At 50.8% G+C, this 57,399-nt stretch carries 56 protein-coding genes, 1 tRNA gene and 1 pseudogene (1 of these 58 only partly in view); 35 read left to right on the top strand and 23 right to left on the bottom strand.

What is annotated here, in order from left to right; translation table 11 throughout:
• Positions 1-365: 365 nt before the first annotated feature.
• The 4 genes from H9X81_RS03650 to H9X81_RS03665 form a co-directional block, all read right to left on the bottom strand.
• Complete coding sequence (locus H9X81_RS03650) at positions 366-1,241, bottom strand: pyridoxamine kinase (RefSeq protein WP_177502477.1); 876 nt, start codon at positions 1,239-1,241, stop codon at positions 366-368.
• Positions 1,242-1,256: 15 nt separating this feature from the next.
• On the bottom strand, positions 1,257-2,189 hold the full coding sequence (locus H9X81_RS03655) for a radical SAM protein (protein ID WP_177502478.1): 933 nt from the start codon (positions 2,187-2,189) through the stop codon (positions 1,257-1,259).
• A gap of 469 nt (positions 2,190-2,658) precedes the next feature.
• Positions 2,659-3,849 carry a MalY/PatB family protein gene (locus tag H9X81_RS03660; RefSeq protein ID WP_191393129.1) on the bottom strand — a complete coding sequence of 397 codons (1,191 nt, stop codon included), beginning with the start codon at positions 3,847-3,849 and terminating at the stop codon, positions 2,659-2,661.
• Between the two features lie 355 nt (positions 3,850-4,204).
• Positions 4,205-4,855 carry a hypothetical protein gene (locus tag H9X81_RS03665; protein WP_191393128.1) on the bottom strand — a complete coding sequence of 217 codons (651 nt, stop codon included), beginning with the start codon at positions 4,853-4,855 and terminating at the stop codon, positions 4,205-4,207.
• 256 nt (positions 4,856-5,111) lie between these two features.
• Here H9X81_RS03665 and H9X81_RS03670 point away from each other — a divergent pair, with 256 nt between their 5' ends.
• The 5 genes from H9X81_RS03670 (at position 5,112) to H9X81_RS03690 (ending at position 10,228) form a co-directional block, all read left to right on the top strand.
• Positions 5,112-5,792: a YczE/YyaS/YitT family protein gene (locus H9X81_RS03670; RefSeq protein WP_204719908.1), complete on the top strand. Its 681-nt coding sequence runs from the start codon at positions 5,112-5,114 to the stop codon at positions 5,790-5,792.
• Positions 5,793-6,557: 765 nt separating this feature from the next.
• A complete protein-coding gene (locus H9X81_RS03675) occupies positions 6,558-7,910 on the top strand; it encodes an aminotransferase class I/II-fold pyridoxal phosphate-dependent enzyme (protein ID WP_204719910.1) in 1,353 nt (450 codons plus the stop codon).
• 111 nt (positions 7,911-8,021) lie between these two features.
• Positions 8,022-8,345, top strand: coding sequence for a cyclic-di-AMP receptor (locus H9X81_RS03680; protein WP_177503124.1), 324 nt, complete (start codon positions 8,022-8,024; stop codon positions 8,343-8,345).
• A gap of 21 nt (positions 8,346-8,366) precedes the next feature.
• Positions 8,367-9,299, top strand: a complete 933-nt coding sequence (locus tag H9X81_RS03685) for an ATP-binding protein (RefSeq protein WP_243424009.1) — start codon at positions 8,367-8,369, stop codon at positions 9,297-9,299.
• A gap of 83 nt (positions 9,300-9,382) precedes the next feature.
• Entirely contained in the window at positions 9,383-10,228 is an 846-nt protein-coding gene (locus H9X81_RS03690) for a PSP1 domain-containing protein (protein WP_204719914.1), read from the top strand.
• 250 nt (positions 10,229-10,478) lie between these two features.
• Here H9X81_RS03690 and H9X81_RS03695 read toward each other — a convergent pair whose 3' ends face one another.
• Positions 10,479-11,912, bottom strand: a complete 1,434-nt coding sequence (locus H9X81_RS03695) for an AbgT family transporter (protein ID WP_204719916.1) — start codon at positions 11,910-11,912, stop codon at positions 10,479-10,481.
• A 436-nt stretch (positions 11,913-12,348) separates the two neighbouring features.
• Between H9X81_RS03695 and H9X81_RS03700 the strand changes: the two genes are divergently transcribed.
• On the top strand, positions 12,349-12,519 hold the full coding sequence (locus H9X81_RS03700) for a DUF362 domain-containing protein (protein WP_177503117.1): 171 nt from the start codon (positions 12,349-12,351) through the stop codon (positions 12,517-12,519).
• A gap of 391 nt (positions 12,520-12,910) precedes the next feature.
• Here H9X81_RS03700 and clpB read toward each other — a convergent pair whose 3' ends face one another.
• Together clpB and H9X81_RS03710 are read right to left on the bottom strand one after the other, a co-directional pair.
• On the bottom strand, positions 12,911-15,544 hold the full coding sequence (gene clpB, locus H9X81_RS03705; protein WP_204719918.1) for an ATP-dependent chaperone ClpB: 2,634 nt from the start codon (positions 15,542-15,544) through the stop codon (positions 12,911-12,913).
• Between the two features lie 296 nt (positions 15,545-15,840).
• On the bottom strand, positions 15,841-16,503 hold the full coding sequence (locus H9X81_RS03710) for a CPBP family glutamic-type intramembrane protease (RefSeq protein WP_204719920.1): 663 nt from the start codon (positions 16,501-16,503) through the stop codon (positions 15,841-15,843).
• 343 nt (positions 16,504-16,846) lie between these two features.
• Here H9X81_RS03710 and H9X81_RS03715 point away from each other — a divergent pair.
• Together H9X81_RS03715 and fic are read left to right on the top strand one after the other, a co-directional pair.
• Positions 16,847-16,937 (top strand) — tRNA-Ser (locus tag H9X81_RS03715).
• A 269-nt stretch (positions 16,938-17,206) separates the two neighbouring features.
• Entirely contained in the window at positions 17,207-17,812 is a 606-nt protein-coding gene (gene fic, locus H9X81_RS03720) for a protein adenylyltransferase Fic (protein WP_204719922.1), read from the top strand.
• 4 nt (positions 17,813-17,816) lie between these two features.
• On the opposite strand, the gene H9X81_RS03725 is transcribed toward fic, so the two are convergent.
• Positions 17,817-18,029 (bottom strand): helix-turn-helix domain-containing protein, encoded by a 213-nt coding sequence (locus tag H9X81_RS03725; RefSeq protein ID WP_204719924.1) that lies wholly within the window; start codon positions 18,027-18,029, stop codon positions 17,817-17,819.
• An 827-nt stretch (positions 18,030-18,856) separates the two neighbouring features.
• Between H9X81_RS03725 and H9X81_RS03730 the strand changes: the two genes are divergently transcribed.
• Positions 18,857-20,005, top strand: coding sequence for a hypothetical protein (locus tag H9X81_RS03730; RefSeq protein WP_204719926.1), 1,149 nt, complete (start codon positions 18,857-18,859; stop codon positions 20,003-20,005).
• A gap of 77 nt (positions 20,006-20,082) precedes the next feature.
• Entirely contained in the window at positions 20,083-20,655 is a 573-nt protein-coding gene (locus H9X81_RS03735; protein WP_204719928.1) for a hypothetical protein, read from the top strand.
• Positions 20,656-20,867: 212 nt separating this feature from the next.
• Here the strand turns inward: H9X81_RS03735 and H9X81_RS03740 are convergent, their stop codons facing one another.
• The 3 genes from H9X81_RS03740 to H9X81_RS03750 all read right to left on the bottom strand — a co-directional run bounded on the left by H9X81_RS03740 (position 20,868) and on the right by H9X81_RS03750 (position 23,138).
• Positions 20,868-22,157 carry a tyrosine-type recombinase/integrase gene (locus H9X81_RS03740; protein ID WP_204719930.1) on the bottom strand — a complete coding sequence of 430 codons (1,290 nt, stop codon included), beginning with the start codon at positions 22,155-22,157 and terminating at the stop codon, positions 20,868-20,870.
• Between the two features lie 109 nt (positions 22,158-22,266).
• Positions 22,267-22,815, bottom strand: a complete 549-nt coding sequence (locus H9X81_RS03745) for a helix-turn-helix domain-containing protein (protein ID WP_204719932.1) — start codon at positions 22,813-22,815, stop codon at positions 22,267-22,269.
• A gap of 131 nt (positions 22,816-22,946) precedes the next feature.
• Complete coding sequence (locus tag H9X81_RS03750) at positions 22,947-23,138, bottom strand: helix-turn-helix domain-containing protein (RefSeq protein ID WP_204719934.1); 192 nt, start codon at positions 23,136-23,138, stop codon at positions 22,947-22,949.
• A 137-nt stretch (positions 23,139-23,275) separates the two neighbouring features.
• Here H9X81_RS03750 and H9X81_RS03755 point away from each other — a divergent pair, with 137 nt between their 5' ends.
• From H9X81_RS03755 to H9X81_RS03810, 12 genes are all read left to right on the top strand, one after another.
• The gene (locus H9X81_RS03755; RefSeq protein WP_204719936.1) at positions 23,276-23,905 is read left to right on the top strand and encodes an RNA polymerase sigma factor; all 630 of its coding nucleotides are present in this window, start codon (positions 23,276-23,278) and stop codon (positions 23,903-23,905) included.
• A gap of 1 nt (position 23,906) precedes the next feature.
• Entirely contained in the window at positions 23,907-24,716 is an 810-nt protein-coding gene (locus H9X81_RS03760) for a hypothetical protein (RefSeq protein ID WP_204719938.1), read from the top strand.
• Positions 24,717-25,074: 358 nt separating this feature from the next.
• A complete protein-coding gene (gene hsdR / locus H9X81_RS03765) occupies positions 25,075-28,281 on the top strand; it encodes a type I restriction-modification system endonuclease (protein WP_345941522.1) in 3,207 nt (1,068 codons plus the stop codon).
• On the top strand, positions 28,278-29,363 hold the full coding sequence (locus tag H9X81_RS03770; RefSeq protein ID WP_204719942.1) for a hypothetical protein: 1,086 nt from the start codon (positions 28,278-28,280) through the stop codon (positions 29,361-29,363). The genes hsdR and H9X81_RS03770 overlap by 4 nt, the downstream gene beginning before the upstream one ends.
• A gap of 16 nt (positions 29,364-29,379) precedes the next feature.
• The gene (locus tag H9X81_RS03775) at positions 29,380-30,798 is read left to right on the top strand and encodes an N-6 DNA methylase (RefSeq protein WP_204719944.1); all 1,419 of its coding nucleotides are present in this window, start codon (positions 29,380-29,382) and stop codon (positions 30,796-30,798) included.
• Positions 30,798-32,156 (top strand): restriction endonuclease subunit S, encoded by a 1,359-nt coding sequence (locus tag H9X81_RS03780; RefSeq protein WP_204719946.1) that lies wholly within the window; start codon positions 30,798-30,800, stop codon positions 32,154-32,156. The genes H9X81_RS03775 and H9X81_RS03780 overlap by 1 nt, the downstream gene beginning before the upstream one ends.
• Before the next feature lie 78 nt (positions 32,157-32,234).
• Complete coding sequence (locus H9X81_RS03785; RefSeq protein WP_204719949.1) at positions 32,235-32,756, top strand: helix-turn-helix transcriptional regulator; 522 nt, start codon at positions 32,235-32,237, stop codon at positions 32,754-32,756.
• Between the two features lie 349 nt (positions 32,757-33,105).
• Positions 33,106-33,384, top strand: a complete 279-nt coding sequence (locus H9X81_RS03790) for a DUF3892 domain-containing protein (protein WP_204719951.1) — start codon at positions 33,106-33,108, stop codon at positions 33,382-33,384.
• An 18-nt stretch (positions 33,385-33,402) separates the two neighbouring features.
• Complete coding sequence (locus H9X81_RS03795) at positions 33,403-33,627, top strand: DUF2188 domain-containing protein (protein WP_204719953.1); 225 nt, start codon at positions 33,403-33,405, stop codon at positions 33,625-33,627.
• Between the two features lie 103 nt (positions 33,628-33,730).
• Positions 33,731-34,039, top strand: coding sequence for a DUF6809 family protein (locus tag H9X81_RS03800; protein ID WP_204719955.1), 309 nt, complete (start codon positions 33,731-33,733; stop codon positions 34,037-34,039).
• Positions 34,040-34,255: 216 nt separating this feature from the next.
• On the top strand, positions 34,256-35,146 hold the full coding sequence (locus H9X81_RS03805) for a Fic family protein (protein WP_204719957.1): 891 nt from the start codon (positions 34,256-34,258) through the stop codon (positions 35,144-35,146).
• A gap of 53 nt (positions 35,147-35,199) precedes the next feature.
• Complete coding sequence (locus tag H9X81_RS03810; protein WP_204719959.1) at positions 35,200-36,513, top strand: hypothetical protein; 1,314 nt, start codon at positions 35,200-35,202, stop codon at positions 36,511-36,513.
• Between the two features lie 250 nt (positions 36,514-36,763).
• Here H9X81_RS03810 and mobV read toward each other — a convergent pair whose 3' ends face one another.
• Entirely contained in the window at positions 36,764-37,726 is a 963-nt protein-coding gene (gene mobV, locus H9X81_RS03815) for a MobV family relaxase (protein WP_204719961.1), read from the bottom strand.
• 110 nt (positions 37,727-37,836) lie between these two features.
• On the bottom strand, positions 37,837-38,559 hold the full coding sequence (locus H9X81_RS03820) for a helix-turn-helix domain-containing protein (protein WP_204719963.1): 723 nt from the start codon (positions 38,557-38,559) through the stop codon (positions 37,837-37,839).
• Between the two features lie 87 nt (positions 38,560-38,646).
• Between H9X81_RS03820 and H9X81_RS03825 the strand changes: the two genes are divergently transcribed.
• Both H9X81_RS03825 and H9X81_RS03830 read left to right on the top strand, forming a co-directional pair.
• The gene (locus tag H9X81_RS03825) at positions 38,647-39,711 is read left to right on the top strand and encodes a hypothetical protein (protein ID WP_204719965.1); all 1,065 of its coding nucleotides are present in this window, start codon (positions 38,647-38,649) and stop codon (positions 39,709-39,711) included.
• 554 nt (positions 39,712-40,265) lie between these two features.
• Complete coding sequence (locus H9X81_RS03830) at positions 40,266-41,444, top strand: M23 family metallopeptidase (protein ID WP_204719967.1); 1,179 nt, start codon at positions 40,266-40,268, stop codon at positions 41,442-41,444.
• Between the two features lie 44 nt (positions 41,445-41,488).
• Here the strand turns inward: H9X81_RS03830 and H9X81_RS03835 are convergent, their stop codons facing one another.
• On the bottom strand, positions 41,489-42,544 hold the full coding sequence (locus tag H9X81_RS03835) for a hypothetical protein (protein WP_204719969.1): 1,056 nt from the start codon (positions 42,542-42,544) through the stop codon (positions 41,489-41,491).
• A 56-nt stretch (positions 42,545-42,600) separates the two neighbouring features.
• On the opposite strand from H9X81_RS03835, the gene H9X81_RS03840 reads away from it, so the two are divergent.
• The 3 genes from H9X81_RS03840 (at position 42,601) to H9X81_RS11765 (ending at position 44,262) form a co-directional block, all read left to right on the top strand.
• Positions 42,601-43,026, top strand: a complete 426-nt coding sequence (locus H9X81_RS03840) for a phage holin family protein (protein ID WP_204719972.1) — start codon at positions 42,601-42,603, stop codon at positions 43,024-43,026.
• A gap of 463 nt (positions 43,027-43,489) precedes the next feature.
• The gene (locus H9X81_RS03845; RefSeq protein ID WP_204719974.1) at positions 43,490-43,669 is read left to right on the top strand and encodes a hypothetical protein; all 180 of its coding nucleotides are present in this window, start codon (positions 43,490-43,492) and stop codon (positions 43,667-43,669) included.
• Positions 43,670-43,815: 146 nt separating this feature from the next.
• Positions 43,816-44,262: an RNA polymerase sigma factor gene (locus H9X81_RS11765; protein WP_243424000.1), complete on the top strand. Its 447-nt coding sequence runs from the start codon at positions 43,816-43,818 to the stop codon at positions 44,260-44,262.
• A 146-nt stretch (positions 44,263-44,408) separates the two neighbouring features.
• Here the strand turns inward: H9X81_RS11765 and H9X81_RS11995 are convergent.
• Positions 44,409-44,789: pseudogene (locus H9X81_RS11995) on the bottom strand (helix-turn-helix domain-containing protein); the annotation flags it as partial.
• A 529-nt stretch (positions 44,790-45,318) separates the two neighbouring features.
• Between H9X81_RS11995 and H9X81_RS03855 the strand changes: the two are divergent.
• Together H9X81_RS03855 and H9X81_RS03860 are read left to right on the top strand one after the other, a co-directional pair.
• Positions 45,319-45,738 carry a hypothetical protein gene (locus H9X81_RS03855; RefSeq protein WP_204719978.1) on the top strand — a complete coding sequence of 140 codons (420 nt, stop codon included), beginning with the start codon at positions 45,319-45,321 and terminating at the stop codon, positions 45,736-45,738.
• Between the two features lie 337 nt (positions 45,739-46,075).
• Complete coding sequence (locus H9X81_RS03860; protein WP_204719980.1) at positions 46,076-46,987, top strand: restriction endonuclease; 912 nt, start codon at positions 46,076-46,078, stop codon at positions 46,985-46,987.
• A 208-nt stretch (positions 46,988-47,195) separates the two neighbouring features.
• On the opposite strand, the gene H9X81_RS03865 is transcribed toward H9X81_RS03860, so the two are convergent.
• Together H9X81_RS03865 and H9X81_RS11705 are read right to left on the bottom strand one after the other, a co-directional pair.
• A complete protein-coding gene (locus H9X81_RS03865) occupies positions 47,196-48,935 on the bottom strand; it encodes a recombinase family protein (protein WP_204719982.1) in 1,740 nt (579 codons plus the stop codon).
• Positions 48,932-49,360 carry a hypothetical protein gene (locus tag H9X81_RS11705; protein WP_207751020.1) on the bottom strand — a complete coding sequence of 143 codons (429 nt, stop codon included), beginning with the start codon at positions 49,358-49,360 and terminating at the stop codon, positions 48,932-48,934. Before H9X81_RS11705 ends, H9X81_RS03865 begins: the two co-directional genes overlap by 4 nt.
• An 84-nt stretch (positions 49,361-49,444) precedes the next feature.
• Between H9X81_RS11705 and H9X81_RS11950 the strand changes: the two genes are divergently transcribed.
• Entirely contained in the window at positions 49,445-49,576 is a 132-nt protein-coding gene (locus H9X81_RS11950; protein WP_275951253.1) for a hypothetical protein, read from the top strand.
• 320 nt (positions 49,577-49,896) lie between these two features.
• Here the strand turns inward: H9X81_RS11950 and H9X81_RS03875 are convergent, their stop codons facing one another.
• Positions 49,897-51,021, bottom strand: coding sequence for a UvrD-helicase domain-containing protein (locus H9X81_RS03875; RefSeq protein ID WP_204719984.1), 1,125 nt, complete (start codon positions 51,019-51,021; stop codon positions 49,897-49,899).
• Positions 51,006-52,586 carry an ATP-dependent nuclease gene (locus tag H9X81_RS03880; RefSeq protein ID WP_204719986.1) on the bottom strand — a complete coding sequence of 527 codons (1,581 nt, stop codon included), beginning with the start codon at positions 52,584-52,586 and terminating at the stop codon, positions 51,006-51,008. The genes H9X81_RS03875 and H9X81_RS03880 overlap by 16 nt, the downstream gene beginning before the upstream one ends.
• A gap of 88 nt (positions 52,587-52,674) precedes the next feature.
• Here H9X81_RS03880 and H9X81_RS03885 point away from each other — a divergent pair, with 88 nt between their 5' ends.
• The 5 genes from H9X81_RS03885 to H9X81_RS03905 are packed head-to-tail and all read left to right on the top strand — an operon-like array spanning position 52,675 to position 54,458.
• Positions 52,675-52,884, top strand: a complete 210-nt coding sequence (locus H9X81_RS03885; protein WP_204719988.1) for a helix-turn-helix domain-containing protein — start codon at positions 52,675-52,677, stop codon at positions 52,882-52,884.
• Between the two features lie 2 nt (positions 52,885-52,886).
• A complete protein-coding gene (locus H9X81_RS03890; protein ID WP_204719990.1) occupies positions 52,887-53,186 on the top strand; it encodes a hypothetical protein in 300 nt (99 codons plus the stop codon).
• Positions 53,186-53,776, top strand: a complete 591-nt coding sequence (locus H9X81_RS03895; protein ID WP_204719993.1) for an MjaI family restriction endonuclease — start codon at positions 53,186-53,188, stop codon at positions 53,774-53,776. The genes H9X81_RS03890 and H9X81_RS03895 overlap by 1 nt, the downstream gene beginning before the upstream one ends.
• Before the next feature lie 14 nt (positions 53,777-53,790).
• Positions 53,791-54,132, top strand: coding sequence for an MjaI family restriction endonuclease (locus H9X81_RS03900; RefSeq protein WP_204719995.1), 342 nt, complete (start codon positions 53,791-53,793; stop codon positions 54,130-54,132).
• Complete coding sequence (locus H9X81_RS03905) at positions 54,129-54,458, top strand: hypothetical protein (RefSeq protein WP_204719997.1); 330 nt, start codon at positions 54,129-54,131, stop codon at positions 54,456-54,458. The genes H9X81_RS03900 and H9X81_RS03905 overlap by 4 nt, the downstream gene beginning before the upstream one ends.
• Before the next feature lie 48 nt (positions 54,459-54,506).
• Here the strand turns inward: H9X81_RS03905 and H9X81_RS03910 are convergent, their stop codons facing one another.
• The 4 genes from H9X81_RS03910 to H9X81_RS03925 all read right to left on the bottom strand — a co-directional run.
• Complete coding sequence (locus H9X81_RS03910; RefSeq protein WP_204719998.1) at positions 54,507-55,781, bottom strand: DNA-methyltransferase; 1,275 nt, start codon at positions 55,779-55,781, stop codon at positions 54,507-54,509.
• Between the two features lie 14 nt (positions 55,782-55,795).
• Positions 55,796-56,008, bottom strand: a complete 213-nt coding sequence (locus tag H9X81_RS03915; protein ID WP_204720000.1) for a helix-turn-helix domain-containing protein — start codon at positions 56,006-56,008, stop codon at positions 55,796-55,798.
• A 124-nt stretch (positions 56,009-56,132) separates the two neighbouring features.
• A complete protein-coding gene (locus H9X81_RS03920) occupies positions 56,133-56,381 on the bottom strand; it encodes a DUF6061 family protein (protein WP_204720002.1) in 249 nt (82 codons plus the stop codon).
• A gap of 183 nt (positions 56,382-56,564) precedes the next feature.
• On the bottom strand, positions 56,565-57,399 hold the 3' portion of the coding sequence (locus H9X81_RS03925) for a DNA cytosine methyltransferase (protein ID WP_204720004.1). The gene runs 71 nt beyond the window's last position; the window shows 835 of its 906 coding nt (coding positions 72-906); its start codon lies off the right edge, out of view; it ends in the stop codon at positions 56,565-56,567.

Raw genomic sequence — 57,399 nt, forward strand, 5'->3', positions numbered from 1 at the left:
CAAACAAACTTGGCTTTCGCTTCGTCTATCTGTTCCTTTGAATTACTCTCAAAGTATTGTTCAAGGGTTCTACTTACTCGTTAGTTCCTGTTCAATTTTCAAGGTTCTTCGCCGCCCTCTCGGGACAGCTTGTTTATTATATCACGCTCAGTTTCGATTGTCAAGCACTTTTTCAAGTTTTTTCAATCTCTTTTTCAGAGCGCTTCCGTCGTTCCCGACGGTTTCTTTAGTTTACATCTTTTCCTGCAATTTGTCAACCCTTTTCACCAAACTTTTTCATTTTTATTTCCAACCCCTTCCTCTTTCCTATTATATATAGGGCCGGAACCAAAAAGCGGAGGTCTGACGACCTCCGCTTCTTCGATTCAGAACTCTTCATAGCTGCCAATCAGCGCCGTGGTATGCAGCAGCGGCAGTTCCCGTTCCAGCAGTACACCCTCCCGGCGCGGGTACTCGTAGCTGTCGCTGGCCTTGATGCACTGGGAGATAAACTGTACCGCCCGGTCAATGGCAATGGGCAGGCTGTTGCCCTGGAGCAGGCTTCCCAGCATCACGCTGGCAAAGATGTCGCCGGTGCCGGGATAGCTCCCCTGGAGCTTGGGCGAGAATACCCGCCAGTACCGTCCGCTCTGCTTCTCATAGGCAGCCACACCGATCTCCCCGGGACGGGTGCGGTCCTCGGCACTGGTGAGCAGCACCGTCTTGGGGCCCAGGTCAGCCAGTGCCCGGAGCCGCCGTTTGAGGTCCTCAGGCGTATCCGCATGGGACGCCGGGTCTTCGCCCAACAGGAAGGCCGCCTCAGTCTGATTGGGGACAATGAGATCCGCCTCGCCGATGAGCCGGCGCATCTCCCCGATCATATCTTTAGAAATGGAACTGTACAGCGAACCGCCGTCGCCCATGACCGGGTCGATCACCACCCAGGTCTTGGGGGTGCGGAAGGTGTGGATCAGTTCCCGTACCAGTTCCACCTGCCGGGGCGACCCCAGAAAGCCGGAGTAGATGCCGTCAAATTCCAGGCCCAGCTCCTTCCAGTGACGGATAAACCCGGGAATATCCTCGGTGAGGTCCCGGAAGGTGTAGCCGTCAAAGCCGCCGGAGTGGGTGGAAAGCACCGCTGTGGGCACCGGACAGGCCTGAATGCCCATGGTGGAGAGAATGGGCAGCACATTGCAGAGGGAGGACCGGCCGAACCCGGACAGGTCGTGAATGGCTGCCACACGAGGGATCAAAGGACGCATACCCCTCCCCTCCTCTCAGTTCACACGGTAGGTGATGATGCCCTTGTACGGTACAACGGTGATTCCCGGGTCCTGTCCCAGCCGCTCCATGAGAGCCTGACGCTGGTCAGCGGGAATCTCCCGGGCCTCCAGGAAGCTCTCCACCTCAAACTGATTCATGGGGTGACGCCGGGCGATGCTCAGGATCGCCTCATAGGGGTCCTCCACCTCACTGAAGAAACTGCCGGAGGTGAGCTGGTCGATGGAGATGCCGCCCAGTTCCCGAGCAGCCAGATCGATGCGCTCGGGGGCGGAGGTATGCACAAAGCCCTCGGCTGGCGGACGCACCGGAGTGTTGAGGTAAACCCGGTCATAGTCGATGGTGCCCAGGAACTCCTTGAAGGCAGCGATGTCCTCGGGGGAATCGTTCATGCCGTCCACCAGCATGATCTCGATCCACAGCTGACCCTGGTACTCCCTGGCGAACTGACGCAGTCCCTCTGCCATCTCCGCAAACCCGATGGAACCCATGGGGCGGTCGATCTTCCGGTACTGCTCCTCGGTGACAGCGTCCAGGGAGGGCAGCACAATATCCGCCTCCATCAGTTCCCGACGCATCTCGGCGTCATAGAGCAGAGCGCCGTTGGTGATCACCGCCACCGGCTTGTCGGTTTCCTTCTTGAGCCCGGCGATGAGCTCGCCCAGACGGCTGTACAGGGTGGGTTCGCCTTCGCCCACCACCGTCACCACATCAAAGGGAATACTGCCCCGGAGATATTCCCGGAACTCCGCCAGAATCTCCTCCAGCGGGAAGAACTCCTGCCGGGTGTTGGTCATGCGCAGGGTACGCCCCAGCTGACAATAGACACAGGAATAGTTGCAGGTACGCTCGGGAATCGGGCTGACCCCCAGAGATGCGCCCAGCCGCCGGGACGGCACCGGCCCGAACAGATACTTATAACCGCTCATACAATTCGCCCCTTGCCTCACAGATTTTCGGGAGAAATCCCGTCTGTTTCCAGTATAACCCCCGGCAGACCACCCAGGCAAACCGTCCCGCTTCCCCCTTCCATTGTCCCGAATCCGTCTTTTTGCACAGTCACAGCAGTATAAATCCCACTCTGCCTGTGCATATCAGATAGCTTTTCCTGTGGATTCCAACACCTGTACCGGAATCCGTAAGATTTCCACAATTAAAGCGCTACTCATAGAGATAAAACTGTGCAGATTGTAAAATCATATCCAAATCCAGCACCGGCATCACAGCACAGCTCTATCCCTCAGCCGTGTGCGGCAGACCATCCGGAGATCGGGTTAGTCTTTTCCGGCGCCAGGCACGGCATCGAGAGTACCGCTGCCGCTTTTTTGCGCAGCAAAAAACTCCCCGGTCGAAACCGGGGAGTTTTTTAGTTCATCAAATTGATGCGTTCAGAAAGACTTAGGCAAGAGCCTCGATCATTCTCTTAGCGCACTCCTCAACCTGAGATCTCGGGCAAGCCAGGTTCAGGCGCAGGTGGGTAGCACCGTGGAAGGTACGGCCATCGTTCGGGATAACGCCCTTAGCGGTAACCTTGTCCAGAACTTCCTGGAACTCGCAGCCCTTCTGCTTGCAGTAGTCCTCGAAGTTAACCCACAGCAGGTAGGTAGCATCGGGCAGGTGGATACGCAGGCCAGGGATATTGGTCTCGAGTTCCTTCTTCAGCCAGATCTGGCTCTCACGGATGTAAGCGTTCATAGCGTCAACATACTGAGCACCCTCGTCGCCGTTGTAAGCGCCGATAGCAGCATGAACAGACAGAACGTTGGCAGCGTTGTAGTGAGAAGCAACAGCAGCCTTAGCAACGCGAGCCTTCATTGCGGGGTTCCAGCATACAGAGTAGGAGCCCTGCAGACCAGCCAGGTTGAAGGTCTTGGAAGGAGCGTACATGGAGAATACGATCTCCTTAGCTCTCGGGCAGCAGGTGTGCAGCGGAACATGCTTGTGACCGCCGGTCTGGAAGTCAGCCCAGATCTCATCGGAGCAGATCAGCATGCCGTACTTATCGCACAGCTCAACAACTGCGATCATTTCTTCCTTGGACCATACATGGCCAGTGGGGTTGTGGGGGTTGCAGAAGATCATAATGGGAGGCTTCTTCTCGATGATCTTCTTTTCCATATCCTCGATGTCCAGGGCCCAGCCATCAGCTGTTTCCTTAACAGGAGAGTAAACGATGTTACGACCGCGGTTAGCGATAGTGCTCTGGAAACCAGTGTAGCAGGTATCGTTGAGCAGGATCCAGTCGCCGGGCAGAGAGTAAGCCTCAACGAAGGAGGAAACGCCGCCCAGAACACCGTTCTGATAGTCAACCTGATCAGCGGTTACGCCGTCAACGCCATATCTTTCCTTCTGCCACTTAGCGATACCATCGAAGTAAGCCTGAGGAATCTTGAAGTAACCGAATGCATGATGTTCCAGTCTCTTGGCCATCGCGTCAACGATGCAGTCAGGAGTACGGAAGTCCATATCGGCAACCCACATGGGAACGATATCCTTGTTGTCCTTTACGAACAGGGGATAATCCCACTTGGTAGCGTCATGGCCGCGTCTTTCGAAAACTTCATCAAAGAACTTAGCATCGTAAATCATTTTTAACACCATACCTTTCTCATAGCTTTCGCTTTGGTTTCACTATATCATAAACTTTGGAAATTGAAAACCCTTCTGCATGGAAATCTATGTATTGCATAGAAACGGTCAAAACTTTTTGGGTATAATACGCATTGACGTCCTCCAGGGGCAAAATTCTGTTTACACAATACAAAAGAATGGCTGTTCAGGTTAAATTTTTATGAAATTTTAATGTGATAAAGTTGTGCGGACTGTTGAAGAAAGCTGTCGATTTTTGGTGAAATCGTCCATGAACCTGTAAAATTATATATCCTAACAAACATGGAAAAAGCCGGTTCCCAAGGGAAACCGGCTCCAAAAAGCGGGATCAGGATCAGAATTTCGGGGGCTGACGCATCTGGCGGCGGAACTTTTCATAGCGCATCTTGTAGCGGATGCGATCAAAGAGCTTGGGGCCGAAGAAGATCAGGAAGTTGATGAGGGAGAAAATCAGCGAAACACGGCTGGCGGTGTTGCCGATGATAAAGAGCCAGCCCAGCAGGACAGCGTCAATAATGCCCAGCCATTTCATCTTCATGGGGATTAAGAACATGAAAAGCACTTCGGTGTCCGGGAAGAGGGCGGCACAGGCCAGCAGCAGCGAGAGATTGAGATAGTCGCTGGTGCCGGTGGAATTGGTGATGAAGGCGGCAATGATGGCGCCGATCATACCGAAGAGGTAATAGAGATTGAAGCGGGTCGTCCCCCAGTAATATTCCAGGTTCTGTCCGAGCCAGTAATAGAAGTAGATGGCGACAAAGGCAAAGAGCCCGGAGGAAGGCGGCATAAAGATAAAGGTGACAAGCCGCCAGATCTGCCCCTGCATAATGCGGTAGGGCGAGAGGGCGATCAGGGAGAAAATGGGGACATTCGGCTGGATTGCCGCGAAGATATAGAGGGCAGCCATTGTCAGGCAGATATACTGCATGAGGTTGCCGATGGAAAAGCGGTCAAATTTGCGTTCCAGTGTATCGAGCCATTTCATAGAAGAGTCCTGTCCTTTCCGGGTTCCGGCCTGGAAGAAAACGGCGGGAATCCAACTGATATCATACAACATTATGCCCGGGTGTACAACGGTTTTCACAAATAGTTTTCCGGATTCACATATTATTCACAGGAAATTTCGTCAATTTCTCCGAAAGTCTTGCCAACTGTTTTATGGAATGGTAAAATTTTTGTATTATCGCATCAGTTCAGTGGTTTTGCCCGTCCAGGCAGACAGACAGGAGGTTAAAAAAGCCATGGTCCTTTCCTATGTAAAACGATTCCTGCGGCTCTATGCAGGACTGTTCCTCTGTGCAGTAAGTATTCTGCTGGCGATCCAGGGCGGCGTGGGTGTGACCCCATGGGACGTATTCCACATGGGGATTCAGAACATCACCGGCATCAGCTATGGAACCGTCAATATCCTGGTGGGACTGTGTATCCTCACCACCTCCATTGTGCTGGGTGAACCCATCGGATTCGGCACCCTGTGCAACACCCTGTCGGTGGGCTATATGGTGGACTTCCTCAAGTGGCTGAACTGGGTACCGGCAGCGCCCAATGCCATTACAGGCTGCGGCATGATGGTACTGAGCCTGTTTGTGCTGGCGATGGGTTCCTTCCTTTATATAGGAGCGGGCATGGGCTGCGGACCCCGTGACTCGATGATGACTGCCTTCTCCAAGCGTCTGACCAAGGTTCCGGTGGGCCTGATCCGCGGCACCATCGAAACGGTTGTGCTGATTATCGGTTTCTTCCTGGGCGGCCCGGTGGGAATCGGTACTGTCATCGGCATGTTCGGCATCGGCCCGGCGATCCAGATCGTCTTTAACCTCTTCCACTTCAATGTGCGCACCATCCGTCATGAGTCGGTTCTGGACACTGTCCGCCGGCTCTCGGGCAAGACTGCCGCTGTGGCTGCCGAACCGGCAGAATAACTTCCCGGCATATTTTCCCCGTCCCCTGCATACCATAGAATCAAAAGCCGCCCCGGCACCACGTCCGGGACGGTTTTTTAGCCTCTGGCGACCCCCGGCAGCCTGCATTGAATTTTGGGGGTTCACCGCCCTCGCATAGTTCCCCTCTGCGGGGAGCGGCTTGCACTCATGGCTTGCGAAAATACCCTACTTCTGCGCACGCAGCCAGGCCTGGCAAATCAAGTGAACAGTGAAGAGTGAAGAATGAATAGTTTCGGTATGCCGCTTCGCAGCATGGATTCAGATGCGTCTTCCAGCCGCCATTTCCAATCCGTGCCGCGGTGCGGCACACCTTCCCTATTCTCTCTTCTCTATTCTCTATTCTCCTCTCCCGCCCCTGCGGGAGCTGCCTTACTTCCGCCCCCGCAGCCGGGCCTGGCAGATCAAGTGAATAGTGAAGAGTGAAGAATGAATAGCTTCGGTATGCCGCTTCGCTGCATGGATTCAGATGCATCTTCCGACCACCATTTCCAATCCGTGCCGCAGTGCGGCACACCTTCCCTTTTCTCTCTTCTCTATTCTCTCTTCACTTCTCCCGCCCCTGCGGGGAGCTGACTTGTCTCTGCCCCCGCAGCCGGGCCCGGAATCATGCCGGGGTGGCATACCCCCGCACGCCCGCAATCCCAGCAGAACGTCAGAGAACCGCCCGCCGCAGGCGGCTTGCCAACTGCCGCCGCTTGTTGTATGATAGGCACAGAATTTCACCCGAAAGGCGGGCATATAACCATGCACACTACCCTCACTCCCCTGTTCGACGCCATCGAAGGGCTGCGCCGGCAGAATTTTTCCCGGTTCCATACGCCGGGGCATAAAGGAGCGCCCCTGGGCTTCCTCTCGGCAGTGACCCCCTGGGACTTCACCGAAGTCCGGGGCGCCGACAGTCTTTTTGAAGCCGAGGGTCCCATCGCCGAAACCGAACGGCTCTACACCGAGCTGTACGGCACAGCCGGCAGTTTTCTCAGCGCTGGAGGCAGCACCCTCTGCATCCAGGCCATGCTCCGGCTGGTGCAGCCGCTGGGACAGAAGATCCTCATCGGACGCAACGCCCATGGGTCGGCGGTATCGGCCATGGCGCTGCTGGGACTCGAGCCGGTATGGCTCTGCCCCGGAACCGGCGCCGACCTGCTCCCCGCCCCCATCACACCGGCCCAGGCAGAGGAAGCTCTGCGCCGGAATCCCGATGCGGCGGCGGTGTATGTCACCTCGCCCGACTACTTCGGCAAGCTCACCGACATCGCCGGACTGGCGGAGGTCTGTCACCGGTACGGGGTACCGCTGCTGGTGGACAACGCCCACGGCGCCGAGCTGCAGTTCACACCGGAGAACCGTCACCCCATGCATCTGGGGGCGGATCTCTGCTGTGACAGCCTGCACAAGACCCTTCCGGTGCTCACCGGCGGAGCCATGCTCCATGTGGGCGATACGCCCCTGACCCGGCAGCATGGGTTTGTCCGGAACGCCAAGGACGCTATGCATCTGTTCGGCTCCACCAGCCCGAGCTATCTGGTGATGCTCTCGATGGACACCCTGCTCCCGGCCCTGTATGACGGCAGTTTCCGGCAGGAGGTCGCCTACACCGTCCGGCAGGTGGAAAAGCTGCGCCAGCTGGCAGCCGGACAGGGCTTTCTGCTCCCCGAGGGGGAAACGCTGCCCACCCGGCTCACGCTGGTCTATTCGCCGCTGGGCTGTACCCGGGCGGAATTTGACGCCGCCTGTACCGCCGCCGGTGTGGAGCCGGAATATCTGGCGGACCACGCCTGTGTGTTTCTCTGTTCCGCCCGGAACCGGGAGGAGGATTTCCGCCGTCTGGAAACCCTGATCCGCACCCTGCCCCACAAGGAGCCGCTGACAGTGGAAACGGGATTCCATCTGCCTGAAACGGTGTGCGCGCCCCGGGAGGCGATTCTCTCGCCCCGGCGGACCGTGCCGCTTTCCCAGGCCGAGGGACAGACCGCGGCGGAGGTCATCAGCCGGTGTCCGCCCGGAATCCCGCTGGTGATGCCCGGTGAACGGCTGGATAAAAATATCCTGGCGGATCTAAATAAGTATGGTATTTTACAGGTGAATGTGTTAGAATAAAGGCAGAGGAAGGGCAGTTTTTCCCTTTTGGGGAAGGCAGTCCTGTCCGGCTGACAGCTGGAGCCGAAGGCGATTTCCCGGCTGAACAGTATATAAAGGGAGGCAGATGTTATGAAACTTATTATTGCAATCGTTTCCAATGATGACGCCAATAAGGTTCAGTCCGAACTGACCAAGAATGGTTTCTCCATCACCAAGCTGGCAACCACCGGTGGTTTCCTGATGAGCGGCAACACCACGCTGATCTGCGGTACTCAGGACGAAAAGGTAGACAAGGCCATTTCCATTATCGGCGAATTCAGCAAGAAGCGCACCCAGATGGTGCCCTCGACCGCTTCCTACGGCGTTGGTATGTACACCTCGTTCCCGGTGGAAGTAACCGTTGGCGGCGCAACCATCTTTGTACTGGATGTAGAACGCTTTGAGAAGCTGTAAGCCGAGCCGAGGGATTTGATTTTGCAGCCCCGATTCTGTTATAACAAAAGAGCTCAGGAAACGCTCGCCGCCTTTGTGAACGGCGGGCGTTTTCCGCATGCTCTGCTGCTTGAGGGACCCGAAGGCAGCGGACGGCGCACCTTTGCCCGGGAGATTGCGGCGGCATTGTTCTGCCGTGGGGAACACAAACCCTGCGGAAGCTGCAGTCAGTGCCGGAAGGTCCTGGAGCAGAACCATCCGGATGTGGAGTATTATGGCGGAGATGGCAGCCGGCGCAGTTTTCATATTGATACCATCCGGCAGCTGCGGCAGAATGCCTGGCTGCTTCCCGGCGAAGCCCCCTGCCGGGTATGTGTGCTGTGCGGCGCCGAGAATATGACCGACCAGGCGCAGAATGCCCTGCTCAAGATTCTGGAGGAGCCGCCGGAACACACAGTCTTTATTCTCACAGCGGAAAACCGCGCCATGCTGCTGCCCACCATTCTGTCCCGGGTGCAGACCATCCGGCTGGAGCCTCTCACCCCGGCGGAAATTCTGCCGGTGCTGCGGGAGCGGTGTCCGGACCAGCCCGGGGAAAAACTGGAATGGGCGGCAGAAACAGCGGATACCATTGGTCAGGCGTTGGCGCTGCTGGCGGACGAAAGCCTGCAGAGGCATGCCCAGCTGGCCCAGCGGATGCTGGAACTGCTCTGCAATGGCAGTGAATATGACCTGCTCACGGCAGTGGAACCGGTGAGCCGCAAGCGGGAGGATCTCCTGGAGGTCTGCACTCAGCTGCGGCAGCTGCTCACAGCGGAGCTCACCCGGGCGGCATCGGGCGGCGAGAGCCGGTTTTCCACCCGGCGGATCACCCGGATGCTGGAAGCCCTGGATGATCTGCTCCCCCGTGTGCAGCAGAATGGCAATACCCTTCTGCTCTCCACCCTGCTGGCCCTGCGTCTGTCCCAGGCGTGATGCCAGGGCAGGGAACCCGAATCAATCCGAGGGCACAGTCCCTCACAGATTTTTAGATCGAACCAATCCGAAAAGGAGGAATTATGGCAACAGTTGTAGGCGTGCGGTTCAAAACCGTAGGCAAGGTATATTATTTCGACCCGGCCGGGGAGGATTATCTCCTGGGCAGCCGGGTGATTGTGGAAACTTCCCGGGGTATTGAATGCGGCGAAGTGGCGATGAAGAGCCGGGAAGTTCCGGATGACAGCGTCGTCAAGCCGCTCAAGACCGTGATCCGGGCAGCCACACCGGAGGATCTCGCCCGTCTGGAGGAGAACCACCGCAAGGAACAGTCGGCGGCGGAGATCTGCCGGGAAAAGATTCTCAAGCATGGTCTGGAAATGAAGCTGGTGAATGTGGAATACACCTTTGACGGCAGCAAGATCCTGTTCTATTTCACTGCCGATGGACGGGTGGATTTCCGGGAGCTGGTCAAGGATCTGGCGTCGGTATTCCGTACCCGGATCGAACTGCGTCAGATCGGTGTCCGGGACGAGGCCAAGATGCTGGGCGGCCTGGGCATCTGCGGACGCCCGTTCTGTTGCTCCACCTTCCTGGGCGATTTCCAGCCAGTGTCCATCAAGATGGCAAAGGAGCAGGGGCTTTCCCTCAATCCGGGCAAGATCTCGGGCGCCTGCGGACGGCTCATGTGCTGCCTGAAGTATGAGCAGGAGGCCTATGAGGATCTGATCCGCCGCACTCCCAAGGTGGGCTTTACCGTATCCACACCGGACGGCGAAGGCACTGTTGTGGAAGTGAGCCTGCTCACCGGCGCGCTGAAGGTGCGGCTCTCCTCCGGGGACAGCACCACCGAGAATTACTACAATAAATCCGAGGTCCGGGTGCTCCGGGGCAAGCGTCCCCGCAATGAGGAACCCGCCGAGGAATAATCCCCCATACGAATCCCCAACCGGAAGGCACTCTGCCCTCCGGTTTTTCTTTTGCCCTGTTTTCCGGACCGCCGGGCTGTTCCCCTGCCCCTGTTCCCCGCCGGACTACCGGGCGCACCTTCGCACTCCTATCGCCTGGTTCTGCTTTCCTGTCCGTGCCCAACTTTTGTGCCAGCCAATCCCCGGACGCACAAAAAAGCAGCGGATGTCTAAGACATCCGCTGCTTTTCAGTTGTGATTCAAATCCGGATCAGAAGGGCTGCCAGCCGAATTCGGTCAGGCAGAACATGATCACGAAGCCAATCAGGAGGAAGCAGAGCATCTTGGGCAGAGCCCACTTAGCCCACTTCGGGAAGGGCAGGCCGGCAGTGACGCAGGAACCAACAGTCCAGCCCAGCATGGGGGAAATCATGTTGGAGAAGCCGTCGCCGTACTGGAAGGCCTGTACAGCCAGTTCGGGCATGAGGCCCAGAGCCTCGGAAACGGGCTGCAGAATGGGTACCAGAATCGCTGCCTTGGACGAAGCCGAGGGAATCAGCAGGTTGACGACCGAGATAACAGCAGTCATACCAACGCTTGCTACCGAGCGAGGCAGGTCCATCAGAGGAGCGGTGAGGAAGTGAACGATGGTGTGCAGGATATTGCCCTGGGTGAGGATCAGGCTCATGCAGTTTGCAAGGCCGATTACGAAGGCAACGAATGCCATGCTGGCCAGGCCCTTACCGAACTCATTACCGATCTTATCGAAGGAGAAGCCGCCGATAAAGCCGCAGGAGATAGAGGTAATCAGACCCATAGCAACCATCAGCTTGAAGGTCAGGGAGGTATCGCCGGTGACCATCGGGTAACCAACCATTACAACATACTGCATCAGGTAGATGATGAGGATCAGGATAGTGCGGCCGGAGAGCTTTACTTCCTTGAGCATAGCAGCTTCTTCAGCGGCAACATCGCCAGCCTCATCGGGACGCCAGCCTTCGCTCCACATGGGGGAGAGAGTGGGGTCCTTGCGGATCTTCTTGACATAGCGCAGCAGGAAGAACAGACCAGCCAGCATGAAGATGTTCATGGAGATGAACATGGTAAAGAAGGTGCCGTAGATCTGTACGCCCATCAGCATCTGGGTAGTAGCCTGCTTGGTGGGGCCGGTACCGAAACCGATGAGGGTAGCATAAGTCGAAACGCCCATAGCGCAGATGGGGTCGAGCTTGAGCTTCTTAGCGAACATAACGCCGATGGGAACGATGGCGATGAGGGCATCGGAACCACCGAATGCGCCCAGGTAAACCATCAGGCAGAACATAACGCCAATGAGAATGGAGTCGTCCTTATCCTTGAGCTTGTAAATAGCCCAGTTCATGAACTCATCGAATGCGCCGGTGCCCATAACGATAGCAACGGTAGCACCGGAAACCATAACGGTCCAACCGATCAGCGACGAGTTTACAAGACCATCAATCAGCAGCAGGAGTACCTGCAGGGGACTAACCGGGGTCTGGGCGCCCAGATACTGGAACTGGTCACCGAGGATCTTACCGGTTTCGGGGTCGGTCATGAACTGACCGGCGGGGATCACATAGGTCAGCAAACTGCTCACGAACAGCAGGCAGATCATGATCCAGAACAGGTGAGGCATCTTAAAGCCCTTTTTCACCTTTTTCGGCTCTTTGGTTGCAGCAGCCATTAGTTATCACTCCTTTATATTGGGGGAGTCCGCACAGGAGGAAACCCTCTCCACACGGGGCAGCTGCGCCCCGGGAATCCATCTGAGCCGGACATGCACGACAGCCTGACACAGTGCGAAAGGCTGCTCGGATACAAGTTTAATTATGCACTTTGTTTAAGGAAAAATCAATACACATTATTCATAGTTTTTTCATTCTTTTTTAGGCGACATACGACAAATCACTGCAATTCTTCCTATACAACCTATCCAAAAACACCGTAAAATCCAGAAAATTCCGCAAAGGGAAGCAAAAGCCGGTCCATATTTCTGCAGGAGAGATTGAGCCCGGGTTCAAATATTTAGATAAATTTTACCTGGAAGGCGAAATTTCGCCCTTGCATTTTATGCGGCATATTGATACAATGAAGTTGCATCAAAAGGAGGTGTATTTCCCATGGCATACAAGATTACTGACGCTTGCATCAGCTGCGGCGCTTGCGAGGCTGAGTGCCCCGTATCCGCTATCTCTGAGGGCAACGGCAAGTACGAGATCAACGCTGACACCTGCATCGAGTGCGGTGCCTGCGCCGGCGTTTGCCCGGTAGGCGCTCCCGTTGCTGAATAAGCTGCGTTTGGCTCAAACCGAAAAAAACAGAAAAGCACGGCAGGTTTTCCGCCGTGCTTTTTTGCACCCCTAGCGGGGAGCAGTTCGCGCTCATGGCTTGCGGGAGTGCTTCCCTTCAGTACACGCAGCCGGGCCCGACAGTGTGCCGGGGCCGCACACCCTCGCACACCTGCAATCCCGGAAGACCGCCGGGCAATCATGCCAAACCACCTCTCCCTCTCACAGCCTCGCCTCCTCCCACGCCACCCCTTTCTAAAATCCGTGCCGCAATGCGGCACACCAAACCTCTTCACTTTTCACTATTCTCTATTCACTAAAAAAGCCCCAGCCGGACGCAATGCCAGCTGAGGCTTTTTTCATGATTTCGGGCTAATTCTTCCCGCTATCTCCCTTAGTGTCCGGGAGTCTCCGGGGAACTGCTCTTCGCAGGGGCTATGGTCAGTTCGCCGTCCTTCACATCCGCCACATAGACAGTACCGGGTTCAGGGTCCTCGGCGATGATCTTGCGGGCCAGCACGGTTTCGATGCTGTGCTGCAGGAACCGCTTGAGGGGACGGGCACCATAGACAGGGTCATAACCGCCGTCCACGATGAAGTCCTTGGCGGCATCGGTGAGCCGCAGACCCAGCTGACGATCCGCCAGACGCTTCTGCAGGTCGGCAGCCAGCAGATCAACGATCTTCTTGGTCTCCTCCTTCTGCAGGGGCTTGTAGAATACGATCTCATCCAGCCGGTTGAGGAACTCGGGACGGAACTGCTGCCGCAGCAGCTTTTCCACTTCAGCCCGGGCGGATTCAGTGATGTTGCCATTCTCGTCGATGCCGTCCAGGATATAGGGCGAGCCCAGGTTGGAGGTGAGGATAATGATGGTATTCTTGAAGTCCACTGTCCGGCCCTGGGAGTCGGTGATCCGACCGTCATCCAGTACCTGGAGCAGGATATTGAATACATCGGGGTGTGCCTTTTCGATCTCATCAAAGAGCACAACCGAATAGGGCTTGCGGCGGACTGCTTCGGTGAGCTGACCGCCCTCCTCATAGCCTACATATCCGGGAGGCGCTCCGATCAGACGGCTGACCGAGAATTTCTCCATATACTCGGTCATATCGATGCGCACCAGATTGCGTTCATCATCAAACAGGGCTTCTGCCAGTGCCTTGGCAAGTTCTGTCTTGCCCACACCGGTGGGACCCAGGAACAGGAAGGACCCAATGGGACGATCCGGGTCCTGGATACCGGCACGGCTGCGGAGAATGGCCTCGGACACCTTGGTAACGGCCTCGTCCTGACCCACTACCCGCTTGTGCAGGATCTCGTCCATGTGCAGCAGTTTCTCCCGTTCGCCTTCCATGAGCTTGGTTACCGGGATACCGGTCCAGCGGGCCACGATCCGGGCGATCTCCTCATCGGTGACACGGTCATGCAGGAGGTTCGATTCCCGTTCGGTCTTTTCAGCGAGTTTCTCCTCCTCTTCCAGTTCCTTCTGGAGCTGGGGCAGACGGCCATACTTGAGTTCCGCCGCCTTGTTGAGGTCGTATTTCATCTGGGCTGTTTCGATTTCGGCATTGACCTTTTCGATCTCTTCCCGGAGCGAACGCACCTTGGTAATGGCATTCTTTTCATTTTCCCACTTGGCCTTCATGCCGCCGAACTGTTCCCGGAGCTCTGCCAGTTCCCGGCGCAGGTCGGCAAGGTGTTCCATGGAGAGCTTGTCAGTTTCCTTCTGCAGGGCGGCTTCTTCGATCTCCAGCTGCATGATCCGGCGGTTGAGTTCGTCCATCTCGGACGGCATGGAATCCAGCTCGGTACGGATCATGGCACAGGCTTCATCCACCAGGTCGATGGCCTTATCGGGCAGGAACCGGTCGGAGATATACCGATGGGACAGCACTGCCGCGGTAATGAGCGCCTGATCCTGGATCTTGACGCCATGGAACACTTCATAGCGTTCCTTCAGACCACGCAGAATGGAGATGGTGTCCTCCACAGTGGGTTCATCCACCATGACCGGCTGGAACCGGCGTTCCAGAGCGGCGTCCTTTTCGATGTACTGACGGTACTCGTTGAGGGTGGTGGCGCCGATGCAGTGCAGTTCACCACGGGCCAGCATGGGCTTGAGGAGGTTGCCTGCGTCCATGGAGCCCTCGGTCTTGCCGGCGCCCACAATGGTGTGCAGCTCATCGATGAAGAGAATGATCTTGCCTTCACTCTTCTTGACTTCCTGGAGCACTGCCTTGAGTCGTTCCTCAAATTCGCCCCGGAACTTGGCGCCAGCCACCAGCGCACCCATATCCAGTGAGAAGATGGTGCGGTTCTTGAGGTTTTCGGGGACATCGCCCTTGACAATCCGCTGAGCCAGACCTTCTACCACAGCCGTTTTGCCGACACCGGGTTCACCGATGAGGACCGGGTTGTTCTTGGTTTTCCGGGAGAGGATCATAATGACATTCCGGATCTCACTGTCCCGACCGATCACCGGATCGAGCTTCTGAGCCCGGGCCTGTTCCACCAGATCGGTACCGTACTTCCCCAGGACATCATAGGTGTCCTCGGGGGTATCGGAGGTGACCCGGGTGTTGCCCCGGACACTCATCAGGGCAGACAGGAAGCTGTCCTTGGTGATCTTGTACCGGTCAAAGAGCTTTTTCGCGGCGGGATTCGGGGACTGAAGCAGCGAGAGCATGATATGCTCCACCGAGATATAGTCGTCCTTCATCTGTTCGGCGAGGCGCTCAGCGGCGGTGAGGATCTTATCCACATCGGGGGCGACATAGATCTTGTCCGGCTCCCGACCGGGCCCGGTGACAGCCGGCATAGCGGCAATTTCAGCGGTGAGGTCGCTGCGGAAGGCAGTGAGATCCACACCCATTTTCTTCAGCAGCTGGCTGATGAGACCCTCGTCCTCCCGGGTGAGGGCGCTCAGCAGGTGAAGCTGTTCGATCTGCATATTGGAGTACTCGGTCGCCAGACTCTGGGCAGCCGTGATCGCCTCCAGCGATTTCTGTGTAAATTTCTGTGCATTCACACGGCACTCCTCCTTTTTGGAATGACGGTTCCGGAGCAGGCTGACCTGCGGGGGAACCGGATGGAATTTCAGTTGTTTTAGCACTCTACTATCTCGAGTGCTAATTATAGTGTAAACGAGATCTGTGAACGATTCTGGCGCTAAATGTAAATTTTTTGTGACCGACTGTCGGGAACACCTGCCGTCCCGGACAGACAGCCTTGCCCGGTGCGATTCCCCTGCATGGACAAAGAAAACCGGGGAGGACCCTTCCTCCCCGGCATGACAGATACCTTATTATAATAAGAGGGGGCCGCCTAAGCGGCAAAGAGCAGGAAGCCGATGGCATTGGTGGCGAGGTTGGCGCCGAGGTGTACCACCCAGGAGAGCCAGAGACTGCCGGAATGCTCGTCCAGGCGGCAGAAGATCCACCCGCCCAGGGCCAGCCCAGCCAGAGTGAGGAGCTGAACCGGCAGACCGTACCAACCGAGGGTCATCGCCACATGGTAGAGGGCGAAGGCCAGACAGCTCAGCCCCAGAGCTGGCCTGCGGGGCAGATACCGGCGCAGCAGCAAAAAGCCGAACCCCCGGAAGAAGAACTCTTCCAGTAGAGAGTTCACAAAGGAGATGTAGAGGGCGACCCAGAGGAAATTTTCCCGGCGCACTCCGGTGCCGGCAGTGAGGGCGGCGGTGAGGCCGGAGAAATCGAAGATGCCCCGGGTGAGGAAGAAGCCGCCGAGAATGACAGCGAATACACCGGCGCCAGTTCCGGCAGCCCATCCGAGCCCCTGCCGGGGACGGGCGAACAGCGGGCGCAGGGATACTTTGGCCTGACGGCTCCACCAGAGGGGCAGTCCCAGGAAGAGGGTGAGCTTCACCAGACTTTTGATGGCGTAGCCGGGCTGGATCACCCCGTCCACCACTGCCATGACTGCGCATCCGAACAGCAGGATCGCCAGAATACTCCGGGCCTGTTTCATGCTATTCTCCCCTTTCTGCGGTTATCTGGTTCCATTATAGCGCCAGTCCCGGCTGTCCGGCAAGACAGCAAGGAGGCCCAGACAGGGATTTTCTCCCCAAAAACGGGACAGATGCCTTGACCTTTCCCGGGGATTCTGATATAATGAGTAAGCAAAACTTGGAGACGTATCGAAGTGGTCGTAACGAGAACGACTCGAAATGGTGTTTCACCCCGCCGCTCCGATATCCCGCAAACCCGCATGAATCCGGCGATTTTGGAAGTGTCCCGGTTCACCGGATTTCCCAAGTACTAATGGAGTACTAATGACAGACAATTCCCGCATCTGCGGTGAATTTATAGATGGAGACGTATCGAAGTGGTCGTAACGAGAACGACTCGAAATCGTTTTGTCTAGAGATAGGCACGTGGGTTCGAATCCCACCGTCTCCGCCACGTCGGAATGGACTGCGCTCCATTCAAAAAGCCCGGTCTTTGACCGGGCTTTTCTCATACACTCCGTCATTCCTCCTCTTTCGCAAAAGGTCACGCTTGCTGCGGCTGCTCGCTTGCAAGCGCGCTCCCAACGTCTCCGCTGCGCTACCAACCTTTTGCGAGTGGGTACGGGGCTGCCGGATTCCCCCTTCCCTTATAATTAAAGATCCATAAATTTGGGAACAATATCACAGATACAGGGCCGACCGCCCGGAAAGCGAGGAAAAACCATGGCACTGGAAAACAAACTGGGACTGACCAGCTCTGCAGACCTGGCCCGGGAAGAGGAGCGCATCAGCAAGAAGAAAGCGGTGCAGCTCTATGAAAGCGGCCGGCTGGATCAGCTTACGCCCGGGACTGTTCCGGCGCTCCAGGAGATCCACCGGATTCTCTTTGAGGAAATCTACGACTTTGCCGGAAAAATCCGCACCGTCAACCTGGCCAAGGGAAACTTCCGGTTTGCTCCGGTGCTCTATCTGGAATCGGCACTCCACAGCATTGAGCAGATGCCCCAGTCCACCTTTGAACAGATCGTGGAAAAATATGTGGAGATGAACATTGCCCACCCGTTCCGGGAAGGGAACGGACGCAGTATGCGTATCTGGCTGGATCTGATGCTGAAAGAGGAGCTGGGCCGGGTAGTGGACTGGAGCCTGGTGAACCGGGAGGACTATCTTCTGGCCATGGAGCGTAGTCCGGTCCGGGATACGGAGCTGAAGCTTCTGCTGAAAAATGCCCTCACCGATGCGGTGGACAGCCGGGAAGTATTCCTCAAGGGCATCGACCACAGCTATGAATACGAGGGATACACCGCTTTCCGGGCTGAGGAGCTGTAAAATCTCAGGACGCTTTTCCACCCGCCAGCCACTCCACCAGGGCGGCTTTAAGAATCCGGTAGCCCCGGCCTGCCCGGACAGCCGGAAGCGCTCCATTGGCAATCAGCCGGTAGACCTCCTTGCGCCCCACTCCCAGGATCTCCTGGACGTCCCCGGTGCGCAGAACCTCCGGCCAGCCCGCCAATACCTCCCGCCCGGGAGTATGGTTCTGTCTCATTCAGTCTCCCCTTTCCAAATAAAAAAGGCCGAAGTCATTGCCTTCGGCCTTTTAAGTGCTCTACCGGGTTCTTCGTCAGTTTGTTCCCCAACAGGGAGTCCATCACGCCTGTCGATTCCACTAGTGAGCCACCCAGTGTGTATACCAAGTCTAACTAACAAACTCTCCTATATGTAAAAAATATTCTTCCTCCCTTTTAGGATACATGTTCGCTTGCACTGAGAATTCATTTGAGCGGTACTCTTATAGCTGGTGGTTAAATCTCACTTATGTACACCAATATTTACTATATTGAGTATTCCTCAGAAATCTGCTTCATAAAAAATACTTATGTTGCTTTCCTTTGGGTACAAGCCCCTTTAATACAGCAATTACATCAATACTCAATCCTTCACAGAACTGTGCAAAGTCAATATGGCAGGCTTTTTAAGTATAATCAAAGGCAATTGCGTTAGAAAAGATGTACTGTTTCCCATTTGTGCGCTAACAATAGTGGCCTTTCGTCCTTTCATTCGAAGTATAAACCTCCCACAAATAAAAGAATTGTTGTATTTGATAACACCGCACATTATCATTAATCTCCTGCTTCCAGCTTATTTTAGCTTTAAGAAGAAAAAGGATTTGTTTATCATGGCAACTAAGACAGGCTCATAATTGGAAATATGCTTTAGTCTCGTTTGGTAGTACCCTATGTAAAGCGCAAATATTCATGAGTATTATATTTATGGAAATTGAGCTAAAATTGTTTGCGCCGTTCTATTTTTAAATGATATAATAAATTTACATATTTTACATGTTTTTCTTCTCACTTATTATGGAGGATTAAAATGGGAAAACACTTATTAAAAGATTATATTGAAGATCAAAATTTTGTACATCAGATGGACTTGGCATTCACAGATTTACGCGCTGATTATGAGTTGAGCTTGGACGTAGATAACAAAAAAATTGATGAACTTATTGCTACGCATGTAGACGTAAAAAATCAATTATCTAATTTGTCAACATATTCTCTTTCCTCTAGTGGTGTCATTTCGGGGTTACGCGGAACAGGGAAAACACATCTAATGTTACTTGCACGACATAATATAAACAAAAATTGTTTTACAGGAAATAATCACCGCGTCTTTTGCGTTTATCTAAATGTCAAGCGTTTTAGCTTACCCGAAAATTTTAATCAAGAACTTTTTAATCGGGCCTTTAGTGTATTTTTATATAATGAGCTTTCAAAGCAGCTTCTTTCCTTAGTTGAACAATTTAAAAGTAAAAATGTATGTCTAAAGTTTCTTTCCGTATTTAATGGGGATTTGAAAAAAACAAAAACCAGTATCGAAAAAGCAATAAAAAAACTTATTGAATTTAGAGAGATTGCGAAAATCGGTGATTCTCAATTTAGGAGTTTATCCACAGGAACAATGGATGAAACGACTGAATTTCATGGTCTTGATGAGCTAATTGCTACCATAAAAACAAATATAGGGTTTTCAGATACTGATTTTGGAAGTGAATGTAACTACAGAGTTGCTAAAGAGATTGGAGAACGACTAACTCAAAATAATACCTATCTACAATATTTAAGTATGAGTAGCATTCATGAAGAACTAATTTCCATTCTCAAAATTTTACATCTTACTGGAATTACTTTCTATGTAGACGAGTGGGAAAAAATTTCTTACAACCCTAATATTCAGAAATTTTTATCATTTTACATTGATAGGATTCTCGATGATCCTATTTATTTTTGGATAAGTGTGGTTCCATATAGGGGAGGCCTATTTTATCTTGATAATGGCGCTGACCTTCAACATTTCATTAGTCTTGATGAGAATTTGATATACGAAAATTCTTCCAGGGATCGTGATATATGTATTAACTACTTTAAAGAATTTGTTAACAAGAGACTTCTTTACTATTTGAACAATAGTGAAATCAGCGTTGATTTGTTATTTAATAATAATCATAATTTTGAAAGCTAGTGTTAGCCAGCATGGGAAATTCCCGCGATTTTGGCACCATGTTGCTAACTTGCTGGTCCGAATTTCGCTCGTATCGAATGGGGCAACTTCGACCTGGTCGCCCATATCAGTATATTAGTGAAAATATGGTAAATGCTGCGATAAAAAACGACGGCGAGAAAAAAATGAGCAATATAAACAACTCACCAGAAACGCTAAAAGTATGGCATGACTTGGAAACTTTTTGCGTTTTAAAGCACTCTAGTCACTTTGCAATGGAAGAAAATCGTGACAATATTGATTGCCTATCCAGTACAGAGTTTTCTAATTTAATATATCATCGTTTACTGCACTTGCGAAAAAGTCATGTCCCCGCAAAAGATATATCAGTAGAAAATAAGCTTTCTATCTACGCACTGAATTATTCTTCTACATATGATTTGCACTCTAAGCAAAAGAAGCTATTATTTGTGAAAGATTATTCAACAATTCATGACAAAGTGAGAAGATATATCTATGATCCTACACAAGTTATAAATCGACTGCAAATTCAAGCCGGTGAGATATTTCCATGTGCATCCTGTGGAGAAAAAATCATAATAGGTAAAATGGTGGCAGCATGGGAAACTAATTCGTGTCCTTTTTGTGGTGGAAAAATACATGTTGACTAACAAAAATTCGATTCTCTATTAGTACAAACTGGTCATCAATGCACTGATATTTAATTAGACCAAGTTTGTTCTTCATCTTTGATGGGATGTAAGGTTTAAAACCAACTTGTACTTACCATTATTATATGTTTTTCCCACCCGGGAGTATGGTTCTGTCTCATCCACTCTCTCCTTTCCAAGCAAAAAAGCCGAAGGCATTGCCTTCGGCTTTTTCAGTTTTCTGATGTCGTTTCCGCTGGTTCCTCCCCCAGCAGGGAGCCCAGCACGCCAGCTGATTCCACCAGCGCCCCGGGCGCCAGGTGTGCATAGATATCCGCAGTGGTGCTGAAATCGCTGTGCCCCATCCAGAGCTGCACCTGCTTCATGCTCACTCCCGCCTGTACCAGAAGGCTGGCGCAGGTGTGCCGGAGGTCATGAAACCGGATGGGCGGCAGATTGTGCTTTTTGAGCAGCCTGCCAAAGTGCGCCGTGAGAAAGTTGGGTGTGATAATCTCCCCGTCCGGCAGCAAACAGATGTATCCTTCCCATTTGCCGCACCAGCTGCGCCCGAACTTCTTCCGGTACAGTTCCTGCTGTTCCCGGGCCTGCAGGAGCACCTGCTCCACCTGGGGAATCAGCGGAAGCACCCGGTGGCTGGACTTGTTTTTCAGTTCGTCCTCCCCCACCGTGATGGTTTTTCCGTCCTCCCGGCAGGTTACCAGCTTGTGGTTGATTTCGATGGTCTTCTGCTCGAAATCCACGGCGCTCCATCGCAGGCCCAGCACCTCACTGCGCCGCAGTCCGTAATAGGCGCTGAGGAATACCGGCAGGAAAATCTCGTCCTGGACCGATTCGTCCAGCAAGGTCTTCACCTGCTGGGCGGTGTAGACACTCCCGTGGAACTGGTTCTTCCGGGGACGGTCCACCCGGTCCGCCGGGTTGCCGGGCAGAATCTCCTGCCGGACCGCCACCTGCAATGCCCGCTTGAGTACCGCATAATACCGCTGTGCGGTGGTTCCGTTGCAGCCCTCAGCGAAAATCCGGTCGATGAGCTGCTGGATATGGGGCGGTCGAAGCTCCGCCATGGTGATGCCCAGCGCCTCAAAGTGGGGCAGTATCCTGCAGTTCAGCATCTGCTCATAGCTGGTGCGGGTCGCCCGGGCCAGATTGGGACGGGCAGACTGATACCACCCCCGCAGATAGTCTGCCACCGTCTGCTGTTCCGGACGGAGAGGCTTTACAACCGGCGCGCTGGATTTTTTCTTTCCTCCGAGTGCTGATGTCTGGGGCTTCTGCCGCTTCCGGGCCAGAAACTCCTCCCGGAAGGCCGGGTCATAGGCGAGCCGGAGCCGGGTCTCCTGGAGCATGGTCTCTGCCTGCGCCCTGAATCGCTCCTCCGCCGGCAGGCCGGTGGTGCGCCATACCGGGGTCATCTTCCCCTCTCGCTCCACATGAATCACCATGTGAAACCGTCCCTTCTGCACCTGAAGGCTTCCGGACGGGATTTTGGTCTGTGTCCGCATCTTCATTCCTCCTCTGTAAATTCCCCCTGCGGGGAGCAATTCGCGCTCCAGGGAAGCGCACTTGTCCAAATCATTCACACGCAGCCGGGTCCAGCGAATTTGCAAAACCTCAAACCGGCGGAAAATCGTGCTTCTGCGCTTTTGTAAAACCACCGGGGATCACCAGACCTGCTCCCACCAGAAAGGCAAACAGGTCACACTTTGCCACCGCAATCCTTCCCCGGAGCCGGCAGGCAGGGAGCCTTCCGGTCCGCACCCAGCTGCTGACAGTGGAACGGGCATATCCCGTACAAGCGGAAATCCCGGCGCTGTCCAGCAGCTCCGGAAGGGCGCTCCACCGGACGGTGAGCGCCGCAGTCAGTTCCTCCCGGCGCACACAGGGCACAGGTTCCTTCTGTTTTCCGGCGGTGGAGGAAAAGCTCCCCGGCGGCGGGGAATACCGCTCGGGGTGAGCCTGAAACTTTTTCTGAAAGGCCAGCGCCTCCTGTCGGGGAATCCGGTACCGCCAGGTGCGGCTTCCACGATCCTCACAGGGTACCAACCCCGCCTGTAAAATCCAGGCCGCCCGCCGCTTGCTGATGTGCAGCAGCCTGTAAAATTCCTCCATCGTCATCATCTCCGCTGAGCCGGGACTGGACACCGTGCGCTCTCCTGCCAAAACCAAACACCTTCCTCTGCCCCTGCGCCCGGGGAAACAGCTCTCCTTCATACCCAAAAGCAATCGGGGTTCGCCAGAGAACTGCTCCCCGCAGGGGTTTGGTGTGTGATGGTACCATAGGTTCCGCTTCTTTACAAGGCCTTTGCGGAAGTCTTTCTCATAAACTTTCGCACCGACTTCGCCGGAATCCGGTGGTGCCCGTGTACCGGAATGCTCTCCAGTTCTCCGGCGGCAATGAGCTGATAGATGGTGCTCCGTCCCACACGCAAGAAAGCGGCAGCCTGCGCTGCCGTCAGAATATCCGGATATTTTTGCCGTTTCATCTTTCTCCCCCTCTTGACGAATCTTTGTTCTGGTGTTACGATGTAATTGATAAATACCATTTCTTCAATTACTCCCATACATACTAGACCGTGAAAAATCCAAAAACGGTACGCCACCACCATAAGGAGGAAAAAGATTGCGTAAAAATATCCAGACAGTAATTGAGGAAATGGAGCGCCGGGCACAGCTCGCAATGGAACAGCTTCCGGAAGCAGTCCGGGAGGAGATGCAGGAGTTTGACCACCAGCAGGAGCTGAGCGAACGGCGCTGGAAAAAGCACCGGGATACTCGCCCTCTCTGTGCCGGGGCTGACCACCCGGAGGAGGATTCCGCAGAGCGGGCGGCACTGGAGCCGGGCATCCGGTACCGGTTCGAGTATTCCCCCGAGGAAAAGGAGCAGCTGAAATCCATGAGCCGGGAGGAACGGCTCCGCCGGCAGGACAGCTGGAACCAGATCAAAGCCAAAACCCGGGTGAAAAGCGATGGCGTCAGCCGGCTGCTCACTGAAATTTTCAGCCAAAGCCCGGAAGATCTGGCACAGCTGATGAGCGACAGCCGCCTTACCCATGCAATCGGAACGCTGACTGGTCTGCAGCGTCAGGTGCTGTTCCTGGAGTTTGTAGAGCGGTACACCACCGGAGAGATTGCGGCGCTGCTGGGCTCCTCGCCCCGGAATATCCGGGCGCGGCGACAGACAGCACTGACCAAACTCCGGAAGGCACTGGAGGAAATCCCTGATCCCCGATATAAAAAGGAGGAAACATAAGATGAACCTGAATGATCAGTATGCAGGAGCCTGTACGTCCTGGGTGCGGTACAGCCGGTACGAGTTCCGGCAGTTCCCGGATGGGGTGCGGGTGATACCGGCAGCAGACGCTGTCCCCCAGCTCTATAACCCGCTGGAGACCGCCTGGGAGATGCTGGCCGAGGCCATGGAACTGGGGCGGCAGCGGCGGCAGGACCTGGCCAACATTGATGAAGCCGTGCTGCGCTTTGCGGAGCGGTATGGCTTGCTGGGGATTGCCGCTGACCTCCCCTCTGACCCGGACTTTCTCCGGAGCCGGGAGATCCTCCTGCCGGAAAACGACTTCGGCTTCACACCGGGGACAATCCCCATCGGGGAGTATCTGAATCGGTTCTTCCCGGAGGGTACCCTGCCCTGCCCGGAGGATACCCTGGGAACTGCCGCTGGTCGGGAGGAGAGCTACAACCTGGTGTTTTCCCGGGGATACGGGGAACGGCTGAGCTGGATCAGGGACTACTTCGCTGGGCTGGAGCGGGTGTACAGTCGCCGGGACAGTGCTGGCTCGTCCCCTCTGACCCGGCCCCACACCCTGCGCTATCAGGTGACCGGCGGTGTCCAGCCAAGGCTCCAGTGGATTTTTCCATCTCTGGAATCGGTGCTGGATCTGGCGCTGGCCCAGAGCCTCTGCGCTGAAGAACCGGTGCTGCGGGTCTGCAAGAACTGCGGCAAAATCTACTATAACCCCCACGCCCGCAGCGAGTTCTGCTCCGTCCGGTGCCGCAACCAGTACAATGTCCGGGCCTGGCGTTCCCGCCAGCGGGAGAACGGCTGAGCCAAAGTCCGCCCGCTACCGGTCAAAGACAGTGTTGCCCTCGCCTCTTTTCACATACCGCCGCCCCGTGTCCCCACCCTGGAAAACTTTGGTGACATCACAGAGCCGGGTCTGGCGGTATAACGCACTAGACCTTGCCCCTGGCAAGGTCGTGCGGCCGGGGACACCCCGGCACCCCGTGAAGGAGTTACAGCTGAAGTCTCCGCAAAATAATTGCGGGAAATGCCGGATTGTGGTAGAGTAAAAGTATCTATAGACTGTTTTTGATATGATCTGCCCTGGAAAGCGAGGAAAGAGTATGCGCAGCAATTTCACCTTTCTGGAAAAGGATTTTCCTGTCCTGGCCAACTTTGGCCAGATGGCGGAAAAATACTGTTTAAGCGACCCCAACTCCTGCCTGATGAAGCTGGGAATGCTCGGAGAAACCATTGTCAATCTCATGTTTACCTACGACCGCATTCCTCTTCCAGAGGAAAACAACGCAGTCAGAAGGATTGATACTCTCTATCGTGAAGGCCTCCTGACCCAGGATCTGACCGATATTCTTCACGGGCTTCGGAAGGTTCGGAACAAGGCGGTTCATGAAAATTACGCTTCTGAGTCGGACGCAAAGGCGTTTCTGCAGATGGCCTACAGCCTCTGCGAATGGTTCATGCAGACCTATGGGGACTGGAGCTATCAGCACCAGGACTTTGTCATGCCCGAATTTTCGGAATCCAACGCCCCCATCGACCCCGCCGCAGAAGAGCAGCGGGAACTCCTGCTGACCGAACAGGCAGAAACTGCCGCTTCCCAGGCACAGACTATTTCCAAGGAGAGCCGCCGCCAGCGTGCCAGTCAGATGGCAAGCCAGCGTCTGCGCTCCGAAGCGGAAACACGCTTTTTGATTGATCAGCAGCTCCGACAGGTGGGCTGGGAAGCTGATACCCAGAACCTGCGCTATTCTCAGGGAACCCGTCCTGTCAACGGACGAAATATCGCCATCGCCGAGTGGCCTACAAACTCCACTGTCGGGAATCGCGGCCGGGTGGATTATGCGCTGTTCATCGGACTGCAGATGGTGGGAATCATTGAGGCGAAGGCCGAGCACAAGGATATTCCTTCCGTCATCGACTACCAGGGAAAGGACTATCCCCGCAACATTCGGGACGAAGACGCCCCCTATCAGATCGGTACCTGGGGCGATTACAAGGTTCCGTTTACATTCGCCACCAACGGCCGGTCCTATCTGGAGCAGTACAAGACAAAATCCGGCATCTGGTTTTTGGATCTTCGGCAGCCTTCCAATGTGCCGAAGCCGCTGCGGGGCTGGATGAGCCCAGACAATCTTCGGGAACTGCTGGTCAAAGATCCCGCTGCGGGGAATCAGGCACTGGAGCAGATGCCGTTTGACCTGCTCCGGGACAAGGACGGACTGAACCTCCGGAACTACCAGCTGCGGGCAATCCAGGCAGCGGAACAAGCCATTATCGAAGGAAAGAATACCGCTCTGCTGGCTATGGCAACCGGCACCGGTAAAACCCGGACAGTCCTGGGCATGATCTATCGCTTCCTCAAAACCGGACGGTTCAAGCGGGTCCTGTTTCTGGTGGACCGTACTGCGCTGGGAGAACAGGCGCTGGATGTATTCCGGGAAGTCAAGCTGGAAGACCTGATGCCTCTGGCGGATATCTACAACATCAAGGGACTGGAAGATAAAGAGATCGAACGGGAAACCCGCATTCATGTCGCAACCGTGCAGGGCATGGTACGCCGCATTCTCTACAATGACGGGGAAACCATGCCTGCCGTTAACGACTACGACCTCATCATCGTGGATGAGGCCCACCGGGGATACCTTCTGGATAAAGAGATGGGCGATACTGAACTGCTCTATCGGGACCAGCGGGACTATCAGAGCAAGTACCGCAGTGTGATCGAATACTTCGATGCCGTGAAGATTGCCCTGACCGCCACACCCGCTCTGCAGACCACCGAAATTTTCGGTCAGCCGGTATTCAAGTACACCTACCGGGAGGCGGTGATTGAAGGCTATCTGGTGGATCACGACGCGCCTCACAATCTGCATACCCGTCTGCGGGACGAGGGAATCCACTACCGTTCCGGCGATACCATTACTATTTACGATCCTCTGACCGGAGAGATTACCAACAGCGAACTGCTGGACGATGAACTGGATTTCGATGTGGAGCAGTTTAATAAACGAGTGATTACCCGTCCCTTCAACGAAGCGGTACTGGCAGAAATCGCTCAGTACATCGACCCCGAAAATCCGGAAGAGCAGGGCAAAACTCTCATCTACGCAGTGGATGACCAGCACGCCGATATGATTGTGGATATCCTCAAGAATATCTACTCTGAATACGGGGTGGACAACGATGCCATTATGAAGATCACCGGCAGCGTAGGCGGCGGAAACCCCAAGAAGGTTCAGGAGGCCATCAAGCGCTTTAAGAATGAGCGGTATCCCAGCATTGCGGTCACCGTTGATTTGCTGACCACAGGCATTGATGTCCCTGAGATCACCAATCTGGTCTTCCTGCGCCGGGTAAAATCCCGTATCCTGTTTGAACAGATGCTGGGCCGTGCGACCCGGCTCTGTCCCAAAATCCATAAAACCCATTTTGAGATCTACGACCCGGTTGGTGTCTATGAATCGCTGGAAGCCGTCAATACCATGAAGCCAGTGGTAACCAACCCCTCTGCTACTTTTGATCAGCTGCTGGACGGTCTGGAAGTCATCGACGACGAAAAACAGATCGGCTATCAGATTGATCTGATCATCGCCAAGCTGCAGCGGCGCAAGCGCAGCCTGGACGACCGGACTATGGAACACTTTATCAACCTGACCGGCGGCAAGGACCCCACTGAATTTATCGAGCAGCTCAGGCAGGAAACTCCCCAGCAGGCCAAGGATCATATCCTGGAACACCGGGAGCTGTTCCGGCTGCTGGGCGAGACCCATGCCAACCATGGGCGTCCGGTGGTGATTTCCAACGCTCCGGACGAGCTGGTCAGCCACACCCGGGGCTATGGCAGCGGCAGCCGCCCGGAAGACTATCTGGATGCGTTTGCCGACTATGTCAAAACCCATCTCAATGAGGTTGCGGCACTGAACATTGTCTGCACCCGGCCCAAAGAGCTTACCCGGGAGAGCCTGCGGGATCTGCGCCTGACGCTGGATCGGGAGGGCTTTACCACCCAGCAGCTGAATACCGCTATTTCCGAGCTGACCAATGAGGAGATCACCGCCGACATCATCAGCCTGATCCGGCGGTATGCCATTGGCTCCACCCTCATCAGCCATGAAGCCCGGATTCGTCAGGCTGTGGATAAGCTGAAGAAAGCCCATAAGTTCAGCGCCATTGAACTGCGCTGGATCAGCCGCATCGAGAAATATCTGCTGGAGGAATCGGTCCTCAATGTACAGGTGTTTGATGAGGACTTCCGGTTCCGGGACGCAGGCGGTTTTAAGAAGATTGATCGTATTTTCCAGAACAAGCTGGAGAGCATTGTTCTGGAACTCAACGAGTATCTGTATGACGATGGAGGCAGAATCGCATGAACAATCTCAATGCTGCAAACGAATCAGATCGCCAGGCTCTTTCTCTGCTGGAGCAGATGGGTCAGTTTGAGCTGACTCCCTGTGATCCTGCGTATGATTTTGAAGACAAATCCCGGTTTACAAAGCTCAGCCTTTCTGAAGCCCAGAAGATGCATCTGAGTGCCGCCTATCAGCATCTTCCCTCCATGATGGCAGCCGGGACACTGGCTCAGGCCTATATTGCCCGATTCCCGGAAGGCCTTCCCCATACACTTACCGCGCTTAGGCAGGGCGGGTATGGTTCCATGATCCAGGGAAGTCAGGGCTTTGTTGGATCTGCCTCCTTCTTCCCTGTCACTGGACAGGCCCTTTTCCTGGGCGCCTTTACCGCCATGTCGGTGGCATCGGGGCAATATTTCCTTACACAGATCAACAGCCGCCTGGAGGTAATCCACCAGGGAATCGGTGAAATCCTGGATTTCCTGTACGGCGATAAAAAGGCGGAGCTGATGTCTGAGATCAGCTTTACAAAATACGCCTATGAAAACTATGCTTCCATCATGGCGCATGACTCCCAGCGAACCGCCACGATTGCCAGCCTGCAGAGCGCCAAAAAGGTCGCCATGAACGATATTGAGTTCTACATCCACGACCTTGGCTCTACTGTGGAATCTTCAGAGAAGGATCTGAAAAAGGTGCTGGATAAGACCGAGCAGATCCGGGACAGCCTGCGACTTTCTCTGGAGCTCTATACGATGAGCAGTCTGATGGAAGTTTACTATGCCCAGAACTTCGATGCCGCTTATCTGCAGTATCTGCAGCAGGAGATGGAGGGGTATATCGAAAAGTGCGAAACCCGAATGCTGGGCAGCTTCAATCTGCTTCGGGGCAAGATCCTCGGCTCCAATAAGAAACCTTCTCTCCCCTTGGGAAAGGAAAAAGACTCCGCCGCACTGGAGCAGAGGAGTCTTGACCTGATTGAATCGGCAGGCAGCAGCAATACCAAGGCTTTGCGGGAACTGATTTCCAATTCTCTGCACGCGGCAACAAAGCCGGCGGAATACTACCTCACCCCAGACGGAACCATCTATTGCAAAAACTAAACGGAGGAATATCAACATGACCACCCAAGAGATCGTATCCAAGCTCTGGAATCTCTGCAATGTACTGCGGGACGATGGCATTACCTATCATCAGTATGTCACCGAGCTGACCTATATTCTCTTTCTGAAAATGGCCAAAGAAACCGGGGCCGAACGCCAGATTCCGGAAGCCTACCGCTGGGATCAGCTGGCTTCCAAAAGCGGCATTGAGCTGAAAAAGTTCTACAAGGAGCTGCTGTCCCATTTGGGCGAGAACTGTACCGGACGGGTGCGGGAAATCTACCAGGGAGCCGCCACCAATATTGATGAACCCAAGAACCTGGAGAAGATTATCTCTGCCATCAATGACCTGGACTGGTACTCGGCCCGGGAAGAGGGCCTGGGCAACCTGTATGAAGGCCTCCTGGAAAAGAACGCCAACGAGAAAAAATCCGGTGCGGGCCAGTACTTTACTCCCCGTGTTCTCATTGACATGATGACCCGCCTCATGAAGCCCCAGCCCGGTGAGCGGTGCAATGACCCTGCCTGTGGTACCTTTGGGTTTATGATCGCGGCGCATCAGTATGTAAAGGATCACACCGATGATTTCTATGACCTGGATGCGGAGCTGGCCGAATTCGAGCGGAAGGAAGCCTTTACCGGCTGCGAGCTGGTCCATGACACCCATCGCCTGGCACTGATGAACGCCATGCTGCATGGCATTGAGGGACAGATCCTGCTGGGAGACACCCTCTCCAATTTGGGCAAACAGATGCACGATCTGGATCTGGTGCTCACCAATCCGCCCTTCGGCACCAAAAAGGGCGGTGAGCGTGCCACCCGAGACGACTTCACCTTCCCCACCAGCAACAAACAGCTGAACTTCCTCCAGCATATCTACCGCAGCCTGAAAACCAATGGCAAAGCCCGTGCCGCTGTAGTGCTGCCGGACAATGTGCTCTTTGCCGATGGTGATGGAGAAAAAATTCGCTGCGACCTGATGGATAAATGCAATCTGCATACCATTCTCCGCCTGCCCACTGGCATTTTCTATGCTCAGGGCGTCAAGACCAATGTTCTCTTCTTCACCCGGGGCAAGACCGACAAGGACAACACCAAAGGGGTCTGGTTCTATGACCTGCGCACCAATATGCCCAGCTTTGGCAAGACCACGCCGCTGAAGCCCGAGCATTTTACAGAGTTTGAAAGCGCTTATGAAGCAGAGGATCGCCACGCTGTGCAGGACGAGCGGTGGAGCGTTTTCACCCGGGAGCAGATTGCCGAAAAGGGAAACAGCCTGGATCTGGGTCTGATCCGGGACGACTCGGTGCTGGACTACAACGACCTGCCCGATCCGGCAGAGAGTGCAGAGGAGGCCGCTGCCAATCTGGAAGAGGCGGTAGACCTGCTGCGGAGCGTAATAACGGAGCTGCGTGCGCTGGAGGTGCAGGACTGATGGCGAGAGGAAAGAAAAAGGAATCTCCGACCCCAGAAGAACGCCTACAGGCAGCCCTGGTTCCAGAGAGCGAGCAGCCCTATAAGGTGCCAAAGAATTGGTGCTGGACAAAGGTAGGGGATTTATGTATTTTTGTTGGAGGCGGTACACCGGACAAAACAAATCCTCTCTATTGGAACGGAAATATACCTTGGGCGAGTGTAAAAGATATTAAAGGGCGCTATCTCTATTCAACTATTGATAAAATTTCACAGTTGGGTCTTGAATGTAGCTCTTCAAATTTATGCGAAGCTGGGGACCTTTTATTGGTTACTCGTATTGAACCAGCAAAAGCGATAGTTTCAAAAATTGTTACCGCAATAAATCAAGACCTCAAAATTGTAAAAAGCGAGTTATCTTCACTGTTCTTATATTACTACTTTTGCACATTTCAGCACGAGTTTGAAAGAAAAGCCAGTGGCTCCACAGTTAAGGGAATAACTTTACCTAATATACTAAATACACCATTTCCTCTTCCACCGCTCTCTGAGCAACAGCGTATTGTTGACCGCATTGAGAGCCTATTTGCCAAGCTGGACGAAGCCAAGCAAAAGGCCCAGGAAGCCCTGGACAGCTTTGAAACCCGCAAAGCCGCCATCCTCCACAAAGCCTTCACCGGCGAGCTCACCGCCCAGTGGAGAAAAGAGCATGGCGTTGGAATGGAGAGTTGGAGTTGGATACCTCTAAAAAAATGTGGCTCATGGAATGGTGGTGGTACACCCAGTATGAGCCATCCTGAATATTGGGAAAACGGTACCTTACTATGGGTCACATCTAAAGATATGAAAAGTGATTTAATTGAAGATACACTTATGCACACAAACATGCTTGGTGTAGAAAATTCTTCTGCAACCTATATTGAAGAACCAGCAGTTTTGTTTGTAATGCGTAGCGGGATACTGCGCAGGATTTTTCCTGTCTGCATGGTGAAAAAGCCTTTTACAGTCAATCAGGATCTAAAGGCACTTGTCCCAACTGTTGATATCAACCTTGAATACCTTTTCTGGGCATGCAAAGCAAACGAAAAGCAAATATTAGAAAAATGCATGAAGAGCGGAACAACTGTCGAAAGCATAAATACTGCCGCATTGCGTGATTTTGAAATTCCTATTGCAAGGAAAAACGAACAAACCGAAATCGTCCGCATCCTTGATGATCTCCTTGCCAAAGAGCAGCAGGCCAAGGAAGCCGCCGAAGGGGTGCTGGAGCAGATCGACCTCATCAAAAAAGCCATCCTCGCCCGAGCCTTCCGCGGCGAGCTTGGCACCAACGGCCCCACCGAGGAGAACGCGGTCAAGCTGCTGTGCTCCTGGGATTGACGTATAACTACAAAATTTTGTAGCCACTTGACAAATATGACTTTTTGTTGTATAATGCAAAACATGAGGTGACCCCCTATGAACAACTTAAAGCAAATCCGAGAGATATATGGTGCAACACAGGAACAGGTAGCCCAAGCGATCAATGTAAATAGGGTCACTGTAGCCAACTGGGAAAGTGGAACATCTGTTGCTTCCAGTAGTAATCAGGAAAAGCTCTCAATCTACTACGGTATAGGACCAGAGCATTTTTATGAGAAGGCGTTGGATGATGAGGCTAAACAGCTTGTACTAGATACAAGCGCAAGGGCCCGAGAGCTCGCGGAGAAATCTGAAGGAAAACGAGTCAAAGAGCAAGACTTCCACAAGATCTTTGAGTCTATTACATTTAAACAGGCCATGGAACAGTATATGTTTTCCATGAAGATGCTTTTGGCAACTGCTGACAGTGGAGAACTGGACAAGCTGAGAACAGCGGCCCTTATCAACAGGAAAATGGGAGCTAGGTTAGATGCAATTATCGATCTCCGTGAACAAGAAGAAAGTTCCGGGGAGCCATCACTGTTTGATCTGATCGAGAAAGTCGAAAGCAACGAATAAACACTATATATAGTGCCATGAACAAAAATAAACACAATATATAGTTGACAGATTTCCCATGCCATGCTATAATAGTTTCAGATCCCAGGCAAAAGAAAACAGCGCTCCGGCTGGTACCCGTTGCGCTGCATCTTGCGTCTACACAGAATTCGATGCTCAGAAGCATGATATAGACTGTGTTTCCCTTAGACACATTTACTATATCACGTTTCTGGGCTCGGTTCAATATGGAATATTTCACGAAGTTGACTTGTTCCCTGTAGCCGAGTTTTTCTTTTGGCTGTTTTGAATAGATGTTCCGAACAACCAATGATGACCGCATCTATGCGGAGAAAGGTAACGTGATATTATGTATTATGCAACAAAAATTAAAATGGAACCGGGCTGTCACAATTCTGGTAGCCTTTTGGAGATTGACTCCGTTTACATCGAAGGCTGCAGCAAACCAGGATTTTTCAAAAAGGCTGACCTGTATGACTTTTTGAAAAAGAACCCTGGCACTATTAAGGTGAAGATTTGGCCCTACCCCCATGTGACTCCTGCTATCAGCGGTGCAGGCGAGAAGTATGTGCGTTCCAGCCCTAACTACTACACGCACGACAATCTTCTCGACCTGCCGCGTGAATAAAAAAAGGGGGAATCACAGATGGGAAAGAATCAGCATGTAACGCCGCATCCGGATGGAGGTTGGCAGGTTAAAGGCGCGGGAAACTCCAAAGCTACATATCGCACTGAGACTCAGGCAGAAGCTATTGCAGTAGCCAGAGAGATCGCGCGCAATCAGGAAGCTGAATTGTTTATTCACAGACCGAATGGTCAAATTCGGGAGAGAAATTCTTTTGGAAATGATCCATATCCCCCGAAAGGTTGAGTGAAAGAGGCGGTTTATGGGTACCAGGCATAAACCGCCTCTTTTTGTCTGGCTATTTTCCTTAACCTGTGGTATTGTGTCTTGCTATAAGGAGGCAAGGCACATGAATAACATACTGCAATTGCTATACGACCGATTCTACACCCCTCTTCCCATGACAGAGGATCGCCAGGAAATGGAGCAGTACCACAAGATGCTCATTGAGCGGCTGGACAAGCCGGAACGGAAGATGGTGCTGCGGATCATCGATGCTGGTGATCGGATCGCAAATGAGCTTTCGCTGGACAGCTTCATCTGCGGCTTTCTCCTGGCATGGGAGATGACAAGCGAACTGAATCATTATCAGGACAAGCGCCCTGCTTCGGAAAAATCTCCGGGGCAGGGTGCTTCTGTATGTTCAGATGGGAACTAACCCAGTCCAGTGCCTAGGCAAAAGAACCAATCTCACAGTATATGGATACTGTTTGTGATTATAAAACATGCAAAAGATGAGAACTATTAAAATAAAACTTCCTGTATCGGCAATAATTTCTGCAAGTCAGAGTTAAAACGCCTGTTATTTTTGCCGATACCATGCTATACTATACAGTAAATCAGGATTATTTTGATACATGACGGAGGATGGAAAATGCGATACCTTTCAGTTTCTGAAACTGCAAAAAAGTGGGGCATCTCAGAGCGCAGTGTCCGAAACTATTGCGCCCAGGAGCGAGTAAATGGAGCGTTTCTCACCGGAAAGACCTGGAATATTCCTGAAAACGCAGAGAAGCCCAAGCGAACCAATAAAAGCCAAAAATCCCCTTCCACCCTGCTGGATATCCTGAAGGAGCAAAAGGCAAGTAAATACCCTGGTGGTATTTACCACAAAACACAGATTGAACTAACCTACAACTCCAATCACATGGAAGGAAGTCGCCTGACTCATGATCAGACCCGATATATTTTTGAAACCAATACCATTGGCGCTGAAAATGAAGTTCTCAATGTGGATGATGTCATTGAAACAGCCAACCATTTTCGCTGCGTTGATATGATTATCGAGAGTGCGAAGGCGCCTTTGACCGAGAAGTTCATCAAAGAACTGCACCTGACTCTAAAGAATGGAACCAGTGACTCCAGAAAAGATTGGTTCGCTGTTGGCGATTATAAAAAGATGCCCAATGAAGTTGGCGGCATAGAAACAGCCCTTCCGGAAGAAGTTGCCGATAAGATGAAAGCATTGCTGATCGAATACAGCGGGATAGGAGTAAAAACATTTGAAGATCTTCTGGACTTCCATGTGAAATTTGAGCGAATCCATCCGTTCCAGGATGGAAACGGTCGTGTGGGCAGACTGCTCCTGTTTAAAGAGTGCCTAAAATATAATATCGTTCCTTTTATCATTGAAGATAATCTGAAGCTGTTCTACTACCGGGGACTGAAAGAGTGGAATCATGAAAAAGGATATCTGATTGATACCTGCCTGACCGCACAGGACAGATACAAAGCTTACTTGGACTATTTTCGAATTGCTTATTAATCAAATCCTTTTTTTGATATGTTGAGCAAAAGGCAACAGAAAGGAGAATTATTATGAAAGCAAAAATTGCTCTGATTTTCGCATTGGGAGTTATGACTGGGTTAATATCCGGATGCAGCAGGGAGTCCACTCCCTCATCTGTGCCTGATTCCTCTGGAGGAACAGAACCTTCGTCTCTTTCCTCCTCCCAGCCTTCTGAGACTGATGCCCAAGATACAGCTGAAATTGAAATGCCTGAACTTCCTGGTCGGGAGGGAGATCAGCCGCTGGTTCGCCTTTTGGGGACAAAAGAAGAGCTTTTTGCATTTGCAGAATGGGTGGGGACCGGCGCCTCCTACTATTGTCAGGACCTTACCTGGCAGCTTGATGCGGATATTGACCTGGAAGGAGAACCCTGGTCTCCTATCGGGCCTCTAAAAAATGTCCTTGATCTGCGAGATGCCAAAACCCAGCTGGAAGGTTATGACTATCTTATTCAGAAAATTACCCAGGAAAAAGAGGAAAACCCGGAATTTTATGAAGATATGCGTTCTTATCTTGGCTTTTTCGGTACCTTTGATGGCAACGGACATCGGATTACCGGCCTGAATGTACCCTACGAAAACGTCCAGTGCCAGGAAGATCCCTATACCCAGAGCGGTTTCTTTGCGGTACTGGGCGCTGGATCACTCGTGCGGGACCTTCATATTGAAGGCACCGTCCAGGGCTTTGGTGATACGGGTGGCCTGGCAGGCCGCGGCCCCTATGGTCTCCACACAGAAACTCCCGCTTTTGTGATTGGCTGCTCTTTCACAGGCACCGTAGAGCTCCCCACTGGAATTTATCGTTCCCATGGCGGGTTTGGGGGTCTTATCGGTTCGACCGGAGAGGACTTGCAGATAAGAAATAGTTTTGCCCTTGCCGATGTTTCCGGGGACAACAATGTGGGTGGGCTGATCGGCAGCGCCAATAATAACTCCGAGATTCTGAACTGTTTTTGCCGGGGAACTGTTACCGCAGTGCCTGCATTCCAAAAAGAGGGAAAACTGCTGGTAAGCAATATTGGCGGTCTGACCGGAGCCAGCTATAATGGCACTTTTATCAACTGCTACAGTGATACAAATTTGGTCATTACCGCTATGTCCGGACCAATAGGAGGTTTTATAGGCTATCACAGCGGCCAGGATTCCGGCTGTGTTTACAATGCCCAAAAAACAGGAGACTGGGGCCCTGGCTATGCCTATCCAGGCTCCAATACCAAATTTAATGCCATAGCGCTCTCACCTGAAGAGATGAAAGATCCCCAGATATTCCGGGATTTGGGTTGGGATCTGGATGTCGTCTGGCAGCTGGAAGAGGGAGACATTTCCCCCTCCCTTCGCAGCTGAGCCACAACCTCTCTCCATATCGGAAAACATCTTCAAAAAACAGCTTTTTGTGGGATAATTCCGGTTACAGTCAGTGTTTATGGAAAAGGCGAAAACAATAAATCATCCACGTTAAGGTACCATAACGACGCCTTCTCATCGGAGGGATGACAAGCGAACTGAATCATTATCAGGACAAGCGCCCTGCTTCGGAAAAATCTCCGGGGCAGGGTGCTTCTGTATATCCTGATAAGAGCCGCCCCTAAAAATTTTACAGCTCCATCTCCTGCTGCTGTGCCTGATAGTTCGCCTTCAGTTCTTCCAGCACTTCGGGTGGAATTGAGTCCAGAAAGTCCTGCACCTCCCGCAGCTCATAGATCAGCTCCTCTTCTTCCCGACGCTTCCGGTCCAGGGCATAAACCGCTATCTCGGTCTCACGGGCCAGAGCTTCCTTCTCTGTCTCCATCTGGCGGATCTGCTGGTCATAGGGCTTCAGCTTTGCCTCAAACGCATTGACCCGGGGATACCATTGCCCCAGCAACTCCAGAATCTTTTCCCTCTGGCGTCCTGCGTTGAATGGCCCGATTTTCTCCAGCTCAGCCCGGATTTCCGCCATCTCCCCGGTGAGTCGGTGCGCCTGCTTATACAGCCAGGTGGGGACGTGTTTTCGCTTGGTCACAGCTGCAGCCTCACCCCGCTCCAGCTCCGGGAACTCTGCTGCCATGTGGTCGTGGAATCTGTCCTGCCACTCCACCAGCTTTTCCCGGTTGCCGATGACCTCCTTGGCAGACAGCCGATGGTCCCTGGTCAGTGGCACGAAGCAGAGGTGCATATGAGGATTGCGCTCGTCCATGTGTACCACCGCGGAAAAGATATTCTCCTTCCCGACCTCATCTTTGAAAAAATCCAGTGCACGTTCAAAATACCGCTTCACCCGTTCCGGCGGCAGGGCAGCCAGATACTCCGGGCTGGCGGTGACAATGGTGTCAATGAACTTCACACTGTCCTTGCGCACCTTGCACCGGGGATTCTGCCGCTGTGCTGCCTCAATCCGGGACTGGATTTCCCTGTAATAGCTCCGGACCGGCTCCACCAGATGGTAGTTGAGGTGGGACCGCTCCCGGTCGATGTCCGGATTGCTGGCATACTGCTCCTTTTTCCGCTCATGATGGCGCTCCAGAGCCGATGCCGGCCCACCCTTCCTCTTTTCAAACCGCATGATTGCGTATGGCATCGTCATCTCCTCCTTTCAGCTCCGTACTCCCGGCTGTTTGCCCCTGTGTGACGGGGAATCTCCCGGTCGGGGAAATTACCCCCGCACCCTTCTGCCGCCCGTGTGCCCGCTCAGAGAGACGCTAGGAGCGCCTCCCGTCTAAGCAGACACTCCCGCACCTTCTTCTCCAGGTAGGCCGATGGAACCCGTATCTCTTTCCAGTCCACCTCCCGCAATTCCTCCAGCAGCTCCAATACAGCACAGGAATCAATGGTTCGAATCAATGCCTGACAGTCCGGTTTCTGTTCCAGGCGTGAAAAAATGCCCAGCAGCATCTCCACCAGGGGAAGGCTGTCGGGCATTTCTTCTTCAAAATAGGAATATTCAATCTGCTCCTTCCACTCCTCGAAGGAATGGGTAGAAAGATGATTCTGTGACATGTGAATCTGGGTTTCTGAATCTGGTTCGGGTGAATCCGGCGCATTGGCTGGGGAACAGAGTGCATCAGCCGGTGTATCCTCTGCACGGGACGGTGGTGCAGCAATGGACGGCGCCGCCACAACCGTATAGAGGTTGGAGGTGTTGTCACCGCAGGGATTTTTCCGCACCTCCTTGCGAATCAGTCCCAGGCTATCCAGCCGGGCCACAGCGTCAATGGCCTTGCGCCGGGAACAGCCGGCTTTCCCGGCGATGGTCTGATAGGAGGGAAAACAGGTTCCCTCCCGGCTGTCCGCATAGGCGCAGAGAACCAGATAAACCGCCAGTTCGTACACCGAAAGCTGACCACTCATCACCACCGCATAATCCACCATGACAAACGGCCGCTCCCGCCGGAACTGAAGTATCTTCTTCATATCATTCTCCTTTCCCATAAATAAAAAATGTCACCCGGCGGATGATTGTCCCTTTACGCTCAGATCGAGAACGGAGAAATATCCAAAGTGATAGAGTCCACTCTGCTCCCCTTTCATTTTCTCCATGCAGAAGATCCTTCCCTGTACGCCTGGATTCGGCAGCGCTGCATTGATACAAACCGAACCAACTGCCGCTTTCTTTTGCGGGAACTCGATCTGGAAGAGGCAGATTCCATACAAATTGTACTGTCTGTGAATGCAGCAGCCATTACGGATCATTTCTGGATTCGGGAAAAAGGCAGCGACAGGACCTATGAGCAGGCTCGATTTCACCAGGATCATCTTGCAAAGACAGCTCTGCTCGGCTCATCCGCTGGCATTGTTGTCCCCCCGGATCATCATTCTCCCGAACTCACCAATACAAGCACTTTTGAAAAATGCTGGCGTCTGGAAAACGGTCAATGGTGGCTTTATAAGAGAGGATATCCCGAACACACATTTTCAGAACTTGCCGTACAGGCGATCGGGCAGTATCTTGGCCTGAATATGGCTGCCTATGAATCTGTAAGCCGGGAGGAAATTGGAGCTGTCTTCAATTGCCGGGCACCCGCTTCGATGACAGTGGTAAAGACACCGGATTTTTCAAAGGGAAGGCTGAACTTTGAGCCGGCAGCGGATCTTGGCTGCAAAAGAAATGTTGCCGGAAAAAACCTGCAGATCCTCCGAAAATTCTCTCCGACAGCGGCGCAGGAGTATGAAAAAATGGTCTTGCTCGATGCCCTGACCTACAACCTTGACCGCCACCTCTATAACTTCGGTATTCTCCGGGACCGAGCTTCCGGGCAGGTTGTTTCGATGGCGCCTGTCTTTGATCACAATCTCTCTCTTTCCATGTCGCTGATGGACTACAGACAGATCATGGCCGGCAAACCTGATCCTCTCCTTCTGGATTGGGACAGCCTGATAGCCAGCCGGACACCTGTAATGGGACCAATGAAACTTCCGCCCATCCATGGCCAGGTTATGCAGGACCTTTTAAAAGATATCCATGTACCAGGCTTTTCTGAAGAGGACAATCGATCTGTCATTGAGATCCTCTCCTTCCGCGGGGAGAAACTACAGGAAAGCATCCGACAGCAAAACCGCCTTTAGCCGGAGCAGATCAAATGGAAATGAATTAAAAACAGGGGAAGCATCTATGTGCTTCCCCTGTTTTTTCAGGTTTCAGAAGAACGGCGATGACTGCCTTTGGTGTTACTTACCAAAATATTTTGTGCCGGCCATTTCCCTTCCAGACGACTCTCCGTTTCGGGTCAGGGTCACCGGGCCCTGTTCCGTCCTACACATTTCCGCAATTTTATCAAAGCCAAACCGGAACAGCTCCGATCCTTCTATGCAAATTCCCATTGTTTTTTTCCACTTTAGAATTTGATAGAGTGGTTTCTGCCAAATACATCTGATTTTCTGTTTGAAGCAGCTATACCTGCACGCAAAGAGCGGGCCGTTCAGAAGATCCTGCCTGCTCCGGGCCTTCAGATTTTAAATTTTTTCAAAAACCGGGTACGAATCCCCTCTGTTTTTCGGATAGAAGGTGAGGAGGACAAAAGCCTCCCGCAAAAACAGAAAGCCCCCGGTTCCCGGGCCCGCCGCGGAGTGCCTGGAATGCCGGCGGCTTTCCAAATCCAAAAACAAAGGAGAAATGATTTATGGATATTGTAAATGGCAAAACCTATCGGTTCATCAATGTTTACCACGACGGCTATGGCCTCAACATCTACGGCACCAAAGACACTGACATCAAGGGCGGCCAGAATGTCTGCCTGTACTCTGCAAGCCCCACAGATCAGATGCAGCAGTGGAAGGCTGTTGCTGTAAGCGGCGCATCCGATGTATTCCAGCTGGAAGCAGTTCTGAACTCTGTTTATGTCCTGGACTGCAGTGACGGCAGTATCTCGACATCTTATAAGAACAATGCACACATGTGCAAGAAGACCGGCACCAGTGCTGTGGACAGCGGCATTATTGCAAAGCCGGTTCAGGGGGTTCAGGGGAATCAAGTGCGCATCTGTCTGCCCGAAAAGAATCTGTACCTGACTGCGACTACTGTGACAGAGGACGATACAGAGCTCTCCAATAATATCTCCACATCGGCGGCGCTCCGGGGCGGCAGCACTGGCCGGGGCAATGTCTACTGGGCTTCCCCTGCCAGCGAAGGTTCGATGACCTGGAAGAAGCAGTGCTGGGAGGTTGTTGAAGTCGGCGGCGGCACTGATCCGGACCCGGAGCCGGGTGAAGACATTACAGTAACCGGTATGCCGGACTGCATTGAATATGGAGAGGAAAAGACAGAGTATTTCCATCCTGACTCTGGTATGGTAAATGGCAGCTGGAGCAAAAATGATGGCCTCACCAAGGAAGAAGCGGTCCGCTCCTTCTATCATAAGGTGTTTGGCTATGATCCCCACGACGATCAGCATTTTCTGTATAACCTTTATGGCGCAAAGTACAATGTAGACGGCTATCGCGGAAAGTACCATACAGGAATCGATATGTATGGTATTCCTGGGACGGCGGCAAATGGAGAAGATAAGCTGACCATTCATTCTGCCCATGCAGGCACCGTAGTTTTTATTGGTACTGGCTATGGTACAGTTGCTATCTATGATGGTCACAGAACCTATCTGTATCTGCACATGAAGAGTATCTGTGTTTCTGCGGGTGATTCGATCAAGGTAGGCGATAAGCTGGGAATTCAGTCCCACACAGGGCTGACCAATGGCGACCATCTGCACATTGAGGTTCAGGAAGGGAAGGCAAAGTCTGAGGCTGCACTTCCTACAATCAATGACCCCATTGAATCTATCAGCCCCTATGAGTATCTTTGATCTATTTTGAAAAAAGCCGGACCGATCGGTCCGGCTTTTTTCCATCAGGGATGGGAAATGATTGCCTCATCCACGATCCCCATGCGATTATCCATATCAATGAAGTGGACCTTTCCCTCCTCATCCAGGATCACCACTGAACTCCATGCCAGGTCTGCCTGGACTCCTTTTACCGGGATCTCAAAGGCGAGTCCTTTCAAAGAGGGATCATACTGATACTCCTGAAGATCCTCGTTCCAGACCTCACAGTTTTCTGGCGGCATATACCGATAAGTTCGGTCCGGATTCTGGGTCAGCAGATTCCTGCTCTGATACTGGAACCAGAGTGTTCCAGTAGGCATATCCAATACCTCAGCCGACTCAAACGGACTATCCGAGACATAGGGAGTAAAGGCAAGGGTTCCATTTGCCTTCTGATAGCTGACATCGTTGGTATACCACAGTTTGTCTCCCAGTGAAAAATCAAACTGCTGAACTTCTTCAGCGACCTTGACCCAGGAAAGGACCGGCTCCTCTCCAAAATTCCAAGACAAATACCAGAGTGTGCCTTCCTGGTCCAGCGCTGCACCCCATCCAATGATAAACCGTATTTCCTGTATGGATATGTTCTGCGGGTTCCACTCCTCCGGCTCATAAAGCCCCCATTCCCCAGAACAAACAGCCAGGCTGCCGTCTGTATACAGGACTACTCCTGGGAAGACCCGATCTATCTCCCGGTCAAACGGAGGCAGATCGCTTTCAGGTTCATTGGTCCAGTAGTCTCCGGTTTCGGTAAGGCCCACGGCATAGTAATAAGGGCTTTTACCGCTGGTAAAGTCCTGAATCCCTGTAGCTATGGATTGCAGGATATCCTGATCTCTGTCATAGAGGAACAGTTCTCCGGCGCTGTCCAGTGCGTAAAATCCCTCATAATATCGCTGCGGGTCTTCCGGGTCCTCAAAATAGGCATATTTTACTTTTACGAATTCCGGCTTCTCCCGGGAAACTTCCTCCTGTCTGGGAGGACCACCCTCCAATGAAGTCGAGCTTTCCCTGTCCGCGCTGCACCCGCCCAGCAGCAGGCACATGACCAGGAATCCTGCCAACAGCCGTTTTCCCATACCGTTCCCTCCTGTTCTGTACTCATAAAATCTTTTCTGAAACGAGGTGATCCCTTATGCCTGAAAAACAAGGTGCCTTTCCCGCTGCCCTCTGCGGCGCTCTTACAGCCCTGTCCGAAAACTACGGCACGATCTGCTCCATCTGCTGCGCCCTGATCCTGCTGGACCTGCTCACCGGCCTTGCCAAAGCGAAGATCCAGGGCAGGCTGAGCAGCGACACTGGCTACAAGGGTTTCTGGCGCAAGGCCGCTCTGCTCGCCGCCCTGGTCTTCGGTATCTGCCTGGATCTGCTGGTGGAGTATGCTGCCGCCGCCGGCCTGGGGGCAGAGTTCCCCGCCCTGATCGGTCGGCTGCTCGCCTTCTGCATCGCCGTCAACGAGTGCATCTCCATCACCGAAAACCTCTCGGCCTGCGGCGTCCGGCTGCCCGGTTTTCTCGCCGCAGCCCTCGGAAACACCAGGGACAAGCTCGACCAGCGCTGACTCCTGCCCCCATTATACCAGTGCCGGAATCCGCTGTAAATCCTGCCCCTGCGGGGAGCAGTTCTCTGGCGGCTCTCGCGATTTGCGGGGGCCGCCAGAGTTTTTATACCCCATCATCGTTCTGTTGCCCAGACGCATGTGCAGCAACCGGACTTACTCACATATCAGGGACTATGCAGGAATCCATCTTCCAATGATAAAGGCTTCTGCCTTAAAATCCTGCCGAAAAAAACGGTCTTTTTTCTACACTCTGATGCAGGAGAAAATCGCGGCAGTTTTCCTCAAAACTTTAGATAATAATCGAATTGAATCAAGAACAAAGATTCGGTATAATAGTATCACAGTCCAGAGAGAAATTCCCTTGAAATTACCAGTATTTTGCTATCTGTTCCACCTCTTGGAAACTCTGGATTCTCTTCGGAGAATATTAGATTATAATCTATTTTTGATTGGAGGCGATTGTTTGAACCAGAACATTCCTCGCCCAGCCAGCCCCCTCAATCGGGAACTGCGCTGCCCCCATTGCCGGCATCTCATTCTGATTGCCAGTGCAGATGCCAGGGGCCATATCCAGACCAAGTGCAAAGCCTGCAAACGGGAGATCCTCTTTGACCTGGACCAGAACCTGGCCCGGATCCTGTAAGTGAATATCCAATCAAGCTGTGCTGAAAGGAGCCGCTGCCTGCGAAGACTTCCTGAGCCGCATGATCGTCCGACCAAACCCCATGCCGGACTGTCATGCGGCTTTTGTTTTCTCATGCAGGCTTCTTTGGGCAGAAAGGAGAGCCTATGCCGAAACAAAAATCAGACCGTGAACAGTATCTGATCCGGATCGGGGAAACACTTGTCCCTGTAAACCGGGAGATCTATGGAGCATACTATGGCGGAGAGCGCCGGGAGCGCTACCAGGCGGAACGGGATCAGGCCCATGGGACCCTGTATTTCAGCGCCATGGGGGAAGAAGGAGCTGACGTGCTGGAGATCCTGCCGGCATCGGGAGAGAACCCTTTGGACACCCTGGAGCGCCGGGAAAGAGACCTTCTTCTCTCTGCGGCCCTGCACCGCCTTCCGGGACCCGACCGGACGCTGATCCGGCAGCTCTACTGGGACGGGCTGCCCCGGACCGGGATTGCCCGGCAGGAAGGGGTCAGCGAAGGGGCAATCCGCAAACGGGAGCAGCGTATCCTCAAATCCCTGCATTCTGACTTGCAGGAGGCCCTGTCGATCCCGGCATAGACAACCAAGAAGTGGAGTGCATCATCCGGTGTACCCTCTGCATGGGACGGTGGTGCAGCAATGGGCGGCGCCGCCACAACCGTATAGAGATTGGAGGAGTTGTCGCCACAGGGATTTTTCCGCACCTCCTTGCGAATCAGGCCCAGGCTCTCCAGCCGGGCCACAGCGTCAATGGCCTTGCGCCGGGAACACCCGGCTTTCCCAGCGATGGTCTGATAGGAGGGGAAACAGGTCCCCTCCCGGCTGTCCGCATAGGCGCAGAGAACCAGATAAACCGCCAGCTCGTACACCGAAAGCTGACCGCTCATCACCACCGCATAATCCACCATGACAAACGGCCGCTCCCGCCGGAACTGAAGTGTCTTCTTCATACCATTCTCCTTTCTCGCAAATGAAAAAAGCCGCCCATCGGCGGCTGACTGCGTCTTTACTAATGAGTTTACCAATGAAATCGGCTGTTCCGGTGCGATAATCCCCACCCCCGGAAAGCCCTGTTCTGATGCCCTTTTGGGCCCGCAAACCCGCATCAGCAAAGGATTTTTCGGCTTCCCGGGCGGCACTCCTGTGACCCGAGACGGACCGGTGGAATCTCCCCCGTCAACAACTCGAAATCGTTTTGTCTAGAGATAGGCACGTGGGTTCGAATCCCACCGTCTCCGCCACCAGACTGAGTCTGGACGCATGTCGCGTTCAGGCTCTTTTTCTTTGCCAAAATGAGCGGACCGCGTCCCAGCCGCTCCAAACTGACCGGGTTAGCAAAAAATCCCGAATGCATCTGCATTCGGGATTTTTTCTTTTCGCTTTTCACGTTTCGCTCCCCCTCCCCCTTATCTGCACTCCCCCTGTGTTCAGCCACTCCACCAGAACGACTGCGAGAAGCCGACCGTCCACATCCAGGCTGCAGCTATGGCAGCAGAGAAAGTAAGTCCTGTCGAAAAGAGAAGGCCATCATTACTGGAATATTCATTATCCTAAAGGAATCAGGGTAATTTTGGAAATCATATCAATAGAGTTCGGTAACTTACTTTGATAAAATTAGTTTCAGGAGGAGGTATCATGATGAAAGTAACCATAAATAAGGAAACCATTTCCTCTTTGCTCTTTCTGGTCTGCGCACTTACATTTCTATCCATCTATGGAGGCATGATGGCATTCTCTCCTTATGAGCCTTTCTCCATAGGAATGATCATTATCATCGCCAGTGCCATTATTGGATTTTTGATTACATGCGCCCTTTCTGCTTATGGCTGCCCTGAACGGAAGCCCTTTTATATCGGATTCTTTTTCGGTCTTGTACCGGCCCATGTCATTTCACTGATTATAGGTGCTGCCGTACTGGGTTTCCTGCTGGGGAATACAGATTTTTTCTCCTATATACCAGTATGGGGCGTCTGCATTCTTCTTGGTTCCGCTTTTTGGGGCCTTGCGGCTGTTCCCATCTGCTCTGTCTTCCGCCGGATATTTGCACAGCGGTGAAAAGGGTTTCCTCAAGGGCATCGACTACAGCTATGAACACGAGGGATACACCGCTTTCCGGGCCGAGGAGCTGTAAAATCTCAGGACGCTTTTTCACCCGCCAGCCACTCCAACAGGGCGGCTTTGAGAATCCGGTAGCCCCGGCCTGCCCGGACAGCCGGAAGCGCTCCAGGCTCTTTTTGTTTGCAAAAGTTTGGCATACCAGACCGGATAACTCAAAGATTTGCGTTTGATCCTATCAAAGCAAATCACGATCAAGTCTCCTCCTTTTTACGAATATATACAAATTCCGCATAGTATGATATACTGGAGAAAATGGTCAATTGGAGGGGAAATTATGGGCGTTAGCGTAGCAGAATACTATGGGCAGAGAACCGATATTGATACGCCTGTCATTCACCCTGTAAAAGGACAGCTGCCTTGTCCTTTTACCTGTGGGAATACCTGCAAAAAGTTAAAAAGCGGAAACCCTCCTGTTTGTTCCGTACGGAAAGCGGACGGAACGCTATGGATTGTTTGCTCTGAAAGACTATGCGCAACAAAAAAAGATATCCCTCTATGCGAACATCAGTGTGCTATTCTTCACGATGTTGGTAAGCACATTTTTCATCCGTCCGTAACCAGAGAACAAATCTGTGTGAAGCGTGAAGAACGGCTGAATGTTGTTGAAGGGACAAAATATAACGCTGACTATGTTATTTCTCTATCTTCCGGAACAACCCCATATTCCGGCCCTGATCGTCTGATTCTGGAAATGCAAGGCGGTGGTGAAACCACCAATACAGGAAAAATAACTGCTCTGATCAAGCAGTGGGCCGATAATCCAGAACGCACCAATGCTTTGCTGAGACTCATGACCGAAGCTTCCACTTTGGAAACGAATGCCTGGAGAAGGCAGCAGGAGCAGTTTATTGTTAAAGGGAATATAGCCATGAAAACCTGGAAGGGATATGGTATAGCGTTTTGTGTTGGCTCGATCCTGTTCGATTACCTGAAAGACAAGCTCTCAAGCGCCCGCCTTCCAGATCTTCATAATTATAACTGGACTTTGGCTATTCTTGGGATTTGCGAAGATACATCAGCTCCTATACACCCTGGCCCAATTCCAATTAAAGTGGATGAAAGCCGAATGCTTTTTACAAACTACCAAACCTTTGTTCAAGCGCTGATTAATCAAGGTGAACCATCACTCTCTGCCTTCCGCGGACAATTTGTCAATTTGGAGAACCAGGAAGTGATGATTCTCTAAAGAAAATTAGAGCAGCTGCCAAAGTGCGATTATTATCTTATTGCCACCCTCTAACACAACAGCCAAATAAGCCCTATATTCACCGGCCTGTGTTCCAGTCTGTATGAAGCGAAATCAATATATCTGCAAAATAAAAAAGAAGGGAGTTAAAGCCCCCTGCTGGTAAAACAGTAATTCACAATTTTTCTTGGAACAGGCATGATTTCGGTCATGCCTGTTCTGCTTTTGTCAGTACATCCACGGGTATAAAGCCGATGAGGTCATAGGAGATATGTATCTTTTGTTTCCTCTTGCCGCTGGACTTATCGGGTGCTTCAACGTAAACCGCCTTGACAAGCTCTCTGAGAGCGTAAGGGGTAAGCTCCGTAAGTTCGCTGTTTCTCTTTACCCTTTGGATAAACTGTTCCAAATTCTCTGCCTGTCGTTCCTGTTCTTCAATAACCTGTTGCAGACTTATGACCTCAGCCTTGAGGTCTTTTTGTTCTTGGGTGTAGCTCTTGTTCATCATGGCAAAACGTTCATCGTCAATCTTGCCCGATACATTGTCCTCATAGGTGCGAATGAAAAGTCGGTCAAGTTCACCAATGCGCTTCTCAGCCTGTGCCAACCGCTTCTTATGTATCCGAAGTGTTTCCTCACTCTGCACACGGAGCTTTTCTTCCATCTCTGAGCGGAAATAAGCTTCGTAGCGAGTTACCACCGATATGACCTCTTGAATGTGCTTCCAGACCTGTTGTTCAAGCACAACGGATCGGATATAATGTCCGCTACACTTGTCCTTGTTGGTGCGATGAGTGGAACAGATAAAGAAGTCCTGCCGCTTCTCAAAGTAGTTGGTGGTTGAGTAATAGAGCTTCTGCTTGCAATCATTACAGAACACCAAACCTGAGAACATATTACTCTTGCCCGTTGCCGTTCTGCGGTGCCTCTGCTGTCGGATTTCCTGCACCTTATCAAAGACTTCCAAAGAAATAATCGCCGGATGGGTATTGTAGAAAATCTTACGATTCTCCATCGGGTTGTCCCTTTGCTTCTTGTCCCAAATGGAGTTGGTGTAGGTTTTGAAATTGACCGTACAGCCTGTATACTCCATATATTCGAGAATGTAAGCAACGGTACTTTCGTGCCAGCGGTATTCGTTCTCTGGTGTCTGATGAGGTGTCTTTCTGCCTTCATGCTGTTTGTAGGCAGTGGGGTTAAGTACCTTTTCCTTTTCAAGCAGTGCGGCGATTTGGCTCGGTCCCTTGCCCTCCATGCAGAGCGTAAAAATCCGTTTTACGATTTTTGCAGCTTCTTCATCAACCGCCCATTTCTTTTGATTGTCAGGACTTGCCTTGTAGCCATAAGGAATGTTGGTAGTCAGACGCTCGCCTCGCTCACCCTTCGCCTTGTTGACCGCACGGATTTTGCGGCTGGTATCTTTTGCAAAAAACTCGTTAAACCAATTCTTGATACCGGCAATATCGTTGTCAGTGCTGTTGGGGTCGATGGTGTCAAAGTGGTCGTTGACGGCAATATACCGAACGCCGTACTGAGGGAAAGTGTAGTTGATGTAAAGTCCCGTCAATGCGGAGTTTCGACCAAGTCTTGAAAGGTCTTTGGTAATGACCGTACCCACATTACCGGCTTCGATTTCAGAGAGCATTTTCTGAAAGCCGGGGCGGTCGTAGGTAACACCACTGTACCCATCGTCAATAAAGTAGGTCGGATTAGGCAAGCGGTTGGCTTTGGCATACTGCATGAGCATGACCTGTTGTTGCTGAATGGAGTTCGACGGATCCTCCTTGCCGTTTTTCTTTTCGTCTTTGGTGTCCTCCACGGACAGTCTGCAATAAAGTGCTGTGATTTTTTCTGTTGCCCTTAACATTTCGTTATCCTCCTTGTTGGTAGGGGCAACTGTCTGAACAGGATTGGATTCTTTAGTTATATCAAAAGAGGTGTCGTTCATTCTTCGCCATCCTCCGTGATATCAATTTCATCATCGGCAGCATTAGCGGCGTTCTGCTCCATAATGCGTTTGAGCTTACTGCTGAGAGTTTCCTCTCCGTCATAACTGCCTGTTACTGTATATTCCGTACCGCCTATCTCGTCCACAATTTCAATTTGCGGAAGCCAAAAGGCAGACGGATTCTTTACAACGATGTTGCCCTTTTCATCGAAAGTAAATTCACGCTTGGGGGCATCATCGGGGCGAGGCTCGACCTTGGCATACGGGTCGGGATTGGAGAAAACGAAAGAATAGATTTCGCCGTATTCTTCGCTATCGTCAAAATCGTCATCGGCTAAAATATCTTTCAGTTCCTCATCGGACAGTTCGATAATATCGTCATCACGGTCATCGTGAATATCGCTCATTTTGATTTTCGGACTCATTTCGTCAAGCCTCCTTTTCATTCGTTCGTTTCGATTCGCTTCAATCAAATATCGCTGAGATAGCAAAACAGACGGGCGTTGTCAATGGTCAAGATGAACGGCTTCGCCGCCATTGACAGCATCCGTCCGTTTCGCCTTTGGGCAGACAAGACGGCGGTTGCCGCCGATTTCCATTTAAGGAAATGGCACTTGCTATTATGGGAAAAGGTCGAATAGCAAGCACAGCAGGTGTACGTACACTTTTCGATTTTTGCAAAAGTCAGCTTTGCCGATTTTTGCGAAAAATTTGAAAATTTCGATTTGCTCGCTAAGATGCCATCATCTGTAGCAAGCAGGGCACGGCGGTACCCACTTTGCATTTTTGCCGTTATGTTGAAACATACCTGGCAAGCAATGCACCGAGGTACCCACTCGTGCGTACTTGTTGGGAAACATCCCAACCCCTTTAACAATTTCAGAGAAATTAGCTACGCACCGTTGGTGCTGATTTTGTTTTTTTGCAGAAGTTTTATGTATGCCCCGATGGCTAATTACAGCTATTCTTTAATATACGCATCTTGTAATTTCTTAAATGTTGATGATTTTATTAGATACAAATCACCACGGCTACGTGTCATGGCAACGTACAATTTATTCAGTGTGGAAATGGATATTTTCTTGATCGAGAATTTATCTTCAGCAAGTTTCTCGAAATCTTTTGTTAGAATTACGCAAGCGCAATCCACGGTATCTCCTTTGGAATATGACCAATTTAATGCTGGGAACGAATACTTTGTTGCCTCACTATAAACCAGTTTGGTAATCTGTTCGTTGCTCAACACATCGTTAGCAATATTATCCGCCCATATTACTTGTCCTTCGTGGTCGTTGGTTGACGTGATACCGATCTCCAGCTTACTGCTTATGTAATTGCATACATCTGCAGAACATCGCCTGGATTTTGACAAAGTAGTTGTATCCACTTCAAACCCAGCGTTCTTCACACATTCTACGAAATCGGCGTACGAGACATCGCCTTTGGGAGTTTTGAATGGTTTCCCCGAGTTGTTTCGGGCAGAAACGGAGTGCTGATAATAATCGCCAACAAGCAATATATCGTCTAAATATTTTGCAAGCTTTATAATTAGTTCATAATCAAATTCTCTGAAATCTTGAAATTCATCAATCAGAACATAATCGTAAAACATATTCAATCGTGCTGCAGCTCGCTTGATAAGAGAATCGCGACCTTCTTTTACTTGAAGCGCAAGTTCTGACAAGGTGGCGCAATAGTATTGACGTTTCTTCGTCACATAATGAGTAAGCTTATCCTTTTTTCTATATAGAGGATTATAGACCATTTCACCATTTTCATTTTTTATTCTCTGCGGCGGGGGATCGGTTAAACAAATACCTCTACTCGTAAAACGAGGTGCAGAAAAATGATTAGCGATACTCGGTTCATAAGGAAGAATTAAATTGTGGTACACGAATGCATCAAAAGTCATTACCGTCGTCAACTCCGGTACGCACCCATGTGCATTACATAATTCTTTTTGAATGTTGTGAATGTTCTCGTGGGTATATGCAAGAATCAAGTTTTTCTTGGTTGGATCTATCTCATGGCAGATATGATAGGTTTTTCCCGCACCCGCAACGGCAAGAATTACTTTCTTAGCCATTCAATTGCATCCTTTATGTATTGGGGCACTTCAAATGCTATCTTGGAGAGAAGCATCTTATATGCTACCTCTACTTTGTTGTTTAGCATTTTGCCAAGAACTTGTCCATAGTCTTTTTTATGGAATAAATAATCCGCTCCTGCCTGAACTTCTATCATCCCATCAAGTACCGTTTTGTTCAGATTATACAGACACGCTTCCCACGTCCAATCGTCCGTTGTTGTGCCCAAAAAGATGTGTTGCAATGTAGTTGTTTTATTAAACGTCGTTGCCTCGTCTATCCTGTTCTGCTTACCATCATTATCCGTAATTACGCAGATTTTCTTGCTTGTTTTTTGAGCAATCTCAAGATAATTCTTATAAGAAATACCATTGCAAGAGATCACCGATATACCATCTTCTTCGATTGTTTTACCAGTAATCTGTTTGTAAAAATGCGGCAACAGCAAAAATTCGGTAGCACCCTCAACAAGAAAGACCTTATTTGAAAGTAACAACTGAAGAAAAGCATTGTCATCAGCTTTGACAAAGAATTCTGCCACATCTTTATCTACTCCAGAAAGAGATTTTACTACACTTTCTGTTATCCAAAGAACATTGTTAAGATTTAGGCGGCTGGCAATCATATTGTTGTGTGTGGCAACAATGATCTGTGAATCTTTTTGTTTTATAGAAATCTCATGGAGCATTTTTCGAAGCGTAGTAAAGCTTAGATGATTTTCCGGTTCTTCCATCAAAATAACATCTAATCCGTTAGCTTTTTCCAAGGCGATCTCTGTCTTGATTAGACTTTCCATTCCGCTACCACGATTTTCGAGAGCGATCGCTCCCTCGTAAACGGAAAGTATGGTTTCCAATACAACTTTTTTCGTATCAACGCCGAACTTACGATTATCGCCCAATTCCGGAAGTTCTGCAGCATCGAATGCTTCAACTAACTTCGTGCGAAAATCATTTTTTGCTTTTGCTCTTGTAGCCTCATCATATCTACTTGTAAATAATGTTCTATTGTAAGAATTAAAGGACGGAGTTGTGGCATTGCTCGTTGTATCTATGGCGAGGAACTGAAGCGGTCTCCGAATTGTCTGATATGGATTGTTGGCAAATGTCATCCATGTAAGTGCGTAATACTCATACGGGATTTTCTTCTCCAATATGGATTGCTCCATACCTGCTCCCAATAGTTCATCGTACTTACACTCAAATCGGATGCCGAATTTTTCATCTTGCTTTTTTAATGTACCATATACTTCTCCATAGAAGTAATCGGCGTTTTTAGTTTTGGGGTCAAGTACAAGTTCTACTTCTATTAAGATTCGAGGTAGGGTTTTAACGCTTAGATTGGCTTCAAATGCCTCAACCATTTGGGCGTTGAATAAATCTCTCAACACAGATTTATCAGCAAGACGATATTGTTGGTTTAATACCGTTTTGATAGCGTCCAATATAGTACTTTTTCCTGCTTCGTTCTCACCAACAAGAATATTCATGTGTTCATTAAATTCCACATCCAGGGTTTGAAACTTCTTAAAACCCTCGATATGCAGAGATTTAATATAATTCATTCAATCACCGCCTTTAACGCAATATTACTTATTGTATGTAGATTTATTGTATTCATTATTGTATCATATATGGTGGAGGGTTGTAAAGATGGATATTGTAAAAGTTTTCGGAACTAATGTGAAGCGTTATCGGCAGGCAATGGGGATTTCGCAAGAAGCCTTCGCTGAAAAATGTGGACTTCACAGAACATACATTAGCGCAATCGAATGTTTCCGCAGGAGTATTTCGCTCGAAAACATTCAGCGGATTGCAGATGCTCTTGAAATTGATACTTATAAATTGTTCATGGAGGAATAACAATGCTTGAACGGATTAAAGACATTCTTCTTTTGCATAACGGAAAGAAAAATCCTATTACATCAGCAGAAATCGCAAGAATCCTTGGTATCGTTGAAGATGATACCCACGCTCAAACCAGGGCGTTAATACTTGAATGTGCGGAAAAATACGGATTACCTTTGGCTGCTAACAACAGAGGCTATTACCTCATTTCAGATCAACGAGAATATGATGAGTATATGGCTAATCTTGATTCTCGAAGTGCTGGTATCGAAGAGCGAAAGCGAATTATCACCAAAAACTATAAGGGGACAAAATAATGAAATATACACTGAAAAACGAAAACATTGAAAGCTATAACGAAAGCGATACTTTTAGCTTTCCAAAATACACTTCTCAGTTAATCAACTGGGCAAACCAAAATGCACAGGGTACCCGTCCTGTTGTTGTCGGTCAGATGTCCGAACTGTTTCCGGAATTTATGGCTTCCGGCGAAGAAATTACCATTGAGAACTGGCACGATTGGTATGTGGAAAGATACCCCGATGCATTTGAAAAGGCAACCGAAAAGATTTATGCACAGGTGCAGAATCTTCGTGATGCAATTCCGCTTATTGATCGTGAAATGGTTAGACATTGGGTTGAAGATCTCGTCATTGCCAAGACATTCAATGGTATGTATGTTCAAAAAGCAATTTTGGCTTCTCTTGCAGAACGCAAAGGGACAACTTATCGTCTGGCTACTCCTGAAGAAGAATCTGTTGGTATTGACGGCTATGTCGGCAACGTTCCATATTCTGTAAAGCCCGATACATACAAAACCATGGGACGTTTGTCCGAGACTATCGCTGTAAAGATGATCTATTACACCAAAACCAAAACAGGGTTGACCATCGAAATTGAAGAATAAAGGGAGGGCAGCGTATGCCGATAGCAAACAAAGAATTTATTCTTAATTACACGACCAATCGTTGGGGGTTGAACAAGAAGGTAAACGTCGGCTCTACATCGGATTCTATCCGCTTGTGTTCCCCTAATAGTCTACAAGAATGGGAAGATTACTACTATTCCAATGTTAGAACAAGAGAGCAAATAGTAAATATAGGACTTAGACTATACGATAAAGTTCATAATGTTCTTCCGGGAGAAAACAGATTTTTCCCTGCATTAATAGAGTCTATTACTCAAGATGATTGTATAGATTTCATACACAATTTAGTGATTGATAGACAATACGAGGGATACCTCAAGGAGCATGGTAGATGATAAAACCCGCACTGACTATTGGAGGAATTCCGTTTTACGATGCCCCAAGCGAAGTAGAAGGATCTCCTTATTGGGTTGACCTTTGGGCTGATATAAACGGATATAAAATAGGATTACAAGTTAAACCGTCTACATATAAATCTGCTAATCTGTCGATATACATGGGTAAAGCACGATCTTCGGAAGAAGCTGGACACAAAGCTTTTTTACGTGATTTTGGAGGCAAAGTTTTTATTGTTATGCCAGTAAACGGAGAAGTATCCAAAGATATCGAAAAGAAAATATTGGCAGAGCGAGATTTACTACTGCAAATGAGACCAAAATAAATTTCAAGGAAGGAGTTATGAACCAAACTCCTTCCTTTTTACTTGAAGTTACTTAGGAAGTGAGTCTATGAATTTCTTCTGACAGGTATATTCAAACGATGTGTCGACATCTACATATCCGGTTCTGACCAAGTGGTTGTTTACAAAAGTTTTATTATCAAGATACACATAGCACATTAGATTGTTTTCTGCATCGTATTTTACAGTATCATACTTTAAGAAAATCTTTCGCTTATGGAATTTCTCTTGCAAGAAACTGATGGCTTGTCCTTGATATAACGGATTGGGTTTGATACCCAACAGACGAACAACAAGTCCATTGCTAAGTTCAATTTTATCAGACGCAATTACTTGCTTTACGCCAAAAAGCTCATCACGTTTTGCTTCGGACTGATCAATCTTTGAACCGAATTGAAGTTTCTTTACATCAACCTTTTTGTCCATTCGATGCGGATCACTGAAAATATAAGGAAGCTGGTCAAAAGAAGAAATGTTCCCAATTTCGTCTTCTGCAAAAATTACTTTTGCATCATCCCCTAATCTGAGCTGATCTGCACCTAATTTCTCACGAATGATGGGTTCAAAATCTTTGTTGATTTCATAACCGATAGAATTCCTTCCGAGGTTCTTTGCAGCAAGCGATGTTGTACCGCTACCTGCAAACGGATCAAATACGGTTTCTCCCGCGAATGAAAACATCTTAATCAGTCGTTTTGGAAGTTCTTCCGGAAACATAGCGATATGCCCCATCTGCTTGACACCATTGAAATTCCAATGCGAAGAAAAATACTGTCCCCATTCTTCTTTCGTCATTGCAGATTGTTCTTTTTGCTGTTGAGTGGGTTTAGGAGCATTACCCAATTTCTTGAAAAGCAGAATGAACTCATAATCCATCTTAAGGATACCATTACGAGGATAAGGGAAACTTCCCATAATAGCACCGCCACCAGAGGTATTCATCGTAGTTGTTTTCTGCCAAATGATCGCTCCCATGTAGTCCATACCGAGAGATTCACAGAAACGAATTATCTCTGTTCTGATCGGTATAACCTTGTATCTACCATAATATACGGAACGAGCAAATTGATCTCCAATATTGATACACAATCTACACCCATCAGAAAGAACACGGTTGCACTCTTTCCATACTAAATTCAAATTGTTTATGTATTCTTCGTAGCTGTCATTGAAACCAATCTGATCTTCTGTGCCATAATCTTTTAACTGCCAGTAAGGGGGCGAGGTTATGATTAGCTGCACAGATTTATCTTTAATTTGGTTAAGTGAACGACTATCACCAAATATGATTTTATGTTCAGTCATAGCAAAGTCCTTTCTTATTTAACGAGTTCACCATTGCCTAAAACAAAGTATTGTTCGTATGTAACATTCAAAGCCTTTGCAATCTGGTTAAGTTCGTCCTGGGTTATTGTATTTCGTTTGAGTTTTGCATTGAAGTTTTGTGGTGTTTGGTTAATCCTACGTGCAAGTTCGGATAAACTCACACCAGTTCTTACGCACAAAACACGAATCTGTTCTGAAGTAGTCATAATACACCCCTTCTTAGATATTCTGATTGATATTATACACCATTTGATTGATAATGTCAATCGGAACGGATTAAATAATTGAAAAATTTTACCCACAGGGCAAATTCTGCGGGTAAAAGAATCTCTAATTGTCGAGTGGTTTATATTGCGTAACAGCTTTCAAGTATGTCTCTGGGTTATCGTTGAGTATCAGATTGGCATAAACAATCGGGTTATTGTAAATAAGATAATCAAGCTCTGACCGCTGATACATATTGTCCGCAACCTCATTTTCAACCGCAATGGTATCAATGGCAATTATAGTGCCGTCTGAGAACTTCAGCTCCACGCAGACCGTGTCAAAGTTAAACTCGCATGATAATAGACGTTTCATGGTAAATCCTCCGTGATTTCAAGTGGTTGGTGATAGAAAAAGAACGATGTTAAGTCTTTCGACTCGACATCGTTCTTTTCGTAGCTGTTTTCCAATCCTGTAAGACAGATGCCGTAAAATTATAATTTTTACGGAATTACTGTCTTATCGGCACACGGGAAAACTCCCTTCTTTTTATTCTGTTCAACGATACAGTTCAGGATAATATTTAGAATCTGCAGCAATGATCCGCTCTCCGATCCATTCTACAACAGGAACACAAACTGCATTCCCTATGGCTCTGAATCGATGTCCGTCCAACCTTTTGGGAAACCCTGCAGTGTCTCGTATTCCGAAGGGAGCATCCGTCTTACATACAGCATCCGAGCTTCCTCTGGAGTCGAGAGTATAAGTTTCTCCATCGTTTCTGTAACCTTTTCCTTGTGGTCCTGCACTTGCCCTTCTGCCAATTCCCGCATGTTGGATAGAAAAGAGATTTGCGCCCGGTAAGCCTTCTCCAATGCAGGGGGCAATGAAGTTCCTCGTTCCGCGGCTCGATCCAGAAGAGACTGGATTTGTGCCTCGTTCAAAAAGTACCTCAGCGGAGCCGAGGGTTCCACGACTTCCGATAATGTACGTTCTTCTACGACGCTGCGGTGTTCCAAAGAATTTTGAGTCCAGTACTCTCCATGAAACACCATACCCGAGTTCATCCAGCGTGGTGAGGACGACCTTAAAGTCTTCACCTTTAGCACTGTTGAGAAGTCCGGGAACATTTTCGATAAAAACCCAACGAGGGCGCTTTTTTTCGATGAGTTCTGCATATTTGTAGAAGAGTCCACTGCGTTCTCCCTCCAATCCTCTCCGTTTGCCTTGATTTGCAAGAGACAGATCCTGGCAGGGGAAGCCTCCTGCAAACAGATCTGCTTCCGGAATATCCGTTTCTTTCACGGTGGTAATATCACTGATCATCGGCACAGCAGGCCAATGCTTCCGAAGTATCCTTTGACCAAAAGGCAATATTTCGCACTGGAAAACC

The organism is Hydrogenoanaerobacterium saccharovorans, assembly GCF_016901815.1.
In the GTDB taxonomy this organism is placed as follows: domain Bacteria; phylum Bacillota; class Clostridia; order Oscillospirales; family Ruminococcaceae; genus Avimicrobium; species Avimicrobium caecorum.

Coding starts and splice junctions, on each gene's coding strand:
- H9X81_RS03910 (WP_204719998.1), bottom strand. CDS start 55,781: ATGACTGAACATAAAATCATATTTGGTGATAGTCGTTCACTTAACCAA.
- fic (WP_204719922.1), top strand. CDS start 17,207: ATGGCACTGGAAAACAAACTGGGACTGACCAGCTCTGCAGACCTGGCC.
- H9X81_RS03775 (WP_204719944.1), top strand. CDS start 29,380: ATGACCACCCAAGAGATCGTATCCAAGCTCTGGAATCTCTGCAATGTA.
- H9X81_RS03655 (WP_177502478.1), bottom strand. CDS start 2,189: ATGAGCGGTTATAAGTATCTGTTCGGGCCGGTGCCGTCCCGGCGGCTG.
- H9X81_RS11765 (WP_243424000.1), top strand. CDS start 43,816: ATGCCGAAACAAAAATCAGACCGTGAACAGTATCTGATCCGGATCGGG.
- H9X81_RS03800 (WP_204719955.1), top strand. CDS start 33,731: ATGAATAACATACTGCAATTGCTATACGACCGATTCTACACCCCTCTT.
- H9X81_RS11705 (WP_207751020.1), bottom strand. CDS start 49,360: ATGAGTCCGAAAATCAAAATGAGCGATATTCACGATGACCGTGATGAC.
- H9X81_RS03785 (WP_204719949.1), top strand. CDS start 32,235: ATGAACAACTTAAAGCAAATCCGAGAGATATATGGTGCAACACAGGAA.
- H9X81_RS03860 (WP_204719980.1), top strand. CDS start 46,076: ATGGGCGTTAGCGTAGCAGAATACTATGGGCAGAGAACCGATATTGAT.
- H9X81_RS03905 (WP_204719997.1), top strand. CDS start 54,129: ATGATAAAACCCGCACTGACTATTGGAGGAATTCCGTTTTACGATGCC.
- H9X81_RS03675 (WP_204719910.1), top strand. CDS start 6,558: ATGCACACTACCCTCACTCCCCTGTTCGACGCCATCGAAGGGCTGCGC.
- H9X81_RS03890 (WP_204719990.1), top strand. CDS start 52,887: ATGCTTGAACGGATTAAAGACATTCTTCTTTTGCATAACGGAAAGAAA.
- hsdR (WP_345941522.1), top strand. CDS start 25,075: ATGGCGGAAAAATACTGTTTAAGCGACCCCAACTCCTGCCTGATGAAG.
- H9X81_RS03680 (WP_177503124.1), top strand. CDS start 8,022: ATGAAACTTATTATTGCAATCGTTTCCAATGATGACGCCAATAAGGTT.
- H9X81_RS03750 (WP_204719934.1), bottom strand. CDS start 23,138: ATGAAACGGCAAAAATATCCGGATATTCTGACGGCAGCGCAGGCTGCC.
- H9X81_RS03660 (WP_191393129.1), bottom strand. CDS start 3,849: ATGATTTACGATGCTAAGTTCTTTGATGAAGTTTTCGAAAGACGCGGC.
- H9X81_RS03855 (WP_204719978.1), top strand. CDS start 45,319: ATGATGAAAGTAACCATAAATAAGGAAACCATTTCCTCTTTGCTCTTT.
- H9X81_RS03725 (WP_204719924.1), bottom strand. CDS start 18,029: ATGAGACAGAACCATACTCCCGGGCGGGAGGTATTGGCGGGCTGGCCG.
- H9X81_RS03880 (WP_204719986.1), bottom strand. CDS start 52,586: ATGAATTATATTAAATCTCTGCATATCGAGGGTTTTAAGAAGTTTCAA.
- H9X81_RS03795 (WP_204719953.1), top strand. CDS start 33,403: ATGGGAAAGAATCAGCATGTAACGCCGCATCCGGATGGAGGTTGGCAG.
- H9X81_RS03915 (WP_204720000.1), bottom strand. CDS start 56,008: ATGACTACTTCAGAACAGATTCGTGTTTTGTGCGTAAGAACTGGTGTG.
- H9X81_RS03770 (WP_204719942.1), top strand. CDS start 28,278: ATGAACAATCTCAATGCTGCAAACGAATCAGATCGCCAGGCTCTTTCT.
- H9X81_RS03690 (WP_204719914.1), top strand. CDS start 9,383: ATGGCAACAGTTGTAGGCGTGCGGTTCAAAACCGTAGGCAAGGTATAT.
- H9X81_RS03835 (WP_204719969.1), bottom strand. CDS start 42,544: ATGGGAAAACGGCTGTTGGCAGGATTCCTGGTCATGTGCCTGCTGCTG.
- H9X81_RS03805 (WP_204719957.1), top strand. CDS start 34,256: ATGCGATACCTTTCAGTTTCTGAAACTGCAAAAAAGTGGGGCATCTCA.
- H9X81_RS03820 (WP_204719963.1), bottom strand. CDS start 38,559: ATGAAGAAGATACTTCAGTTCCGGCGGGAGCGGCCGTTTGTCATGGTG.
- H9X81_RS03780 (WP_204719946.1), top strand. CDS start 30,798: ATGGCGAGAGGAAAGAAAAAGGAATCTCCGACCCCAGAAGAACGCCTA.
- mobV (WP_204719961.1), bottom strand. CDS start 37,726: ATGCCATACGCAATCATGCGGTTTGAAAAGAGGAAGGGTGGGCCGGCA.
- H9X81_RS03710 (WP_204719920.1), bottom strand. CDS start 16,503: ATGAAACAGGCCCGGAGTATTCTGGCGATCCTGCTGTTCGGATGCGCA.
- H9X81_RS03740 (WP_204719930.1), bottom strand. CDS start 22,157: ATGCGGACACAGACCAAAATCCCGTCCGGAAGCCTTCAGGTGCAGAAG.
- H9X81_RS03735 (WP_204719928.1), top strand. CDS start 20,083: ATGGGGCAACTTCGACCTGGTCGCCCATATCAGTATATTAGTGAAAAT.
- H9X81_RS03920 (WP_204720002.1), bottom strand. CDS start 56,381: ATGAAACGTCTATTATCATGCGAGTTTAACTTTGACACGGTCTGCGTG.
- H9X81_RS03730 (WP_204719926.1), top strand. CDS start 18,857: ATGGGAAAACACTTATTAAAAGATTATATTGAAGATCAAAATTTTGTA.
- H9X81_RS03865 (WP_204719982.1), bottom strand. CDS start 48,935: ATGAACGACACCTCTTTTGATATAACTAAAGAATCCAATCCTGTTCAG.
- H9X81_RS03900 (WP_204719995.1), top strand. CDS start 53,791: ATGCCGATAGCAAACAAAGAATTTATTCTTAATTACACGACCAATCGT.
- H9X81_RS03875 (WP_204719984.1), bottom strand. CDS start 51,021: ATGGCTAAGAAAGTAATTCTTGCCGTTGCGGGTGCGGGAAAAACCTAT.
- H9X81_RS03840 (WP_204719972.1), top strand. CDS start 42,601: ATGCCTGAAAAACAAGGTGCCTTTCCCGCTGCCCTCTGCGGCGCTCTT.
- H9X81_RS03695 (WP_204719916.1), bottom strand. CDS start 11,912: ATGGCTGCTGCAACCAAAGAGCCGAAAAAGGTGAAAAAGGGCTTTAAG.
- H9X81_RS03885 (WP_204719988.1), top strand. CDS start 52,675: ATGGATATTGTAAAAGTTTTCGGAACTAATGTGAAGCGTTATCGGCAG.
- H9X81_RS03790 (WP_204719951.1), top strand. CDS start 33,106: ATGTATTATGCAACAAAAATTAAAATGGAACCGGGCTGTCACAATTCT.
- H9X81_RS03830 (WP_204719967.1), top strand. CDS start 40,266: ATGGATATTGTAAATGGCAAAACCTATCGGTTCATCAATGTTTACCAC.
- H9X81_RS03895 (WP_204719993.1), top strand. CDS start 53,186: ATGAAATATACACTGAAAAACGAAAACATTGAAAGCTATAACGAAAGC.
- H9X81_RS03665 (WP_191393128.1), bottom strand. CDS start 4,855: ATGAAATGGCTCGATACACTGGAACGCAAATTTGACCGCTTTTCCATC.
- H9X81_RS03650 (WP_177502477.1), bottom strand. CDS start 1,241: ATGCGTCCTTTGATCCCTCGTGTGGCAGCCATTCACGACCTGTCCGGG.
- H9X81_RS11950 (WP_275951253.1), top strand. CDS start 49,445: ATGGTCAAGATGAACGGCTTCGCCGCCATTGACAGCATCCGTCCGTTT.
- H9X81_RS03700 (WP_177503117.1), top strand. CDS start 12,349: ATGGCATACAAGATTACTGACGCTTGCATCAGCTGCGGCGCTTGCGAG.
- H9X81_RS03810 (WP_204719959.1), top strand. CDS start 35,200: ATGAAAGCAAAAATTGCTCTGATTTTCGCATTGGGAGTTATGACTGGG.
- H9X81_RS03760 (WP_204719938.1), top strand. CDS start 23,907: ATGAACCTGAATGATCAGTATGCAGGAGCCTGTACGTCCTGGGTGCGG.
- H9X81_RS03670 (WP_204719908.1), top strand. CDS start 5,112: ATGGTCCTTTCCTATGTAAAACGATTCCTGCGGCTCTATGCAGGACTG.